The sequence below is a fragment of the Mesorhizobium sp. M7A.F.Ce.TU.012.03.2.1 genome, assembly GCF_004006095.1.
Taxonomy (GTDB): domain Bacteria; phylum Pseudomonadota; class Alphaproteobacteria; order Rhizobiales; family Rhizobiaceae; genus Mesorhizobium.
Map to the genome: position 1 here is coordinate 6,683,555 of NZ_CP034779.1, position 44,571 is coordinate 6,728,125.

A 44,571-nucleotide genomic window follows, 5' to 3' on the forward strand; every position below is an offset into this window, starting at 1 on the left:
TATCTGTAACCCTGCCATCTGTTACCTCCGGTGATGAAGGATTTTCCGGTCTTGTCGACCTGCAGGGCAAGCCCATTGACGATGATTTCAAGAAACGGCGTTCAGAGATGCTGCTGCAGGCATTCCGGGATTGCAGGCCTGATATCGTCATTGTCGAGGCGTTTCCATTTGGGCGCCGGCAGATGCGTTTCGAACTCTTGCCGCTGATCGAGGCCATCGACGCGGCGTCGCCCAGACCGCTGCTGGTGACGTCCGTCCGTGATATCCTTCAGGAGCGCGTCAAGCCGGGCCGAAACGAGGAAACGGTCGATCTCGTTAACAGGCATTTTGACCTTGTCATGGTCCATGGCGATCCGGCTTTCGCAACCCTAGACAAGACATTTCCACTGGCGGGAGCGATCAGGGCCGAGGTTGCGTACACAGGGCTCGTTGCCGCGCCACCAGCGCCCGCGGCCTCCGAGCGTTTCGACGTTGTGGTGTCGGTTGGCGGCGGAGCCGCCGGAAAGAGCCTTGTCCGGTCCACCATCGCATCAGCGCGGAATGCCGACAACGCCTGGAAATGGTGTCTGATCACCGGCCCAAACCTGCCGAAGGACGAGTTTGACGCGATTACACGCGATGCCACGCCGGGCCTGTCCATCTTTCGGTTTCGCGAGGATTTCGCCAGCTTGCTGACCGGCGCCCGCCTGTCGGTCTCGCAGGCGGGTTACAACACTGTCTGCGATGTCCTTCGCGCGCGCTGTCGCTCGCTGCTCGTTCCCTTTGCAGCCGGCGGGGAAACGGAACAGACGGTTCGAGCCCTGATGCTCGAAGAACTCGGTCTTGCAACGGTGCGGATGGAAAAGGACCTGACGCCTGAGTGTCTGGCGCAAGCGATCGAACAGGCGCTTGCGGGACCGACGCCAGCCGCGCATCGTCTCGATCTGGAAGGCGCCCGTCACTCGGCGCAAATCCTGCGCGAGCGGCATCGAACCTGGTCCTCGAAATCCTAGCGCAGGTCATATCTCGGTTGGATTCGCGCAACGCGCTTCAAACAGTTCCAATCAGCATGAAGCGGGTATATTTTTTTGTCGGCAGTTCGCCGGAGAACCTGATCTCCCGTAGCGCCACCATTGCTTCGAAGGCTGCAAGCGAAGCCACGCAGTTGATGTGCGTCGGCTCGCTGAAGTAATCGTTCGATTGCAGTAGCACCTTCGTGCCCCGCGGAAGCAGGGCAAGCCAGGCACCCAGGTCGGCTATGTGTTCGCAGCTCGTATTGACCACCAGGTCGGGCCGACCGGCCGCATAGTCGAGTGCGTACATATCTTCCGTCAGCGCCCGGAAGCGGTCGCCGGCTTCCCGGTTGAGGGTCCGGGCGACCGGCCCGACTTCAGGATCGATGTCGATGCTGTCGATCGCCGCAATGTCGAAACGGGCGTCGTTGAAAAGCATTGCCGGCAATACGCCGTACCATCCGCCCAGAACCCATATGCGCCCGAACCGGCCGCCGTCGTTTTCGAACAGCTTGTCGAGCGCCCACATCTTGCAGGCGACCTGCTTGTGGTTGAAGGCGTTGGCGATATCGGCAGTCGGATACTTGGCGATGACCCGCGCCAGCCCGGCGACAAGAGGGTGGTCGACATAGGCGGCAATTCCCCGGGCGAGGTCCAAGGCTTGTTCGTGCCCGTCAATGCCGGCATTGCGTGCTTGCGTGACATCCATCATATTCGTCTTCTATGTTGGGATTTCGGGCTACACAACGCAATATTGCCTCACCCAAGGCTGTTCGACTTGCGGATGAGACTATGCCACCAGCCGTTTCGCCGTTGCACGGTCACGAAGGGGGCCGGTTGCGTCTGTCCGGACCAGCGGCGTCCATCCGCGAAGACATTGCCGATACATCGTTTGCCAGCAGGTGCTTTCACCGCCTGCTTCCTCCAAACTGACAGCCGCATATGGAACCCAGCCTAGCCCGCTATATCTGGACGCACACCCGGAAGCAGCAGATCTGGATATTGATGATCGTCCTGCTTTCGATGATCCCATATTTCATGTCCTTCGACCTGCCGAAGCTGATCGTCAACGGCCCGATCCAGGGGAAGGGGTTCGAGCAACCCGGCGCGACCCTGCCCTTCATGAAATTGCACTATAACCTGCCGTTCATTGGCGAGGTCCAGTTCTTCTCCGGTTTTCAGCTGGACCGCAAGGAGACGCTGCTTGCCCTGAGCCTTGTGTTCCTCTTGCTGGTCGTCATCAACGGCCTGTTCAAACTCTACATCAACACCTACAAGGGCCGCCTCGGCGAACGCATGCTGCGGCGTATTCGCTTCGATCTGATCGATCGTGTGCTGCGGTTTCCGCCGATTTACTTCAAGCGGGTGAAATCCGCCGAAGTGGCGACCATGGTGAAGGATGAGGTGGAGCCGCTGGGCGGCTTTATCGGCGATGCCTTCCTGCAGCCGGTGCTGCTCGGCGGCCAGGCGCTGACGGCCATGCTGTTCATCATGGTCCAGAACGTCTGGCTCGGAATGATAGCGATGGTGATCGTGATCATCCAGATCGTACTCATCCCGCGGATGCGGCGGCGGCTGCTCGTGCTTGGGCGCCAACGGCAGTTGACGGCGCGCGCGCTTTCCGGCCGGGTTGGCGAAATCGTCGACGGTATCGGCGCGGTTCACGTCCACGACACGTCGAACTACGAGCGCGCCGACATAGCTGCTAGGCTAGGGCTCATCTTCAAGATCCGCTTCGATCTTTACCAATGGAAATTCATGGTAAAGTTCCTCAACAATTTTCTCGCACAGCTCACGCCCTTTCTGTTCTACATGATCGGCGGGTATCTGGTCATAGGGGGCCGGCTGGACGTCGGTCAGCTCGTGGCGGTGATCGGAGCCTACAAGGACCTGCCCGGACCGATGAAGGAGCTGATCGACTGGGATCAGGATCGGCAGGATGTCCAGGTCAAATATCAGCAGGTCGTTGAACAGTTCACCGTCGAGGATATCATTGCGCCGGGAATCGCGGCACTGGCGATCGACGATCCCGGTCCGATGACAAACCCGCTGTCGGCGGTCGGTCTGTCCATGGCAGACGATGGCGGTGCAATGCTCCTCAACCGTGTCTCCATGCAGGTCAAGCCGGCTGAGACGGTGGCGCTGGTCAGCACCCCGACAGGCGGAGCAGAGGCGCTAGCAGAAGCCTTCGCGCGGCTGAACTGGCCAGAGAGTGGAAAGGTCGCTTCGGGCGCCGATGACCTGCTTGAACTCCCCGAAGCCGTGACCGGCCGGCGCATGTCCTACGCCTCGTCGGATGTTTTCCTGTTCCAAGCAAGCCTGCGCGATAACTTGCTCTACGGGTTGAAGCATGCACCGCTGACATCGGTGACTTATGACGGCACCGCGGCAGACCAGCAGCGCTGGAACATGGACGAGGCGCGCCGGTCGGGCAATCCGGATTTCGACGTCCACAGCGACTGGATCGACTATGCTTCCGCCGGTGCTACCGGCCCGCACGACCTCTTTGAAGCGGTGCGCCGGGTGCTCGACGCGGTTCTTCTGTCGCGCGACATTCTGGATCTTGGCTTGCGCTCTTCGGCCGACCTCACGCGTCACACGAAGCTCGCCGGGCGGATCGTCGAACTGCGTGCAGCGCTGCGAACCCGGCTCGAACAGGAAGGGCTGCGCGAACTGGTGGTTCCTTTCGAGCCGGGCGCTTACAACACGGAAGCGACGATCGGCCAGAACCTGCTTTTCGGCGCCGCCGCCGGCCCCGAACTGGCCGACAAGGCTCTGGCGGCCAATCCCTACTTTGCTTCCGTGCTGAAGCAGGCCGGCCTCGACAGCACGCTCTACGAGATGGGCATGGAGATCGCCGAACAGGCGATCGAGCTGTTTGCCGACCTGCCGCCAGATCACCAGTTCTTCCAGCAGCTCGCCTTCATGAGCGCCGAGGAGATCCCCGCCTACGAGACCTTGCTGCAGCGGCTCAAGAACCGCCCCTACGAGGCGGTTTCGGAGGCCGACCGCGCCATGATCATCACCTTGAGCTTTGCCTATATCGAGCCCCGGCACCGCTTCGGCCTGCTGACCGACGAGTTGATGAGCAAGATCGTCGCCGCACGCAACCGGTTCTATGAAAACCTGCCGCCCGAGCTGCACAACGCGATCGAACGGTATGATCCTGCCAAATACATTGCGGCGGCCACCGTCATGGACAATGTCCTGTTCGGCCGTGTGGGAAACAACCATCCCGACGCGCCGGACCGCATACGCTCCATCGTCTATGACATTCTTGACGAGCTGGGGCTTTATGCCGAGCTTCTGGATGTCGGCCTGGACTTCAACGTCGGCGCCGGTGGAAGGCGGCTGACCAGCGGACAGCGACAGAAGCTCGATGTTGCCCGGGCTCTGCTCAAGCGTCCCGATTTTCTCATTCTCAACCGGCCGCTGTCGGCGCTCGACCAGCGCGTTCAGGACAAGGTGCTGCGAAACGTGCTCGAGGAAGCCAGACGCGACGGCCATTCGCCGGCAATTGTGTGGGTCGTGACGAGTCCGGCAATGGCGATGATGTTCGATCGCGTTATCGTCTTTGACTCGGGGCAATTGGTGGAAGACGGTACACACGAGACACTTTTGGCAGAGAACGGTATCTTCAAGGAACTTCTGTCATAGTCTGGCAGACGCGAATTTAGGAAGGTTTGCGACAATGCTGCTCAAGGATGAAGTTGGAATGCTGCAACGCGTTCCCTTGTTCTCCGGCATTGAGCCGGCAAAGCTCAAGCTGCTCGCGTTCACATCCGATCGCGTGAATTACAGCGCCGGCCAGATTCTTTTCCGGCAGGGCGACGAGGCAGACGCTGCCTATGTCATCCTTTCAGGCAGGGCGGATATTCTGGTCGATTCCGACAGCGGGCCGATAAAGGTTGCCGAACTGCTGCCAAATTCGATCGTCGGCGAGATCGCCATATTGTGCAACAGCTCCCGCACTGCCACCGTCAGCGCGGCAAGTGATCTGGAGGCCTTGAGAATCCGCAAGGATCATTTCCTGAGGCTTATGAAGGAGTTCCCGGAAATGACCATCGAGATATTGCGGGTTCTTGCCGATCGGCTAAGCCATACGACCGCGGATCTGATCGACGCACGAAGCGCCTAGAGCTATGATGAGCGAAAGGTAGCATGGACGACGATTTTTTCCTGGTCAGATTTTGGGGCGTGCGCGGCAGCATTGCTGTATCCGGGCCAGAATTCGCTCGCTATGGCGGCAACACAATCTGCATTGAGATGCGATGCGGCAAGCATACGCTTCTGTTCGACGCAGGCTCTGGCCTGCGGCCTGCCGGTAGGGCGCTTCAGGCGTCGGATGTAACCGATTTCGACCTGCTTTTCACCCATTGCCATTACGATCACATCATCGGGCTGCCGGCTTTTGCGCCTATCTTCGACCCGAGCGTCAAACTTACGCTTTGGTCCGGGCATCTTGCAGGACGCATGACGACCCGGCAGATTATCGATGAGTTCATACGGCCGCCGTGGTTTCCGGTGAAAATGAACGTCTGCAAGGCAAATCTCGACTGCCGCGATTTTGTATCCGGAGACGTGCTTCGGCCGCGCGAAGGGGTGGTGGTTCGGACCGGCAGTCTCGCCCATCCGGGAGGCTGCATAGGCTACCGGATCGAATGGGGCGGCCGCGTCGTGGCGGTGATCACCGACACCGAGCACGAGCCGGACAAACTCGATCAGTCGGTGCTCGACCTGATCGAAGATGCCGACCTCGTCATTTACGATTGCACCTACACCGAGAAGGAAATGGAACGCCGCCGCGGTAACGGGCACTCGACATGGCAACAGGGCGTCAAGCTCTGTGAGGCTGCTGGTGCACGGGCGCTTGCGCTGTTTCACCACGATCCGACACGCACCGACGAGCAACTGGACGAGATGGAGAAGCTGGCCAAGGACAGGTTTGCCGGCGCTTTTGCCGCGCGGGATGGCCAGATGCTCAAATTCCCGGTCTCATCGCACAGAAAGCGCTGAGCTATTTTCCTTTACCCGCGCGGCGCCCGATCAATGTCCTGATCGGAAGCCATGCACAGGGTTCAGCCTGTGCGGTGACTGTCAACAATCGTTCGAGGAAAAGCCAGGCCGATTCATCATGTACAAGATGGTGGGTGAGCAGGCCGATCGGCTCGCCGTCGGATGCATGCTGCAAGTGTGCGATGATAGCCTGGACCAATAGACCATGATCGAGGCAGCCGCGCGTGCCATGCCAATCCATGATGTCGACATTGCTGTTGATGACCGCCAATGAAGCCGGCTTCGGCGGCCCATAGACTGACAAGGCCGCAAAACCTATCGATCCAAGGTCGGATACCACGCCGGCGTCGATCCTGTTCCATGGCGGCACCAGCATCGGAACGGCACGTGCGCCGTGCAGGCCGGTTACTCGCGACAGTCCGCGAGCCAGATCATCGAGCACCGCCTCGCGTGGCCGATGCGCGCCGAGTTCCTGCTTTTTCTGGTCCTCGGGCGCATGATTTCGGTGCGCCCAGCCATGGATCGCGACCGTGGCATGCGGGGCCTCGTCAAGCCGGGCGACAAGCTTCGCGTCGGTCAGGGCCGGAATGACGGCCAGAGTGACCGGAACCGCGAATTCACCGGTGAGGTCGAGCAGCCGATTAAGCGCAGGCGTCGGATCCACGGCGTCGTCGTCGCGCAGCCAGAACTCCGCCTTGCGGCCCGCCCGTTGCAGGCGCGCCAGCTCTTCCACCAAGGGCTGCCAGATCGGATCGGACGTCATGAGACCGGGACCTTCGCAATAAGTCCGGCCAGACGCGCAGCTGCGCCACCGAGGGAACGTTCTTCGAGAACGAAACGCCTGGCTTCCGCGGCCATGATGGTTCTTTCGTCGTCACGGGCCAGAAGCCTTTCAATGGCGGAAGCGAACGCCGCGACATCGCCCGGCGGGGTTAGAAACCCGGTCTGGCCATCCCGCACGACCTCCGGCACGCCGGCGATGTCCTGAGCCACCACCGGAAGGCCGGCGGCCTGTGCTTCAAGATAGGCAACGCCGTAGGCCTCGCCATAACCCGGCCAGACATAGATTCCCCCGGTGTAAAGGACATCCGGCACGGCGGCTGGCTCGATCGAGCCAATCCACTCGATACGATCGGCGGGCAGGTCGGCGAATTGCGCTTCGACCTCGTCGCGGGCTGGGCCGTCTCCGACGATCGACATGGTCCAGGGCAGGTGACCTATCAAGCCGAGCGCTTGCGCCAGCATGCGATAGCTGCCCAGTTTGTCGCCTGGGCGCATCATGGCGACGGTAATGAGGCGCGTCGGACAACCCCGTGCCGGGATTTCCCGGAATGCCGATGTGTCGATGAAGGGCGAAAGCATACCGAAAGCGGCCTTGGGAATAGCATCCGCCAGTCCCTGACGATCCCTTTGGGTGAAGCAGATGTTCATCGCCGCCTGTTCGATGGCTCGCGCCACCAATGCTTGGCTATCGGCCCACAAGCCGGCTTCGCGTCGCCTGGAATAGGAGGCTTCCGCTGTCACATAGGGGACAGCAAAGGCCGACGCCAGCTCCGGCCCGATCAAGTCGGGCGCCTTGTAATAAGGATGGTAGGTGAACCAGAGATCGGGCTTGCCGTCACGACCCCAAAGTTTGGTCAGCCGCGCGGCTTCCTCTGCGGCCTCGATCTTTAGTGCCTCGAAACTTTTCGACTCCGGCTGGCGTAGATAGAAGCGCAACTCAGATGCCAGTTCGACGCTATGCCCTCCGTGCTCCAGCGCTTTGACAAGCATCCGTGCCATCTGGCGGTCGCCGGAAACAACGGGATGATTGGGTGACTTCAGCGGCGCGTAGAAGGCAATTCGCATCGCGCGACCCTATCACCGGAAAGCCTGCGCAAGTCAATTTCCGAGCGTAATCGACTTCACCTTCAAGCCGTGGAATATGCTATCTAATGGCCATGGAAACAGCTGTCGCGTCCGACCCGTTTGTCGCTTCTTTGCCGGTCTTCGCAAAGTTCGAAAGCGTTGCCGACATCGATAACTATCGGCCCCTCCCCGATGGCTGGGCGCTGGCCACTGCCGACATTGTCGGCTCGACCAAGGCGATCGAGGCGGGGCGCTATAAAACCGTCAATATGGCCGGCGCAAGCGTCATTTCGGCGCTGCTCAATGCGCTGGGTCGGCAAGACCTCCCCTTTGTCTTCGGCGGCGACGGCGCGCTCGTGGCGTTTCCCGGCTCGGCGCTGGAGATTGCCCGCAACGCGCTGGCGGCCGTCCAAAGGTGGGTGGCGGACGAACTGGGCCTTACCTTGCGCGCCGCGATCGTGCCGATAGGGGACATAAGGGCGCATGGCCTCGACGTTCGCGTGGCGAGGTTCCGGGCTTCCGAAGCGGCCTTCTATGCCATGTTCGCCGGCGGTGGCGGCAGTTGGGCGGAAGCTGAGATGAAAGCGGGGCGCTACCGCATCGATCCTGCGCCGGCCGGCGCGCGGCCGGATCTGACCGGCCTCTCCTGCCGTTGGAACCCGATCGAGGCCCGGCATGGCGAAATCGTCTCGATCATAGCCACACCGGGGGCGTCGCGCGACTTGCGCGGGTTTCAGTTTCTGGCTTCCGACATCATCGCCCTCGCCGGCAGGCAGGAGCGCGATGGCCACCCGGTGCCGGTGGACGGCCCGGGCTACAGTCTGCTGCCCGCCGGCCTGGATGTCGAGGCGCGGGCGATGGCCCCGGCAGGATGGCGGTGGCGGTCGAAGCTGTGGATCGTGTTCCTGATGACGCTTACGGCTGCAACCGATCGATTTGGCTGGACGATTGGCCGTTTCGATCCGAAGGTCTACAAACGCGAGGTGGCCAGCAATTCGGATTTCCGAAAGTTCGACGACGGCTTGAAGATGACCATCGACGTTGACGCGGATGTGCTGCATCGGATCCAAGACCGGCTGAAGCAGGCGGAAGAAGCGGGCATCTGCAATTATGGCCTGCACCGCCAGAAGTCCGCCTTGATGACCTGCCTCGTCATCTCGCCGCTGCAGCGCGATCACGTTCACTTCATCGATGGCGCCGCCGGCGGCTACGCGATGGCTGCCGCAAGCCTGAAGGCGAAGGCGCAGGTCTGCTGACTGCTTGCGGAATTCGAGTTCCGCAATATGCCCTCACTCATGGTTCTTGGCACCGGTGAGCCTCGCCATGGGAGCGGGTAACCTGTCCGAATTGACGGGAAAGCAGATTTTTTGGACGCCTCACGATATGACCGTCTTCTTAACCGGATTTCGAGGCGCGCCGCGCATGTCAGCGTGATCGGGCTGGCTATGCTGGGTTGCCGCTGTCGGTTGCGATCGCACGCGCCGGGTCCCCGGTTTTCCGGCTTCGACATCGAAACCCGGAAGGTCGAGAGCCTGAACAACGGCCAATCCTCCTTGAGGCAGTGACGTCGACAGCCCTTGCCGACCGGGCGGTTCCGCGCCACTGCGGATTTGTCGAACTAGCCGTCTGCGATGCCATCATAATCTGCGTTCCGACACCGCTGACGAAACACCGGAAGCCCCGAAGGATTCGATGCTGTCGTCGTGGCAACCGGCCACGACGCGATCGACTATCAGGCGATCGCTGATCACGCTCCTCTGATCGTCGACACACGCAATTTTTTTGGCCATCTCGGGGTGCCCAAGAGACAGTGGTGAAGGCCCGACGGTGTCTGAGACGGCGAATTCTTTGCCCGATGTCAGGATCGAGATTGCACTCCGCCGGAAGCCTCGCCACATAGGGTTCCAGGTGATAGATGCTGTTTTACGCCTGCTTCCTTCCTGCAAGGAGTTATTTAGGAAATTCTTCGCCGGCTTTCGTCGCCGAAGCCGGCTTCACTGACTTCGATTGTGTGGCGGATCAAAGGAGATGGCTCGTCTTCGACGGGTTTGAGATGGCATGAGCACAGCGCAAGCAGAAATTTCCACCATTCTCATGGATAAAGTTGCCGACTGGCTGAGCCAATCGGCGCTGGCGGGCAACGACCTGGAAACATTGGTAAAGGGCTTTTGTGAACGGCTGGCTGCTGCCGGCCTGCCGCTGAAGCGGGTGCATTTGAGCTTTTCGATGCTTCATCCGCTTTATGACGCGCTTGGTTTTACCTGGCTTCGCGGCCAGGGCCTGGAAGTGGAAGGCTTCCGCAGTGAGAACGGCGTTCATTCCGACAGATTCCTGACCAGCCCATATTACCATCTGCTCAGCAACAAGCTCGACCACCTGCGGCGCCGGCTTGACCCGTCGGTGCGGTCGGAGTTTCCTGTTTTCGACGACCTCAGGCGTATGGGCGTCACCGATTACATGGCTTTCGTGCACCCCTTCAACGGCGATACCAGCCAGGGCATGATGGGGTCGTGGTCGACCGACAGTGCGTCTGGCTTCAGCGACGGCATGATTTCGGCGCTACTGCGGATCCAGAACTATCTCGCTATCGCCACCAAGATGGCGGTGCTCACCAAGCTCGCCGACAACATGATGACCACTTATCTTGGCGGCGACGCCGGCAGGCGTGTGCTGGACGGCCAGATCAAGCGCGGCGAGGGTGACACAATCCGGGCCGCATTGGTCATGGGCGATATGCGCGGGTCGACAAGGCTTGCCGAAACCTCCGGTCGCGAAATCTACATCGATACGCTGAACCAGTTTTTCGATGCCATCGCTGCGCCTTTCAATCGCAAAGGCGGGCAGATCATGAGTTTCCTGGGTGATGGCTTCATCGCCGTCTACCCCTGCGAAAGGCATCGCTCGCAGTCCGAGATCGCCTGCCAGGCTGCTCTTGCGGCAGCGCACAAGGCCAGCGCGCGCATGATGGAACTCAATCTGCGCAGAAAGGAGCAGGGACTGGGCGACATAAAGTTTGGTATCGGCCTGCATGTCGGCAATGTGATGTTCGGCAATGTCGGGCTTACCGACCGGCTGACATTCTCTGTCTTCGGCTCGGCTGTAAACGAGGTGCAGCGTCTCCAGACCCTGACCAAGAAATATCCGCACAGCGTTCTCGCCAGCAAGGACTTCGCCAGCTATTGCGGCGACAACAGTTGGCTGACGCTCGGCACGGAGGAACTGGCGGGTATCAAGCAGAAGCTGACGGTGCTTTCACCCGATTTGTCGGGTGCTCTCGCCCTCGATGAAGACGCTGCGCCGATTCACGACCGGATATCGGACGCCGAGCAGGTCATGCTGCTTCATCGCGATGCCGCGCGGTTGTCGGCAAGCGACCGGAGGAAGCTCCAGTAACCGACACGATCCGGTCCGAAAGCCTTGGTGTGCAGCCCGGTCGCCGGTTCCGTCGCGGAATTCGATTCGAATCCAAGTTGCTCTAGGCTGGCAATACGCTAGTCTCGCTTTTGGGTCTGCCGCCCGGCAGACTGCCAGAGTGGGGCTGGTGTGAGGATGAATTCGGGCATTGATCTGCTGCGGATCGAGGATCTTGGCATCTCTTTTGCCATGATCGGGGGACCGTTGCATGCCGTCAGGCGCGCAAATCTTCGCGTCCTGCCCGGCAAGGTTACCGCGCTTGTGGGCGAGTCCGGTTCCGGAAAATCGGTTCTCAGCCAGGCAGTGATGGGCATTTTGCCGAATACGGCCCATGTTCGCGGCCGTATCCTGTTTTCTGATCCTGAAAAGCCCGGAACGACGCAGGATATCCTGCAGATGCAGCGTGACGGAACCGAAATCCGGGCGTTGAGAGGCAGTCGCATCGGCAAAATCTTTCAGGAGCCGATGACATCGCTGTCGCCGCTGCACACGATCGGCAACCAGGTCAGCGAATCCTTGCAGATTCATACGCCTATGGCTCGGGCGGAGCGCAAGGCGCGGACCGAGGAAATGCTCGGCCTTGTCGGATTTCCCAATCCCAAGCGCGCCTACGACATGTATCCATTTGAACTTTCGGGAGGATTGCGGCAACGCGCCATGATCGCCATGGCGCTTATCTGCCGGCCTGCTTTGTTGATCGCCGACGAGCCGACGACGGCGTTGGACGTCACCATCCAGGCGCAAATCCTGCAATTGCTGCGCGGGCTTCAGACCAAGCTGAACATGGCGATGCTGCTGATCACGCACGACCTCGGCGTGGTCGCCAATGTCGCCGACGAGGTGGTGGTCATGTACCATGGCGAGATCATGGAAATGGGGCCTGTCGAGGCGATATTCCGCCGGCCGGGCCACCCTTACCTGAAGGGCCTGATGGCAGCCGTTCCGCATTTCGACCTGAAGCCTGGTGAAAGGCTAAAGGCGCTTCGCGAGGTGCCGGTGAACGTTGGGAACCTGCTCGGCAAGCAGACTGCGCCGGCATCGAAGGGGCCGGAGGACATTCTGCTTTCGGTGAGGGATCTGACAAAGACCTTCACTACCCGCAAGTCCGGATGGTTCAGCGGGGGTCATCAAACCTCTGTTCGCGCCGTGGACGGCGTGAGCTTCGACATCAGGCGGGGTGAGTGTCTGGGTCTGGTCGGCGAAAGCGGCTGTGGCAAAACAACCGTCAGCAAGATCCTCATGCGGGCCATCACCCCCAGCGGCGGTTCTGTGATCTTCAACGGCCGCGATGGACCGACCGACGTCCTGGGCGCAGAGGGAGATGCCCTGCGCATATTGCGCGCGAAAATCCAGATGGTCTTCCAGGACCCGGTTTCGTCGCTTTCACCTCGCATGACGGTGGAGAACATCTTGAGCGAGCCGCTGGAGATCCATCAACGTGGCAATGCGGCGTCCCGACTCGCCACGGTCAAGAGCCTGATGCAGGCAATCGGGCTCGATCCGCGCTTCATAAAGCGCTATCCGCACAGTTTCTCCGGCGGGCAACGTCAGCGCATCGGCATCGCGCGTGCGTTGGCGCTAGGGCCCGAACTCCTGATCTGCGACGAGCCGGTTTCGGCGCTCGATGTCTCTGTCCAGGCGCAGATCCTGAATCTTCTGAAGGACCTGCAAAAAGAACTGGGCCTGACCTACCTGTTCATATCCCACAATCTGGCGGTGGTGGACTACATGGCAGACCGCATCGCGGTGATGTGCGGCGGGCGTATCGTCGAGCTTGCGCCGCGCGAAATTCTGCTCAGAAAACCAATCCACCCCTACACGCGCTCCCTGGTCGCCGCGGTACCTTTCCCCGATCTCGACAGGCCGATGGATTTCAAGACGCTGAAGCTCAGCGGAGCTTCCGACACCAGCGCATGGGGACCGCAATTCCGCGACGAGGGCGACGAAGATAGGCTGTCACCACTCGATCTTGGCGGTGGCCACCTCGTGCTGGCGAGACATTCGGCCGATATCAGTGAGTTACGCCATTGATCAGCCGGCGCACCGTCCTTGGTCTCATGGCTTCGGCATTTCTGCCAGGGACGTCGCGCGCCGGCGATCTGGAGCCGGAATTTCTTCGGCAACAACTGACGGTCAAGGCGCTGCCGACACTCGCTGAGCGCCTGCCCAAGAGTCCGCGCGCGCTGAATCTCGCTGCAATGGGCCGGCTGCCCGGCCAGTATGGCGGCACGCTGCGGACAATCATCGGCAGCCAGAAAGATATCCGGATGATGACGATCTACGGGTATTCTCGCCTGGTCGGCTATGACGAAAAGCTCAACATGCAACCCGACATTCTCGAGCGTTTCGACGTGGCGGATGATCGCGTCTTCACCTTCAAGATACGGGAAGGGCACAAATGGTCTGACGGCAGCCTGCTGACGCCGGAGGATTTTCGCTATTGTTGGGAAGATGTCTGGCTGAACGACGAGCTTTCGCAAGGCGGGCTCGCCCCCGCCCTGCTGGCGGACGGCAAGCCGCCACGCTTCGAGATCGTCGATCCGTTGACGGTCCGCTACAGCTGGGATGCGCCCAATCCAGACTTCCTGCCCAAGCTCGCTGCCGCTTCGCCGCTATCGCTTGTCCTGCCGGCCGCCTATCTCAAGCAGTTCCACAAGAAATATCAGGATTCATTCCGGCTCGCCGGCCTGATGAAGGAGAACCGGACCCAGAAATGGACGCTCCTGCATATCCGCATGTCGCGGCAGTATCGCCCGGAGAACCCGGAACTGCCGACGCTCGACCCCTGGCAGAACCGGACCAAGCCGCCGGCCGAGCAATTCATCTTCGAGCGCAACCCGTTCTTTCATCGAATAGACGAGAACGGCCGGCAACTGCCCTATGTTGACCGGATCATCATGAATGTCAGCTCATCGGCGATCATCTCCGCCAAGACCGGTGCGGGCGAGAGCGACCTGCAATGCATGGGAATTGACTTCAGCGACTACTCCTTCCTGAAAGACGCGGAGAAGCGCTATCCGGTGAAGATGCACCTGTGGAAACGTACACAGGGTTCTCGGCTGGCGCTGCTGCCGAATCTGAATTGCGCCGACCAGGTGTGGCGTGGCCTTCTGCGTGACGTGCGCGTGCGCCGCGCACTTTCGCTCGCCGTGGACAGGCGCGAGATCAATATGGCCGTGTTCTACGGATTGGCGCAGGAAAGCGCCGATACCGTATTGTCCGAGAGCCCGCTCTACCGGCCGGAATTCGCTAAAGCTTGGGTTGCCCATGATCCCGAGCAGGCCAATGCACTGCTCGACGAGGTCGGGCTTCTGGCACGTGACGATGACGGCCTGCGGATACTTCCCGATGGACGCTCTGCCCAGATAATCGTGGAAACCGCCGGCGAAAGCACACTGGAAACCGACGCGCTCGAACTCATCACCGATCACTGGCGAAAGATCGGCATCGCCCTGTTCATCCGGACTTCGCAGCGCGACATCTTCCGCAGCCGCGCGCTTGGCGGCCAGATCATGATGTCGATGTGGTCGGGCATCGACAATGGCGTGCCGACCGCCGACATGAACCCGAGCCAGCTGGCCCCCACCATCGACGATCAACTGCAATGGCCGCTCTGGGGTGCTCACTACTTGTCTCACGGCAAGATGGGCGAGGCGCCCGATCTTCCTGAAGTGATCGAGTTGATGGCTTTGCTCAAGCGCTGGAACGCATCGACTGAAGCGACAGAGCGCGCCGAAATCTGGAATTCGATGCTGTCGATCTACACCGATCAGGTGTTTTCGATCGGGACCGTGAACGGAACGCATCAGCCGATTCTGGTGTCCTCACGGCTGCGCAATCTGCCTGACAAGGCGCTCTTCGGCTACGATCCGACCGCCTATTTCGGTGTCTACATGCCGGATACATTCTGGCTTGGAGAGTCCTGAGCGTGCTTCGATATATTGTCTGGCGCATTACTGTGATGGTTCCAACGCTGCTGGTGATATCAGCGCTGGTGTTCACGATCATCGAACTTCCCCCCGGCGACTATTTCGACAGCTATGTCGCCGAGCTTCGGGCACAGGGCGAAGGGGTGGATTCCGATCGCATCGAGATGATGCGCAAGGAATATGGTTTCGACAAGCCGCCGATCATTCGCTACTTCTATTGGGTCGGCGGGATGCTGCACGGCGATTTCGGCTATTCCTTCGAGTATGAGCTGCCGGTTCGCGACGTCGTCGGGGACCGAATGTGGCTGACTGTGCTGGTTTCCTTCGTCACGATCATCTTCACCTGGCTCATCGCCTTTCCGATCGGCATGTACTCCGCGACGCATCAATACAGTTGGGGCGATTACGGCCTGACCTTTTTCGGCCTCCTGGGCCTTGCCATTCCGAACTTCATGCTGGCGCTGATCCTGATGTATTTCGCCAACATCTGGTTCGGCACGTCCCTCGGCCATCTCATGGACCCGCAATATCTCAGCGAGCCGATGAGCTGGGCCAAGGCGAAGTCGATACTCGCCCATCTCTGGATCCCGGTCTTAATCATCGGCACCGGCGGCACGGCAAGCATGATCCGGCGGCTGCGCGCCAATCTGCTCGATGAGCTACACAAGCAATATGTGGTGACCGCACGCGCCAAAGGCCTTCATCCGTTCAGGGCTCTGGTCAAATATCCGCTGCGCATGGCGCTCAATTTCTTCATTTCCGACATCGGCTCTATCCTGCCGGCCATCATCTCCGGCGCCGAAATCACGGCGATCGTGCTGTCTTTGGAAACGACCGGGCCGATGCTGATCAAGGCCTTGCAAAGCCAGGACATGTATCTGGCGGGGTCGTTCCTGATGTTCCTAGCCTTCCTGACAGTCATCGGTGTCCTGATTTCCGACCTGGCGCTGGCGGTGCTTGATCCACGAATTCGTTTGCAGGGCGGCAGCACTAAATGAAGACGGATTCGCCGCTCCCCGCTCCGGGTGCTCCACTAGAACACTACGTTTCCAGCGCGCCCTTTGACCTGCAGTCGGTCGAGGCGATGACGGCGGAGCAGTCGAAGGTCTTTCAGGCGTCGCAGTTGCGGTTGATGTGGTGGAAATTCCGCATGCACCGGCTTGCCCTTGTATCCGGCATATTCCTGATAGTGCTTTATTTCGGGATACTGATCTGCGAGTTTCTGGCGCCCTACAATCTGCACACGCGCAACATGGACTATATCTATTCGCCGCCGCAGCAGGTGCACCTGTTCCACAACGGCGAGTTCGTCGGGCCGTTCGTCTATGGCCGCCAGATGACGCTGGACATGGACACGCTCAAGCGGAACTACATCGACGACCCGGGCGATGTTCAGCGGGTCCGTTTCTTCTGCAAGGGCGACAGTTACCGGTTCTGGGGCCTGATCGAAGGTGACAGGCATTTTGTCTGCGCTGCCGAAAACGGCCAGCTCTTTCTGGCCGGCACCGACAGGCTGGGGCGCGACGTGCTCTCGCGCATGATCTATGGCGCACGCATTTCACTGACAATCGGCCTCGTCGGCATCAGTTTCAGCTTCCTGCTCGGCATCGTCATCGGCGGACTGGCCGGTTATCACGGCGGTATCTTCGACCTGATCGTTCAACGGATAATCGAAGTCCTGCAATCGATTCCCAGCATTCCGCTATGGCTGGCCCTGGCGGCGATCATGCCGATAACCTGGAGTCCGATCCTGATCTATTTCGGCATCACCGTGATCCTCGGAGTGCTCGACTGGACCGGACTGGCGCGGGCCGTGCGTTCAAAGCTTCTGGCCTTGCGCGAAGAGGATTACGTTCTGGCCGCGCAATTGATGGGCGCCGGGAGCAGCCGCATCATCGGCCGGCATCTCATTCCCGGCTTCATGTCGCATCTGATCGCCACGGCGACGCTCTCCATTCCCGGCATGATCCTGGGTGAGACGGCGCTGAGCTTCCTCGGGCTCGGCCTGAGAGCGCCGATAACCAGCTGGGGCATCCTGCTCACCGAGGCGCGCAGCGTCAGCGTGATCGCATTCTATCCATGGCTGCTTTTGCCGATGCTTCCCGTCATTCTCGTCATCATGGCGTTTAACTTCCTCGGTGACGGCTTGCGGGACGCCGCAGATCCCTACAAATGAGTTGTTATTTTGCCGCGCGCCGTGCCGCCTATTCCACCCGGTATGATCCTGCCGGCTGCCTGTAGGTTGTTGCAGTGTTCATGGTCCGCCTCTATATGTGCCGACACGTGATCGAGTTTCGCACTACGCCTTCGGGATTCACCCGTGAACAGTTCTTGTCGGCGGCATTGACGATCTCTTTCTGGTTCAGGACACACAAAAGCATATGAGTCGCCTCGAGAATTTCATCAGCAGGATGACCGCACAGCGCGACATTCTCGACCAAGTCTGCGTCGAGGTGGCGAAGATGGAGGGGCTTGTACTCGAGCTCGGCCTCGGCAACGGTCGGACGTTCCACCATCTGCGCGAGCGCCTGCCCGGGCGCCGGATCGTGGTGTTCGACCGCGAAGTCGGCGCACATGCCAGCTCAATTCCCGAAGCCGAAAACCTCGTGCTCGGCGAAATACGCGAGACGGCCCGCAAGTTCATTGGCATCGAAGCCGCCCTTGTACATGCCGACATCGGCACCGGCTATGACGATCGGGATGCAGTGACTGCTACCTGGCTTCCCGATCTGATTGCGAGCCTGCTTCGGGTCGGCGGCTTCGCGGTCAGTGGCACGCCGCTCGATCACCCGCTGCTGCAACGCCTCCCGGCGCCGACTTCAGAGCCCGCCGATCGTTATTTCCTCTGCAAGCGCGTGTGAGCGGCCGAGAGCGCCTCATCTTTTCACGCAAACGCTGCTCTACTGCAATTCCAAGGGAAAGCGCTACGCGTTTTTCCCGAAAAACCGTTTACACTTTCCCTGGGATTGCTCTGGACGGCCCAATTGCTCAGGGGATTGTATACACCGCGATCTCCCGCTCGATGCCGCGCAGCGAGACTTCGTGAGGCACGGGCGTCAGAGCGTTCCTACGCAACAGATCGGCGGTGAGATTGTCGTCGACCACCGCGCGGGTTGCGAAGATAGCCTGTGCGTTGGCCAGGTTCTGGACCCGTGAAGCAATGTTGACCGTCTGGCCGAAATAGTCCTGTCGCTCGTTCATGGACACGGCGATGCAGGGGCCGGCATGGACACCGATCTTGAGCAGCAGATCCTCGCGCCCGCTTCTGTCATTGAGCGCACGCATGGCATCACGCATCCTGAGGGCCGCAGCCATCGCGCGATCAGGCGTCGCGAATGTCGCCATCACCGCATCACCGATGGTCTTCACCACCGCGCCTGCCTCCGCCGCGACGATCTCGTGCAGAACCTGGAAATGCACGCGCACGAGATCGAAGGCTGAAAGGTCGCCCACCCGCTCGTAAAGCGCGGTCGATCCGCGCAGGTCGGTGAACAGGAAGGTGAGGCTGGTGATCTTCAGGCGCTGGTTGATGTCGAGCGTATCCGTACGATAGAGGTCGCGGAACGTCTGGTTGGTGAGCAGGCGCTTGGCGGTCAGAAAAGGCCGGCGTTTGCCCAGGAGATTATGCAATGCCTCGCCGGCGATGAAGACTGCCGGCAGCACGCGGGTGTCGGTCCTGTTTTCCAGCGAAATACGCAGCGGACCGGGTTGCATTTCCAGTGTCTGGTTCTGGACATGGTCGCGGTCGAAAGCCAACGACAGGCTTCGCCGCTCTTTTGTTGGTTCGCCCTTCGCGTCGATGAACTGCGCTGAATGGGTGACCGGCTCGAAGACGATGATGAATTCGGACGGAAGCTGTATGGGCAGAACGGCCTTTTCACCCGGCGCCAGCTCGATATCCTCCAGCGAGAACGCTTCTATGTTTTTCGCCAAACCCTCTTCCGGCAGATCGACGCCGGATCCCCAGTAAATCTGGCGAAAATATTCCACCAATGGCAGCTCGTGTGGATTGTGGGCGGCAATCCTGCGCACGCGAGGGCTGACGGTGAATGTCACCTCGACCATCTCATCGAGGGTCGGCGAATAGCCTTCGGAGCATAGCGCACAGGTGTATTCGTCCTTCTGCAGGGTTTTCAGCGTAGCGTTGGTGTCGAGCACGCCGCCACAGCCGGGGCACAGAACATTCCATGAAATGTCGAAGATGCCCACCCGCGCCGCATGGAGGAAGGCGCTTATGGCGCGTTCCTCGTCGAGGCCATGCTTGCTGGCGAAAGCCGGCACATTGATGCGGCAAAGTTCATGATCCTTGCCTTCCGCGATGGTCCGCCGGATCGCGTCGATTGCCTGGGGATCGACATCGGTCGATTGCCGCAAAAGCGAGAACAGATCCTGAATTTCGGTCATCGTGCAGTCTCCGGAAAATGCACCCCCGAGGTGGTTGACCGGAACCGGTCTTCGTTCCGAGCGCTCCATCTTACTTCGAAACGGATCGTACGGCCATTCGAATGGAAAAGCCCGCCGACGTGTCAATCCGTCGGGATTTTCACCGATCCCAAGCGGTACTATGGTGGGTCCATGGGGTATTCATCTTTGGGACTTTCTCCCGCGCCGACACCCGACAACCCGCCATTTCCCGCGGCCTTGCGGCTTTTCTCGGCGGGGATCATCATCGTCCTGATCGTCGGCGCCGGCCTTTTTTTCGCGCCTGCGCTGGTCAGGCCGCGCTGGCCTTGGGCCGTCACGCCGTTCAACGCCCGCTTCCTCGGCGGCTTCTACACCGCCGAAATGGCCGTGATGGCGGCGCTGCTGGTCTGGAATCGCTGGTCGCTAGGCAGGCTAGTGCTTGTCATGGCCTTCATCTTCACCGTCATCGTTTCGGCGGCTTCGTTCATCAATCTCGGCTATTTCAACTTCGAGCGGAAAGCGCCCTGGCTCTGGTTCTTGGTCTATCTTGCTTCGGTCGCGGTATCCGGGCTGTTCCTGTTACGGGCCGGGGGCCGTCCTTCCGCAAAGGGCGTGACCTTAAACTCTGCATGGCGCGGCTATATGTCGATGGAAATGGCGATCCTTGGGCTTTATGGCGTCGGTCTGTTGCTGTTTCCCCTGACATTCGGCGGCTTTTGGCCGTGGCCGATCGACGCCTTCCACGCTCAGGTTTACAGCGCCATCTTCCTCGCCGGAGCGGGCGGCACATATCTCGTCTGGAAAAGCGCGCCGCACGAAGAGTTGCTGGTGCTCGGTCTGGCGCAGTTTCTGGTCGGCTTGTTTGCCATCCTTGGCCTTGTCATCACCGAGGCCGTAATGCACCGGATCGACTGGACGGCGACGGGAACATTGTGCTGGCTCGCCCTTTTCGGCTGGATCGGAATCAGCGGCATCTTCAAACTCTACGCCGTCTCCCGGTACTTCAGCGCGCAATCGGCATCATAGGATGATGAGATGGCTGGATTTTCAGATGATGTCCGGTGCATCGTGCCGGGCCTATTGCCTTTGCCGGGAAAGCCATGACCAGCACGACCTCGCCATTCCCAAAGAAAATCCAGCCGCAACTCCGGGCCATTCGGCCAAGCGATGCGGAGGCGCTTTGCGCCATCTTCAACATGCCGGGCTTCCGCTGGGGCACGCTCAGGGTGCCATTCGAGATGGTGGAGCAGGTAGAACGGCGTATCACCAAGTCCGGCCAGGAAACCACCTGGATCGTTGCCGAGCTGGACGGCAAGGTCGTCGGCCATGGCAGCCTTGTCGTGCAGGGTTCGCCGCGCCGTTCGCATATCGGCGAGATCAATATCGGCCTTGACGATGGCTTTGTCGGCAAGGGTATCGGCTCTGCCATACTTGGCGCGCTGCTTGACGTGGCCGACAACTGGCGCGCCCTGAAGCGAGTCGAATTGACCGTCTATGCCGACAATGAACCGGCCATCCGCCTCTACACAAGCCACGGCTTCGAGGTCGAAGGCCGGCATGTGAAGGCCGGCTTTACCGAAGGACGGTATCACGACCTTCTGAGCATGGCCCGGCTGCGGTTCTGATGACCAGGGACTTTGATCCGACCCTTAAGGCTCCGGTGGATGTTCTGGCAGTGCTATCACTGCTCTGCCCGGAAGTCGTGCGTGATATCGAGCAGAACTGGAATGCACCGGTTTCCGAATACGCCCGCCATCTGTGGCGGCCGGTGGCAAGACCTGCTTCGGGTCCGGCGATCGCTGCCCGTTCGATCCTGCTTGATATACTGCATCAGCGCCTTGATTTGATCATGCAGCCTGAAGAGGTCGGCAAGGCCCTTGAAGAATTCGACCACAGACCGGTGATCCAGTCCGGCCTACACTGCCTGCTGCTGATGGACAGGATCACCTTCGATGCCCTCCTGTTTGCCTGGCTCGGCGCGGTCGAAAACGGGCTGTCGGCGTTCGTCGGCTTCATGGGAACGACGATGACCATGGAGACAATTGGCCGGGAGGGGCCGGGATGGCTCGATGTCGGCGACGACAAGGTCAACTTGTTTGGCATGGGGCGCCACAAACTATGCCGCAAAAGCGCCTGCGCGGCCGGCCCGGTCACCCTCAACAAGCGGGCGCTCGAAGCGGTGGGCGACGAAACGGATGCCAGCCGCTGGCTGGGCACACTGCTCGCCAGCCAGGACAAGGTGTTTGGAACCGCCGCCGATGCACTGACAGACCTCAACGAGGATCTGGTCGCCGATTGGGATCGTTCTGGCATGGCTCGGCCGGTGTTCATCGATGACCGGCTCGCGGCTTCCGTCGTGGCGCGGCATCTGGACCATGACGGCAGCCTTCTTTCCAAGCTGCTCCTTGAGCCCGCAAGGCGTCAGCGTCTCGAACGTACCCTGCAAGAGACCGAATCGGGCCCATTTGGCAGATTCCTGCCCAATGCCACGGCCTATTTCTGGGGCATTCGCGAGGAGCGCGTGCGCAAGCTTGTTTTCGAGAACGGGCACCTGATCGAGCCTGAAAGGCCGAACGGTCTTTCCATCCCGTTCGAGCGGGCGCATCTCAAGCAGGCGCTGCTGGAGGGCGTGCTGCTGCCGAACTTGTTCTTGACGTTCCTCGTTCTTGCCATATTGCCGCGCGTGCGGGTCGTGGGCGGCCTGAGGCAGATCGGTTATGTAGCGCTTTTCCACTCGATCCTGCTGGCTGCGCTGGATGAAACCGCGCCGGAAGAGCGCGGTCTGGCTGCCGAGTTGCAGGTTCGGGAAAATGCCTGGGGCACCCGGGTCATCGATGAAAAAATGTCGGTCCGCGAACAGGTTGCCGGCCTGCCGGCAGGGAGGCTGTTTCCTGACCTGCTCGGGCACTACCGTTCGCACACTTTTGCCGAGACGACCGACGACCTGAAACTGGTTCGTGAAAACGCCCGATGGCGCAAGATCGGCCGAGCCTTTGGCGTCTGATCCGACCGCATGCCCTCATTTGTCATTGCACTATTCCGGCCTTGCGGAGCCCGTCGATCATGAGTTCGAAATCGGCATGGTTCTTGTAAGGCAAGACTTTGCGACGGTATTCCAGCGAATAGTCAGGATTGACGCGAGCAGTTCCTGCCATGCCGCCCACGCGTGCCGAGATCGCTGACCGAGAGGTCGAGACTCGCCTTGACCTAGCGATAGGCGTTCTCGGACAGGCAGATGGCGCCGGGCGCCGCGACGCCCTCCAGACGCGAGGCGAATCTTCGTCCGCGCTGGCGACCGGCTGTATCCAACCACATCTGCAGCCAGAATTGCGACTAGTCTGCGATTCTCGCTCAAAGTCCGTCTCCTCATCTCCATGATAGCAGGAAGACGGAGGGGCGAAGAGAGAACGTCGCAACGACGGCCAAGCAGCCGTCCGAATCGGCAACGCTCCGCCACCGGACCCCACGGATGCCCATTTGCTGCCGCTTGCCGGTTGACGGCTATCGGTTCATCATTGTGAATACCCTGGCCGTGAAGGGCGTGGCGAGATCACGAGTCATGGCCCCAAGAGCCGGATGATTGCAGGCCGAATCGACCTGAAATCTGAATCCATCTCTAGGTCAAAGAGACAGAGCAGGATGTGGTCCGAAAACCGCTTCACACTTTTCGGCATCATGCTCGGGTGAGGTTTCCATGGACTGCTCGGGCTGCGGTTTCGAGATTGAGGGCGGTTACGCCTTCTGTCCGAGGTGTGGCAGGCGCCAGCCTGTGCCATGCGCCAGCTGCGGCTACCCCTGCGCACCTGATTTCGAGTTCTGTCCGAAATGTGGGGCAAGCCTTGGTGCGTCCGCAAAAGCCGCCGAACGGCCTGTTCCGAAACCAAGCGGGACCATCGTGCCGCCTTCTCGAATCCTGTCGCTGCCTCCGAACATCGAAAGCTATGGGCTGCATCCCGTCTCTGACGCCGATCGCCGGACGGTAACGGTCCTGTTCGCCGACCTTTGCGGCTTCACGACACTCAGCGAACAGCTCGACCCCGAGGTGATGCAAGCTCTGCAGAACGCGCTGTTCAAGGAATTGACGGCGGCCGTGCGAAACTTTGGCGGTTTCGTCGACAAATTCATCGGCGATGCGCTGCTCGCTTTGTTCGGTGCGCCGGTGGCGCATGAAGACGACCCGGAACGTGCGCTTTGCGCCGCTCTCGACATGATCGCCCGGACGGCGCGGCTCGGTGAAAGCACCCCCCACTCCGGCTCGCCTCTGTTACTCCACATCGGCATAAACACCGGTCCGGTGGTTACTGGCGGATTGGGCATCGGCACCGCCAAATCCTATTCGGTGACCGGCGACACCGTGAATACGGCGCAGCGCCTGCAATCGCTGGCCGCACCGGGTGAGGTGCTGGTAGGCGAACTCACTCACAGGCTGACCCGGCATGCCTTTTCTTACGAGTCGCTGGGCGATGTCGTGCTTCGCGGCAAGGCCGGCAGCGTGCTCGTCCATCGACTGGATGCACCGCTTGCGGCCCCGCGTGCAGCACGTGGGCTCGAGGCGCTCGGCCTCAGCGCGCCGATGATTGGTCGCGGTGCGGAGCTTCATAGAATGTTGGCGAGCCTTGACCAGGCGTGCGGCGGCTCGGCCCAACTTGTCCGCCTCGTCGGAGAAGCCGGTATCGGGAAATCGCGGCTGGTGAAGGAGTTCGTCGCCCGCGTCGGAGACGAGGATCGTTTTCGCAACGTCGCCGTGCGGCAGGCCGCGTGCTCACCGCTGGGCGAACAATCATTTGGCGCCTTGGACGCAGTTGTGCGCAGCGCTGCGGGGATGATGCAGAACGACAATGGGGATGAAATACGGGGGAAGCTCGCAGCCTTGCTTACCGATCTCGGCCTGCAGGGCGAAGAGGCAAAGCGACTGATGCCTTTGCTTTACCATGTGCTTGGCCTTGGCGACCCCGATGCCACCTTGCAGCATGTCGAGCCCGAGCAGCTGCGGCGGCAAATTCTTTACGCAGTCCGCACAATCATCGAACGGCGGCTTGCGTTGTCGCCGCTGTTGATTGTCGTGGAAGACCTGCACTGGGCCGACGCCGTGTCACTTGAGGCACTGCGTTTCGTGATGGACAGGTTGGAACGCACACGGTTGATGTTGCTGGTCACGCATCGTCCAGCGCCGGACAACGACCAACTCGATTCAAATCGGGTCAGTCACACGGCGCTCAGGCTTTCGCCGCTCAACAATGATGACGGACGCAGTCTGCTGGCGGCGCTTTTCGGCGAGAGCTGGGTAAACTCCGCAGGAGGGCTTCTCGGCCAGATCCTCGAGCGCTCGGGCGGCAACCCGCTTTTTTTAGAGGAGATCGTTCGCGGCCTTATCGATCGCGGTGTATTGATGCGCGAGGGCCAGCGATGGCGGACTGTGGCAGGCGAAGTCGCAACCGGCATTCCCGCCACGATCCAGGCAATGTTGCTTGCTCGGGTCGACCGGTTGCCCCAAGAGGTGCGCCGGTTGGCCCAGGAAGCCGCGGTAATTGGCCCGCGCTTCGATGCCACCCTTCTGAAAACCGTTACATCCGACCCCGGCCGGCTAGAAGCCGGCTGCGAACTGCTTTGCGATGCGGAAATCATCGAGGAAGTTGCCGGATCTGGCTCGGGCTCGTCGCAAAGCTACCGCTTTACGCAAACATTGCTGCAGGACGTGATCTACCAGAATCTGCTCCTGCAACGCCGGACCGACATCCACGGGCGGGTCGGTGCTGCCTTGGAGCAACTGTACGGCGACAAGCCGGAACGGCTCGAGGATTTGGCGGTGCTCGGTCATCATTTCGCACAGAGCGCCGAGCGGGAAAGGGGCGCGCATTGCCTGCAGGCGGCGGGTGATCGCGCTCGCATGATATACGCCAACGATGACGCCCTTCGTTTCTATGAGCGAGCACTGACCGCATTGGGTGCGATCGGGCAAACACCGCTCAAGCTGGCAATTGCAGAGCGCATTGCCGATCTGAGCGGCCCGGCAGGCCGCCGCCAGGTCGCGCACCACCACTACGAGGCGGTGTTGCTGGCATACCGCCAGTCGGCAGATCGTGTCGCTTCGGCGCGCGTTTTGCGTAAGGTCGGTCGGCTGCTCTGGGACGTCGGCAAGCGGGACAACGCAGAATCCCGCTATGCTGAAGCGGCAGCGCTCCTCGATGGAGCGGATGCCCCGATCGAGCAGGCGCATCTCTGGCAAGAACGTGGCCGACAGGCGTTCCGGAGCGGAGATCACTCCCTCGCGGCAAAATGGGCGGACGCGGCGCTGGATTGCGTACGCACTTTGACGACGGAGCATGTTTCCGACGTAGGACGCGATGCCACTCTTGTGACCGCCGAGGCACTTAATACCAAGGCTGTTGCGCTGGCTCGCCTCGGACGAAACCGTGAAGCCGTTGGCCAGGTCGAGCGCAGCATTGAATTGGCCGAAGCCGCCGGTCTGCTGGGTGCGGCCTGCCGCGGCTACACCAATCTCGGCGTGCTTTACACGACTATCGATCCGGCAAAGGCGATGGAGGTCTGTCGGCGCGGTCTGGACGTGGCGCGCCATATTGGTGATCTGGGTTTCCAGGCCCGCCTCCTCGCCAATCTGGCGGTCGCTTGTTGTACTTTCACGGATCGCTGTCCAACGGAGGGCGTGCCTGCCGCCGAGAAGGCTATCGAGATCGACCGGGCGCTCGACCAGCGCGAGCACCTGCCGGTGCCGTTGATCGTGCTTGGGCAGATCCACCAGTGCAATGGCCGTCCTGAACTGGCGGTTGGCCTGTTCCACGAAGCACTGGACGTCGCCCGCGAAATGGGCGAGCCCCAACTGCTCTTTCCGTGCTATGATGGTCTCGCAACGCTTAATCTGGACCTCGACAATCTGGCCGAGGCCGAACGCTACTTTTCCCTGGCGCAGGGTATATGCGCCCAGCACGGGCTCGACCCGGAAGCGCTTGTGGTGCTGCCTTTTCTCGACTAGCCGGGGTTAGGGGTTGGAAATGTCCGCGCCTAGTGACTTGGTACCGCTTCAACCGGGCGACCGTGCGCCGAACCTGGTGCTTGACGCCATTACCCAGGAAGGCAAGATCGCGCTCGATGACTTTCGCGGGCAAAAACCAGTGCTGGTCGGCCTGTTTCGAGGTCTGCATTGTGCCTTCTGCCGGCGCCACATCGCCGCCCAGGCGCGGCTTGATCCGGAGCTGCGTGAAAGGGGCGTGGAGAGCCTGACGGTGGTCAACACGCCGATCGAACGAGCGCGTCTCTATTTCCGCTACCACCCGATGCCGAACCTGCTTGCGGCCTCCGACCCTGAACGCGCTTCACATCGTGCTTTTGGACTACCCAATCTCGAATTCACCCAAAACGAGACGAACTGGCCGTACAAGGTCTCGATGGCAGCAGCAAAGGATATGCGGGTCGACATACCAGGCGAGTTGCCCGGTCCCATGGATCCTTTTGCAGCGAGCGAAATCCTCGATAGGAAGGACCCTTACGAAGTGACCGAAGCCGACGAACAGATGATCGCAACAGGACACGGACAATTGGTCGGTCAATTCCTGCTGGACAGGCAGGGAATTGTCCGCTGGAGTTTCACGGAGGTTCCGGAGGGGGGGCGATACATGTTTGGGGCGCCCAACCCGAAGGAACTGATGTCAGCTGTGTCGCAAGTCGCCCAATGAGGTCCCGTTTGATCAAATCTTCACGTTAATAATTTGCGGCTTGAGATGCAGTGCGCTCCAGCGCCGGCAAGCGACAATCAGGCTGGGAGCCGCCACATTCGTACACGACCTGCACCACGCAATTCCGTTTCCTCAAGTGGATCGCAAGCAAATTTTGGTCCCAGCAGTTGGCGCGTTGCATCGGAAATACGGATTTCACTGGGCTCCGCGGACGTTTGAATACGCGAGGCGAGATTAACGGTCTCGCCCCACAAGTCATAGGCGAACCGTCTTTTGCCTATGACGCCAGCGACGATCGGTCCCGAGTGAATTCCAATTCTCAGTCTTATCGGTTCTCCTGCGAAGCTCTCGCGTTTGACCGCCTTGCGCAGTTCAACTGCGTAGTGCGCGAGGGCTTGTGCATGATCGGATCGCGCGGTGGGCAGGCCCGCGACCACCATCACACAATCGCCGATTGTCTTGATCTTTTCGCAGCCGTGCCGTTCCGAGAGCCGATCCGCCGCCTTGAAGAAGTAATTCAAGATAGCGAGCGTCGTCACCGCTCCGACGCTGCGCGCTCTTTCCGTAAAACCGACGATATCGGCAAAAAGCACACTCACCTCTGCGTGGTTGTCTGCAATTTTCTTGTGCGCTTTCAACCGCTCCGCGATCGACGCCGGAAGAATGTTGAGGAGCAGGGATTCGGCGCGCTGGTATTCACGCGACAATCCCTCCTGACTCTTCCTCAACGCCTCATTGGCCGAATGTAACTTCTCGTTGAGTTGGCGCTCCCTCTCTTGCAGAAGAGTCATTTCATAAGCCTTCTGTTGAAGCCGCTGCTTGTTGTCGCGTTCGGCAGTGGCATCAAGAAAGAGCAGCCACACGCAGTCATCATCAGCAAAAAGATGAAGGTCCGCGACACGCCCGCTGGGCAGTTCGACCATAGGCATATGAAATGGAAGCTCCGGGCAAGGCAGCAAACCTTCCATGAATTCAAGCTGATCGGCAACAGGCTTACCGATGCGAAGGGATGAGAGCCCGTAATGTTTAACGTTACCGCCCTTCGCCGCTGTCCGCAGCTGGGCGTCAATTTTCACATACGCAATAGCACGCTCGTTGTAGAAGAAATCGTAAATCCAGTTTCCGATCTCTCTTGGCAATCTTTGCATGGTCTATTTGGTGACCATCGAAGCGAGTTTAAGAAACGCATCATCGACATGCTCACCCGAGAGCGCACTTGTCAGATAGACCTGCCATCCGCGTTGCCTCAGTTCGTCGATTTCTCTATCCGGTATTACCCACCGATCGGCCAGATCAGATTTGTTGAAAAGCAATACGAACGGCATAGCACCGAATTCAGCCTCGACCCGCTCGCGCAGCGTGAGCGCGGCGGTAAGGGTAGCGGCGCGGGTTCCATCGACGACAAGCACGAGGCCTGTCGCACCTCGCACATGGCTGACGCGGAAAGAGCCGATATCATCTTCGCCGGCCAAATCCCATAAAATCAGATCCACTGTTTTGTCCGGGAGTGCGACACTCTTTTTGTCGATTTTCACTCCCACCGTGGTCAAGTAGGTCTCTGAAAAGATGCTTTTCACAAACCTGCGAACCAGGCTCGTCTTTCCAACAGAGAACCCGCCCAACATACAGATCTTTTTTTGCAACATCTTGGGCTCCGACCTAGTCCAGGTTTACCGTAACGGAAACCCGGCGATTGGTGGAGCTACCAGCCTGACTATTTTCAGGCACCGCCGGTTCAAAGGTGCCCGCGCCCCGAACCAGCAGCAGTTCCGGGGCGACGCCGCGCTTGTTGAGAAGCGCACGAACTGTCTCGGCACGGGCGGCGCTGATCGACGCGTTGGCCGTCTCACGGCCCGTGGTGTCCGAATGGCCGGTCAACATGAACCGCGCAGTTACGCCTGACTTGCGGGCACTTTGGGCGAATTCCTTTATTTGATCCGCCAATCTGTCGAGAACCGGCGTCTGCTCTGGTCCCGGCACAACTTTGCCGGAAGAGAAGAAAATATCGGTCGTCTGGATGGCCTCTCTCAAATGATTGAGCTCTGCAAGGTCCAGTTCACGCAGCTGCGAGACATCCAGAACCACTCCGTCCGCCGAAAGTTGTTCAGCGGCGGCCTGCGCCCGGTTGATCCAGGCGGCAGGAGCCTCGCCCACGACAACGATGCGACCCTGGATGATCGAAAGTCGGACCGATTTCGGCGGCGTCAGCGACGCCGTCAGCCGCTTCACCACAAACTTCGGATCAAGGCTCTGGTAGAATTGCCACTGTGAATGAACGCGGGCAGGATCGACCTCCGTTCCGGACAGCAGAGCTTGCGGGTCGGCGGCAAGCGGGTCTCGCAGGCCGGAAATATAGAAATGTCCACCCCTGGTCGATTGTTGGGCGACGACAATTCCCGGTTGGGCCTCAAGTCGCGACACATAATACTGCCAGTGCTCCGCCGCGCGTGCTTCGGGACTGACATCACGAACCTTGGAAATGTCGAATTCCGGTCCGCCTGCCGAAAGCTGCCGAGCCGCTGCGCGCGCCCGATCTATCCAGGTGTCGGGAGCCTCGCCCTCGGCAATAATGCGATTATTGACGATCGAAAGTCGTACTGTATCTGGCGGATACAGCGACGCCGTCAGCCGTTTCAACACGAACTCCGGCTCAAGGCTCTGATAGAATTGCCATTGTGAATGAACCCGGGCGGGATCGACCTGCGTTCCAGACAACAGCGACTGAGGGTCGTCGGCAAGCGGGTCTCTCAGGCCGGCAATATAGAATTGGCCGTCGCGTATTTTTTGTTGTGCAACGATGATGCCCGGCTGGGCCTCCAGTCGCGACACGTAGGCCTGCCAGCGCTTCGCCTCGAGTACTTCGGGGGTTACGTCACGAACCTTTGAGATGTCGAATTCCGGTCCGCCTGCCGAAAGCTGTCGGGCCGCTGCACGCGCCCGATCTATCCAGGTGTCGGGGGCCTCACCCTCGGCAACGATGCGCTCATTGTCGATTGATAGTCGTACTGAATCCGGCGGAGCCAGCGACGCCTTCAGCCGCTTCAGCACGAACTCCGGTTCAAGGCTCTGATAGAATTGCCACTGCGAATGAACCTGGGCGGGATCGACCTCAGTTCCAGACAACAGGGTCTGCGGGTCGGCGGCAAGCGGGTCTCTCAGGCCGGCAATATAGAATTGGCCGTCGCGCGCCTGTTGTTCGGCAACGATGATGCCCGGCTGGGCCTCCAGTCGCGACACGTAAGCCTGCCAGCGCGATACATAAGCTTGCCAGCGCTGCGCTGATTGCCAGGAAAGAAAGTACCAACCGCCTGCCAGACTCAAAAGCAGCAGGGCAACGGCCGCCACCAGCCACGGAAATCCCTCGTTTGATTCCTCCTGCTTGAGCTCGACGCAGGTCTGCAACTGCGCCTCTACGCTGGCCAACTGCGAACCGTCGCCGTCAAACTGCTCTAAAGCCTGTGAGGATTCCTCATGGATGCGAAGCAATACATCGCGAAGTATTTCATGCAATCCCTCTGGCGGATTTCCCCGGATCACCGAAACCAGGGTCGCAAACGGTCCAACTTCTGACCAGAGACGAAGGTCGCCAAAACGAATTGTGTCCAGGCCGCTCTGCTCTTTCTCGTTAAATGAGTCCTTCACAAAATCCTGAATTGCACTAAGCATCGAAGAGATGAGTTGAGGATCTTCGCTCGTTGCATTATCGGCGGTTACATGCGCTATCAAAAGACCGGAATTGCGGTGAATGAGAAAGGCATGCTCTATACGATAAACAAGAGAGTGCTTAAGAACAACTTCCGAAAAGCTTGCTCCTGTCCTCCAAGATTCAAATCTCCACTTGAGCCCATGCCAGGTAAATATATGTCTTAGAGTTTCGTTCAGCGACTGAAAGGTCTGGTCGATCTTTTCCCCGATCGACTTGCGAATTGCCGGCAGAAACACCGGGTATAATATATCCGTCAGTGTGCGCGGGCTCTTCTGGATTGACCGTTGCACAGCCCTTTCGACAGCAGGCGCAAGCGCCTCGCCGAGCTGCGCATGAGGCGCTCGCGCGGCCGCACTGGGAAGAATGTCGCCCACTGCTGCCGCAAGCTGCTCGGGTTCGTCCAGCAGATGCGTAACTCGTGAAAGCTCCGAAATTTCGCGGCTGACCAGCAACTGGCGCAGCGTTTCCATGCGAGGATCGGCGGTTGGGACTCCGTCGAAACGCGCACGATAGTCCGGATCAACGTTCCGGGCAATTTCGACCAAAAGACGAGCCAGAGCCTCGCGATCAATTTCTGTATCGTTCGAGGCTGTTCTTTGTGGAAGACTGATTGGGTCGACGGTTGACGTCAAGGTCCCATCAACTCACTTTCCAGCTACGATCCGAGTTGCCCTTGCTGCCGACGGGATCCTGATTCAGACATTTCGCAACCTCTACAAACAGGCCAGCCAAAAGATTTCGGTCGGTCTTAACGTTGCTGAGATCGGCAAACATTTTCTCAATCAGCATCTGAACGCCTTCATTCTTCTGCTTGATTTCCTCACGCAGCAAATGATCGTTTCGATTTATCCGGTCCGAAACGTCCCGCTCAAGCGCGCTCAATTGATCCGACAACGCACGCACCTGCTTTTCAAGTGCCTGGTTTTGCTCGCGAAGATTCCGGTCAATCTCCTTGTCGGCATCGGCTCGTGAGTCTTTTTCGTTCCGCAATTGCGCCGCGAGCGAATCGATCTGTTTCTTTGCATTTGACTCGTACATCTCAAGATTGCGCTTGGCTTCGGATTCGACATCCTTGAAGCGTTGCAACACCCGTTCTTCAAGCTTGGAAAAACGGCGGTCATAGTCCTGCATCTGGTTGCCGAACAGCAGATCGCGTATCTTGTCGACACCTACGGCGTCGCCGGCGCCCCCGTTTTCGCGAACCTGGGCCGCCATGAAGTTCAGCCCGCTTCCGTCTGCATTACCAATCAAATTTGCGTCCGCCTTGTTTGCGGAGGAAACGGCACTCGAAGTACTCGAAGATTCCTTGGCCATCCTTATACCCCTCTATTTGAACACCTGCCACAGTGCAGAGACCCATAAACAGATGAAGATGCCAGCAAAATCCGCGACCTGCAAGCCGGAATCTTCTTGGCGCAAGCCAATTTGGGTGCTCTTTTTACACCTCTTGCACTGGCAGAAAAAGCACCAGTACCGCTAGGTGTTGCTCTCGCCCCTCTCTGTGATAGCAACCATAGCCATTTAACCTAATTGGTTATCGGGCGAAATCTACTATGAAGCCGGGTGATACAATGGCATTATGTATATCTATTTAGACAGATTTAAGTAACAAGTTTTTATTAGAAATTGCTAAAATAGCTGTTCCAGCGGGCAGCATATTGCCTCTCGCTCCGCTATATACTGCCACCATCAGCTTCCGGCGCGAGCTCAACAGTAGAAGGAGAATCTTCTTTTCACACGAGGAATCGCCGATCGAGGCTGCAGCCCGGAAACGCGGTGTTTCGGTCGATATGAGAGAGCAATAGGTCCCAATAGCTGGCAGTTATTCAACCAAAACTTCAGTGGGCTTGCATTGTTGCGTCGTCGATTGCAAAGGACGCCAGTTTGCCATAGCCAGGTGCCAGGGACCGCAGCTTGTGGTCATGGTGCCGATTTCAGGGATCGACATGAGTATGCGGCATGCTTGGTTTTGACGTGCATCTGCGACAGCCGGCGCCCGATCTCGGCGGCACGGATGAAATGCTGCGCCAGGCTTCTAACGTCGCTAGCAGGACAGGAGCAAGCTCGCCCTGCAGCCAAATGGAGGCGCGACGGCTCGGAAGAGTTCACGGCAGACTGTTTGGACGCAGCATCCTCGATGACCGTTTCCTTTGGCGGGAAATCGCCGGCTATGTCTTGGGACTCTTGTACCTTCGAACCAGGCGTGGGTAAGACGGCATGGCGCATAATCCATTGGTTTCAATCGTGGTTCCTGCGCACAACGCAGAGGTAACGCTGGCGCGCGCACTCGATTGCCTCCTCGATCAGGAAATCGTGGATTGGGAGGCGATCATCGTCGACGACGCCTCCACGGACCGCACCCCCGCGATCATTGCCGGTTATGTGGAGCAAGATGCCCGATTTCGGACGTTGAGTTCTTGCGCGCATGGCCCCGCCGGCGCGCGCAATAGCGGGATTTCGGCGGCGCGCGGCCACTGGCTCATGTTTCTGGATGCACACGATTGGGTAGACGCCAGCTTCCTCGCGAAAATGCTAGCCGCACTGGAGGCCGCGCCCGATTCAGTGGCCGCCTATTGCGGCTCTCAGTGCGTGATGCCCGATGGCGAACTTATTCCGTTGAGCGTCTCGTCAGAGGTTGCGGTCCAGCCCTTTGAAACATTTGCCCGCCGGTGTGCCATCGCCACTCACGCGCTGCTGGTCGACCGAGAGACAATCGTCGAGTTAGGCGGTTTCGATGTGTCGCTGCGCACATGCGAGGACTGGGATCTGTGGCAGCGCCTCGCCCGTCTCGGCAGCAATTGGGTAATGGTCGACGAGCCGCTCGCCTTTTACCGGGCTAGCTCCAACTCGCTCACCCGCAATTCATCTCAGATGCTGGCCGACGCGGAAATCGTGATCGCCCGTGGCTTCTCTGCCGACTCCAGAGTCAAACACCCGGTGACTATCCACGCCAACGGAGCGAACTCGGCGGATGGCCGCACCGCTTCCGAAGCACTCGCGTGGTTCGCATTTTGGAACGCCGCGTCGGATTGCGGCGGCGGCTCGGGCTCGATCAACCCGCAGTCCCTGCGCGCGCTTCCGGCCGGACGCAAGTGGGCGAGTGAGATCGCCAAGGTAGCCGTCAACGGCCTTGCGGTGGGAAGCCTGTCTGTGCCGGCGCAACTGGCTGCCAGGTGGGGAAGGTTCGGCGGCGCCATCACCGAATTGATTACCGAACTCGGCAAGGTCTGGGCCAATCCCGCGGCGGCTCGCCGCATCCAGTATCAGCTTGAGCAAATGCTTCTCGACGCCGACGATCTTGGCGCGCCGCGCAGGCTGGCGCGAACACTTGGAATCCGCGTCGACGCTCGAAATCCGACCTCGACTGAACTGCCGGAAGGAATCGACCAAATCTATGCCTACCTGATGATGGATGGCCACATCGAGGCCGTCGTACAATTCGGCGTGCTCGGGACAGTGACAAGGGATCATTGGATTGAACTGATCCGGAATTTCGCACCGCAAAAAGAGGCTGGCGCCAACACTCCGAACACGCTTCCAGCCGGGGCATTGTCAGGCACAGCCGAACGCGGGCCTGATCCGGACAGCCACTTCGGCAAACTCGCGCGATTGGCCGCGCAAGCGCGGGAGTTGGTCCGGTCGAGCGCCGAACCAGCCGAGCCTTCCGCCGCGCCGCGGCGTGCACGGGTCAGGCACGACGAGGATCGCACGTCGTTCTGGAATGGCTATTTCGCGACCGAGGATCCCTGGAACTACGGTTCGTCCTATGAGCAGGAAAAATACGAGCGGCAACTCGAAATCCTGCCTGCCGGCCCCATCGGACGGGCGCTTGAGCTGGCCTGCGCGGAGGGCCATTTCACGCGGCAGCTGGCGCCGCGAGTGGGCCATCTGACCGCAACCGACATCTCCGCCATAGCCGTCGGACGGGCCCGCGCGCGATGCAGCGATCAGCCGAATATTGAATTCGGCGTACTGGATTTCTCCGCCGACACGCTGCCGGGTGAGATGGATCTGATCTTCTGTTCGGAAGTGCTCTACTATCTGGATGATCTCGCCGAGTTGCGGCGCATTGCCAAAAAATTCGCAGAGGCGTTGGCGCCTGGCGGCAGTTTCATCAGCGCCCACGCATTCGTGCTGCGTGACAATGTTGAAAGGACGGGCTTCGACTGGAACACATTCGGGGCACAAGCGATCTCAGAGGCGCTCGCAGCGACCGAAGGTCTCGTCCTCGAGCAGTCGATCCAGACCGAGCTCTATCGCATAGACCGCTTCCGCCGCCTGTCACCGGACGATGTGGTGACGGAACCGAGGATTGATCATGCGCCGATCCGCGCGCCTATCGGACTCGGTGTCGCCCGAAATATCGTCTGGGGCGGGGCGCGGGCCTTGCGCCGCGACGTCGCGCGCAGCGAGCGGCGGCCACGTATCCCTGTCCTCATGTACCACAGCGTCGCCGAAGAAGGTCCGGCCGCCCTCGCCCGTTTTCGGCTAACGCCCGCCGCATTCGCCAGCCAGATGGCATGGCTGCGCGCCAATGGCTTTCACGCAACCACATCCGAGCAACTGGAACGGTCCATCGCCAACCGTCAGCCTTTCGCTGGCCGCCCAGTGCTCATCACCTTCGATGACGGCTTCCAGAATTTTGCCGACCATGCCTGGCCAACCTTGCGCGCGAACGACCTGACCGCGGAAGTGTTCCTGGTGACTGACCTGGTGGGTGAAAGCGCGCAGTGGGATTCCGTAAACGGTCCGCCGACGCAGCTTATGGATGCCGGGACGGTGCGGCGGCTCGCCGCCGAAGGTGCGTTCTTCGGAAGCCATCTCGCGACGCATCGCGCGATCGATGGTCTGTCGAGTTCTGACTTGGCCGCCGAACTGCTGCGCTCTCGTATGTTCATCGAACGTTGGACCGGTCGGCCAATCTCGGCGTTCGCGGCACCCTTCTCTGTCACCGACCGACGGCTCGGCAGACTGGCCAAGGAGTCCGGCTATCGGATCGGCTTCGGCAGCAGACACGGGCCGGCGGACCTTAATTGCGATCCCATCGACCTCCCACGCATCGAGATTCGCGGGGATCGCTCGCTCGACGAGTTTGTCGCCACCGTCGAGGCCATGCTCGATTAAACGGTGAATTTGTCACGGTCATCGGTCCCGCTCACGTGCGCAAGATCGACGAAACGCTCCGCACTCGCCAGACTGCCGCGATCGCTCGATGTCACCCCGAGATCGGAATGACCTGCCCCGGCGGCTGAGTAAACACTGCCAAAATACCCGGCGCATCAGCATATTCAAGCGTGGCATGCGTGGCACCTATCAGCCCTGCGCAGAAAGCATCTGCACCGCTACGTCTCCGAAAATGGCTTCCGCCATAATTCACGCGCAGCCCCTGGCATGAACGACGATGCGTGGGCCGGTCGCAGCCTTGATGGTATCGTCGGCAAACGCTCGGGTTACTTCATACGGAAGCGACGCCGCTTAAGCCGACCCAGTGCAGGCTAACTGTATTCGGTAGCCGCTTTTCCCGAGCAGATGGATTTCAGATTACGAGCAAATAAGTAAACGTCTCCGAAGTAGTTCGGATACATTTCAGCAAGCTTTTCTTTCTTATCCACCTCGACCAAGACAGCCTTCACCTCACTGCCCCTTAGCTCGATTTTTTGCTCGATCTCTTTCAATTTTCGCGCGCCCGATATAATTGACCTGAAATGATCGATAGTCAGTATATTATCTTTCCCATATTGAAGCAAATAGTATCGAGTTTTTTCCGCTTGCTTTATAAAATTCTCTTGGCATCTGGTAGTATCCTTGATTCTTTTTAGTATGCCGATCGCATCTATACGCTTGTTGAGATCCCGCAATTCTCGAACCCGGTCATTGTGATCCGGAATACTTACATGAACGGGGCACTGCTCAACGTGCGCGAATTCCGCCGACATAAGCTGGAAAAGGCGAAGCCAATCTTGGTCGCCCTCTCCGTGCTTCAAATCCTGGCCCCGGAATAGCCCGACAGCCTCAACCGCAGTTGCCCATGAGTGCTGAAGCTTGGTACGAACTTGCAACTCGATGCGTCGTCCGTCGAAAGCCTCGGTGTCGGCATCTCGGGATCGGTATTTGAAAACAACATGGTGACTTCGATACCCGTCCGGCTTCGGCTCATCGATATAGTTAAACTCCCTAGAGTGGATATCATGGGGGAACTTGTCTCGCATCGATGCGAGAAGCGAGCGAACACCTTTGATATCGGCCATGATCGCCCGGCAACCGCCGATGTCGTTCATGGTGTCCAAATTGGTGGTGGACTCTCGAAGCTTCCGACGAATGGATGCCATGCGCTTTGGCCGGGATGCCATGTCGCCCTCCAGTCGCAGGGCTCTTATGTGATGACGGACAGAGAACCGAACGCTGCGCATCGGCAGAAAGTGCGAGTCGCGCCAGCTATTGGCGATTGAAAAGATTTCGAGTGCGTCCACATACTGGCCGACAGTGATGTCTCGTCCGAACTGAATAGGTTTTGCCAGCCGGTCGCCTGCCTTGCGAACGGCTTTCATGCTGTAGGCAAGGCGCGGGTACTCAGTCATTGGAGCCAAGAAGTCATGGTGGCCCGCCTCATTCTGGACTGGCGGGACTATCGCAGGGGAATCAGATCCCAAGAGTCATATCCGTTTGGGTAAGCGAAGTACCATAGCGCGCGACATCGTATCTCCGCGAGCGAGATACCGTCTCGGCCGTATCTGCATAGATCGCGCCCCTGGACATGACGCGGACGTACATGCCGCCACGCTCAGGCGGCTTTCCACTACAGCCATCGCCGCCGCCGACACCGAACCATCGCCACCGCACACGACCACAAGGTCGGCCATTTGGCGCAGGCGAACTATGTCACTGGCAATCTCCGGCAAGACCTCGACCGGGGCGGATTTCAGATCGTCCTTCGGCGCGGCGCTTTGATGCTCCGGAACGTCGCCGGCGTCCCGCTGGAGCCTGCGACAGAAGATGCGCTCAAGCCCATTGCCGGAGAGATTTAAATCGGCAGGGCCAGATCGGCCTGGCTCCTGTAAAATCTGGAGCCGAGTCGCGATTGGCCGGAACCAAACAGAACAGCCGTAATTATCAGCCGAAGGGACCGCAACCGCATAGGAAGCGGAACGATGGCTGAAATTCTTGATTTCGAACTTGGCAGTTCAAGGTTGCGCGTCAAACGCGCCGAGAAATCGTTGAAGCGCGCAAAGGAAGAAACGGACAGGAAAAATGGCGTGGTGAATATCGCCCTGTGCTGCAGGATCCGGGCAGCTCAACAGCGCGTGACGGAGGCCGCGGGAGCGCCAGACCGATATCTATACGTGGGCGGCCTCCAAATCACCCCGAATGGACATGAAATGGCGAGGAGTTGCCGTCATGACAATACTGTTTGAGCCGCTGGACTCGGATTACCACAAGCGCAGCGTGCTTTATCACGCCACGCGGTTGTCGATGCTCCACGATCGAATGCTGATGCGTTTCAACAAGGTTGACGAAGCGGCCGACAAGGTTGAAGCCGCAGCGGCCGTGCTGGTCGATGTCACCCACGGCTCTGCCGTCGACGCGTTCCAAGACGCGGTGTTCCGGAATTCGTCGGCAGATTTCCTTCAGATGGAAACAGGCCAGACCCTTGGGCTCTGAACTGAGAGGGATGACGCCAGTGTTTCGGCAGCTAGGGCCGCCTGCGCCCTGCGAGACGGTGTGCAACCGTCAACCCGGAGCGGCCTCCATCGCCGGCGGCCCGCTAACGCCGGCGTTGCTGCCGCAAGTTCGCCGCCCCTTTCGGACGCCTTCATTGTGGTTTGAGTGCGCCGTCGAAAACAGTCTCAAGTTCCCCACTGACGGCCTGACGGACGCGCCCGGACCCTCCGCATTTACTCTTTGGTAACCCTCCCACGTTGGAAGACAAAACGTATCGGCTCCTTTTGCCTTCCATCGTGTTAGGGCTTGGAACAAACCAACGGAGCTGTGAGTAAAATGGCCACCGTAACCAACGCCAAGGGTGTTCCGCTCCCCTATAGTGGGTCCTCCGCAAAGTGGTACTCGGCAACGAATTCGGGCCCGGCCCTCTACGGCAGCATCTATAACGATTCGCTGTATGGCGACGGCAGCGTCAGCGTCACGATGTATGGCGGCAAGGGCGACGATATTTACTACCTGTACTCCGCGAAAAACAAAGCGGTGGAGCTGCCCAACGAGGGCATCGATACGATCTCGACCTGGATGAGCTACAGGCTGCCGGCGAATTTTGAGAATCTGACTGTCACGGGCGATAAACAATATGCCTTCGGAAACGCTCTGAACAATATCATCGTCGGCGGTTCCGGCCAGCAGACGCTCGACGGCTTGAAAGGCGACGATGTTCTCAAGGGTGGCTCCGGCGCTGACATTTTTGTCGTCAAAACGGGCAATGGCAGCGACCTCATTCTCGACTTCGGCGCCGACGACACCGTGCGCGTCGGAGGCTACGGCTTCACCTCCTTCGACCAGGTGCACGCCAACATGGTGCAGTCGGGATCGAACGTCCGACTCACCCTGTCGCCAACCGAGTTTCTCGTCTTCGCCAACAAGACCATCGACCAGTTCAGCGCCAACCAGTTCGATCTCGCCCTGGACAAGTCGCATCTGACGCTCACCTTCTCGGACGAGTTCAATACTTTGAACCTGCACAGCGGTTCTAGCGGGACCTGGGACACGAACTTCTGGTGGGGTGCTCCGAACGGCAGCTCGCTCACCACCAACAGCGAGCTTCAGTGGTATATCGACACCAGCTACGCCCCCACGAGTTCGGTCAACCCGTTCAGCGTCCAGGACGGTGTTCTCACCATTACGGCCGCCCGGGCTCCCGACGCGATCAAGCCCTACATAAACAACTATGATTACACGTCAGGTCTGTTGACGACCTACCATTCCTTCGCACAGACCTACGGTTATTTCGAAATTCGAGCCGACATGCCCGAAAAGCAGGGTGCATGGCCGGCCTTCTGGCTTCTTCCGGCGGATGGCTCCTGGCCGCCGGAACTGGACGCCGTGGAGATGGTCGGCCAGGATCCCAACAAGCTCACCCTGACCAGCCACTCGAATGCGACGGGGTCGCATACGAAAGTGACCTCGACCGTATATGCAGCGGATACCGAAGGGTTCCACAAATATGGGGTGCTTTGGACCCCAAGCGAGCTGGTCTGGTATTTCGACGATGTCGAAGTTGCCCGCGCACCAACGCCTGCCGACATGCACAAGCCAATGTATATGCTGGTCGACCAGGCTGTCGGCGGCATGGCGGGAGCGCCCGCCGACGGGCTTGCCACCCCTTCTGAAATGCACGTCGACTATGTCCATGCCTACGCGCTGAATGATTGGTTCATCTAGGTGCCATGCTGAAAGATGGAGTGAAACCGACACCCTTCGCCAACCGGTCTTGGACGCGTTCATTGCCGCTTGCGCCCGCGCTGGACCCGAGGTGAAGGAAGATGTCTCACATCCATCCATCTGAGCCGCCGCGAACGACGCTCACGGCGATATTCGCTTCCTTTCGCCGGGCATTCGTCGGCATCGCCTTGATGAGCGGGGTCGTCAACGTCCTGGCGCTGACCGGCTCGTTCTTCATGCTGCAGGTCTACGATCGCGTCATTCCCGGCCGCAGCGTGCCGACGTTGGTCGGCCTTTGCGTGTTTGCGGGCACGCTGTTCGTCTTTCAGGGCGTCCTCGAACTGATCCGATCGCGGCTGCTGGTGCGTATCGGCATGGCGCTCGATGCGCGGCTCAGCGGGCAGGTCTACATCGCACTGATGCGTCTGCCGTTGCGCACGAAGCTCACCGGCGATGGCTTGCAATCATTGCGGGACCTCGATCAGGTCCGGTCGTTCCTGTCGAGCGCTGGGCCGACCGCGCTGTTCGACCTGCCTTGGATGCCGCTTTACCTCGCAATCTGTTTCCTGTTCCATTTCTGGATCGGCATGACCGCGCTGCTCGGCGCCGTCATTCTGTTTGGCCTGACCTTGCTTGCGGAGGTGCGCACCAGGCAGCCCGCGAAACGTGCCAACACGCAGGCCGCTGCGCGCAACACGCTGGCGGAGGCGACGCGCCGCAATGTCGAGGTGCTTCAGGCAATGGGTTTTGGCCCACGCATCGCCGAGCGCTGGTCAGGCATCAACGCCGACTATCTCAGCACCAATGCCAAGGCGAGCGATTTGGCGGGGACGCTCGGAACGACATCGAAAGTCGTGCGCATGATGCTTCAATCCGGCATCCTGGCGATCGGCGCCTGGCTCGTCATCCATCAGGAGGCGACGGGCGGCATCATGATCGCCAGCTCGATCATGATGAGCCGAGCGCTGGCACCGATCGAACTCGCGATCGCGCATTGGAAGAGCTTCGTCAGCGCCCGACAGGCCTGGGCGCGCCTGACTCAGCTTCTGGGGCTGCTGCCCGAGGCAGCAACAAGTGTCTCGCTTCCGCCACCGTCGTTTCGCCTCTCGGTAGAGGGCATCAGTGTGGCGCCGCCGGGCGAGCGTCGCCTTGTCGTCCAGGATGCGGGCTTCGTGCTGCAGAAGGGCGCCGGCCTCGGCATCATCGGTCCGAGCGCTTCGGGAAAATCCTCGCTCGTCAGAGCGATCGCCGGTGTCTGGCTGCCAGTGCGCGGTACCGTCAGGCTCGACGGTGCGACGCTCGACCAGTGGTCGTCGGAAGAACTCGGCAAGCATGTCGGTTATCTGCCGCAGGATGTCGAGTTGTTCGATGGCACCATTGCCGAGAACATAGCTCGCTTCGAACCCCAGCCCCCCTCGGACAAGATACTGGCCGCCGCGCGCGCCGCCGGTGTTCATGATCTGGTGGTTCACCTGCCTGAAGGTTATGAAACGCGTATCGGCGAGGCCGGGTCGGCGCTTTCGGCGGGCCAGCGACAGAGGGTCGCCTTGGCGCGTGCTCTCTATGGCGATCCGTTTCTTGTCATACTCGACGAGCCGAATTCCAATCTCGATGCCGACGGCGAAGCCGCCTTGACGGCGGCGATCCAGGGCGTGCGCGACAGAGGCGGCATGGCCATCGTGGTGGCGCATCGCCCGAGTGCATTGCAAAGCCTTGACCAGATCCTTGTCATGACGAACGGCAGTATCCAGGCCTTTGGCCCGAAGAATGAGATCATGACCAAGGTGACCCGCCCCATCAGTGTTCCGTTAAAAGTTGTCTCAAGTCCTGAAGAGGCGGCGCTCTGATGGCGGAGAGGGCGACATCGGTGATCGATCGGACCATTCGACGTTATCTGCTCGGCGGCGTTGCGACCTCCATCCTTCTGGTCGGTGGAGCGGGCAGCCTTGCAGCGGTGACCGACCTCTCCGGCGCAGTCATTGCCTCGGGAAAGCTGGTTGTCGATTCCAGCGTCAAAAAGGTGCAGCATCCAACCGGCGGCGTGGTCGGCCAGATCTTCGTGCGCGAAGGCGATGCCGTGCAAGCGGGACAGGTTTTGATTCATCTCGATGAAACCGTCACCCGCGCCAATCTGGCCATTGTCACCAAGAGCGCGGATGAACTCGATGCCCGCCTGGCACGTCTCAAGGCCGAGCGCGACGGTGCGGACGCCATCGGTTTTCCGCCGTCGCTGATGTCTCGGCGGGACGATCCGGATGTCAGCGGCACAATGGCCGGAGAGCAGTCGCTCTTCGAGTTCCGCCGGCAGGCACGCGCTGGCCAGAAGGCGCAGTTGGCGGAACGTATCTCCCAGCTCGCCGAAGAAGTCTCCGGCCTGACCGAGCAAAAGGACGCCAAGAGCCAGGAAATCAAGCTGATCGGAACCGAGCTCGCGGGCATGCGCACACTATGGCAGCGCAAGCTGGTCTCGATCGATCGCATCACCGCTCTCGAGCGCGAGGCCGTGCGGCTGGAGGCTGAACATGGGCAGCTGACCGCCGCGATAGCGCAGTCGAAAGGCCACACGTCGGAAATCCGCCTGCAAATCATCCAGATCGATCAGGATCTGCGCAGCGAAGTCGCCACCGAACTGCGTGAGGTCCAGGCAAAACTCTCGGAACTCGTCGAACGCAAGGTATCGGCCGAAGACCAGCTCAAGCGCATCGACATTCGCAGCCCGCAGGCCGGCGTCGTCCTTCAGCTTGCCGTACATACGATTGGGGGTGTCATCACTGCGGGCGAACCGGTCATGCTCATCGTGCCGGTCGCGGACCAACTGACCGTCGAAGCCCGTGTCGCGCCACAGGACATCGATCAGCTGAAACAGGGGCAGGAGGCGACGCTGCGGCTTTCGGCCTTCAATCAGCGCACAACGCCTGAACTCAACGGAACCGTCAGCAAGATCTCCGCCGATCTCAGCACCGACGAGCGCACCGGCGCCGGTTATTACACCGTGCATATCGTTTTGCCGCGCACGGAACTTGCCAGACTCAAAAGACTGACCCTGGCGCCCGGCATGCCGGTCGAGGTGTTCTTCTCGACCAGCAGCCGCACGATGCTGTCCTATCTCGTCAAGCCCCTGGCCGATCAGATCCAGCGAGCATTCCGGGAGGAGTGAAACGCGCCCGGGCTGCAACGACCGGCCGCTCCCCGTCGCGAGCTCTTCATTGGGCCTGCCGCCTGCATGATGCTGCCGGCGGGCTCGGGTGTCACAACCGAAATCGATGACCACGACAATCCCTTTTCGAACCGACGTGAGGAACATGCATCCGCAAGCGAAGTTCGGAATTTGCATGGTGTGAGAACACTCCCTCCCTCAAGTCCAAGCTCTGGTGCAGGGCCCGTCCCTGTGACCTCAGCGGCGGGCCTACCTGCAAAAGCCGGCAAGCGTTAAATCTTTTCATAAGGCTGGAACCTGTTTCTGAAATCGAAGTTGGGTTTGCAGCTTGGCTTCCAACCCCGGCCAAGCCTCAAAAGCAAGGCCCGCCGCTGTAGTTGTGTCCTCAGTGGCGGGCCTATTTCGTCTGTCGCCCAATGTTATATAAGTATTTTATAAACTAATAGAACATCCAATGAACGTAAAGGGAGTGAAATGCATGTATCAGACCATTGGATTTCAAGAATAAGACTTTGGTCTGCTAAGAAATAGCCCACCATCAAGGGGCGATAGCGGGCTCTAAAGCCGCTAAAAGCCTCGCGGAATCGGCCGCTATACTGCGATACTTTGACTGTGTCTAATAGTTCTGGATTGTGGATTGTCGGAAACGTACAATCGCCCGTTATTATCCGGCACAACTATTTTCGCGTCAAACGCTCCACGGTCTCAATAATGGCCTTCGCCAGCGCTCGGACTAGCTTCAATGCGGCGCGTTCGCCAATTTCTTCGGTTGCCACAGGGGCATCGATTCCACGTAGCAAAAAGGGAGGTCGGCACGATCAACTACCAAGCACCGGTGACGGTGAGCGTGCCGACCAATCTGGGCACAAAGGTGGCTAAATGACCAGACCTACAAGCTACTGGCAGAATGAAAGCGCAGCAATTAGTCCCGATGGCCTAGACTGCCCGTCAAGCGATTCCGCGATCACACCATAGGCATTAAAGCCGGTCATATATTAGCTTGTGCTTGCGGCGGCCCACCCCCGCC

General features: G+C 59.7%; 31 protein-coding genes and 1 pseudogene (1 of these 32 running past the window's edge). 23 read left to right on the forward strand and 9 right to left on the reverse strand.

From position 1 onward, the window contains the following. On the forward strand, positions 1-992 hold the 3' portion of the coding sequence (locus EJ079_RS32975) for a glycosyltransferase family protein (RefSeq protein WP_127811226.1). It extends 160 nt beyond the left edge of the window; 992 of the gene's 1,152 nt are visible here — the last part of the coding sequence; its start codon lies beyond the left edge, outside the window; the stop codon is at positions 990-992. Between the two features lie 37 nt (positions 993-1,029). Here the strand turns inward: EJ079_RS32975 and EJ079_RS32980 are convergent, their stop codons facing one another. After that, the gene (locus EJ079_RS32980) at positions 1,030-1,704 is read right to left on the reverse strand and encodes a class I SAM-dependent methyltransferase (RefSeq protein ID WP_164873903.1); all 675 of its coding nucleotides are present in this window, start codon (positions 1,702-1,704) and stop codon (positions 1,030-1,032) included. 230 nt (positions 1,705-1,934) lie between these two features. Here EJ079_RS32980 and EJ079_RS32985 point away from each other — a divergent pair, with 230 nt between their 5' ends. The 3 genes from EJ079_RS32985 to EJ079_RS32995 are packed head-to-tail and all read left to right on the forward strand — an operon-like array spanning position 1,935 to position 6,008. Further along, positions 1,935-4,649: an ABC transporter ATP-binding protein gene (locus EJ079_RS32985; RefSeq protein ID WP_127326884.1), complete on the forward strand. Its 2,715-nt coding sequence runs from the start codon at positions 1,935-1,937 to the stop codon at positions 4,647-4,649. Positions 4,650-4,683: 34 nt separating this feature from the next. Beyond that, entirely contained in the window at positions 4,684-5,130 is a 447-nt protein-coding gene (locus EJ079_RS32990; RefSeq protein WP_127292062.1) for a cyclic nucleotide-binding domain-containing protein, read from the forward strand. Positions 5,131-5,153: 23 nt separating this feature from the next. Next, positions 5,154-6,008: an MBL fold metallo-hydrolase gene (locus EJ079_RS32995; protein ID WP_127811227.1), complete on the forward strand. Its 855-nt coding sequence runs from the start codon at positions 5,154-5,156 to the stop codon at positions 6,006-6,008. 1 nt (position 6,009) lies between these two features. Here the strand turns inward: EJ079_RS32995 and EJ079_RS33000 are convergent, their stop codons facing one another. Together EJ079_RS33000 and EJ079_RS33005 are read right to left on the reverse strand one after the other, a co-directional pair. Beyond that, complete coding sequence (locus EJ079_RS33000) at positions 6,010-6,771, reverse strand: polysaccharide deacetylase family protein (RefSeq protein WP_127395732.1); 762 nt, start codon at positions 6,769-6,771, stop codon at positions 6,010-6,012. Beyond that, positions 6,768-7,856, reverse strand: a complete 1,089-nt coding sequence (locus tag EJ079_RS33005) for a glycosyltransferase family 4 protein (RefSeq protein WP_127395733.1) — start codon at positions 7,854-7,856, stop codon at positions 6,768-6,770. The genes EJ079_RS33000 and EJ079_RS33005 overlap by 4 nt, the downstream gene beginning before the upstream one ends. A gap of 92 nt (positions 7,857-7,948) precedes the next feature. On the opposite strand from EJ079_RS33005, the gene EJ079_RS33010 reads away from it, so the two are divergent. The 7 genes from EJ079_RS33010 to EJ079_RS33045 all read left to right on the forward strand — a co-directional run bounded on the left by EJ079_RS33010 (position 7,949) and on the right by EJ079_RS33045 (position 18,060). After that, entirely contained in the window at positions 7,949-9,112 is a 1,164-nt protein-coding gene (locus tag EJ079_RS33010) for a DUF3095 domain-containing protein (RefSeq protein WP_245463554.1), read from the forward strand. 802 nt (positions 9,113-9,914) lie between these two features. Beyond that, positions 9,915-11,249: an adenylate/guanylate cyclase domain-containing protein gene (locus EJ079_RS33020; protein ID WP_127811228.1), complete on the forward strand. Its 1,335-nt coding sequence runs from the start codon at positions 9,915-9,917 to the stop codon at positions 11,247-11,249. Positions 11,250-11,405: 156 nt separating this feature from the next. After that, positions 11,406-13,301 carry an ABC transporter ATP-binding protein gene (locus EJ079_RS33025; RefSeq protein ID WP_127395735.1) on the forward strand — a complete coding sequence of 632 codons (1,896 nt, stop codon included), beginning with the start codon at positions 11,406-11,408 and terminating at the stop codon, positions 13,299-13,301. Continuing rightward, positions 13,298-15,196 carry an ABC transporter substrate-binding protein gene (locus EJ079_RS33030; RefSeq protein ID WP_127395736.1) on the forward strand — a complete coding sequence of 633 codons (1,899 nt, stop codon included), beginning with the start codon at positions 13,298-13,300 and terminating at the stop codon, positions 15,194-15,196. The genes EJ079_RS33025 and EJ079_RS33030 overlap by 4 nt, the downstream gene beginning before the upstream one ends. A 2-nt stretch (positions 15,197-15,198) precedes the next feature. Further along, on the forward strand, positions 15,199-16,197 hold the full coding sequence (locus EJ079_RS33035) for an ABC transporter permease (RefSeq protein ID WP_127395737.1): 999 nt from the start codon (positions 15,199-15,201) through the stop codon (positions 16,195-16,197). Beyond that, positions 16,194-17,375 (forward strand): ABC transporter permease, encoded by a 1,182-nt coding sequence (locus EJ079_RS33040; RefSeq protein ID WP_127811229.1) that lies wholly within the window; start codon positions 16,194-16,196, stop codon positions 17,373-17,375. Before EJ079_RS33035 ends, EJ079_RS33040 begins: the two co-directional genes overlap by 4 nt. 205 nt (positions 17,376-17,580) lie before the next feature. Continuing rightward, positions 17,581-18,060 (forward strand): class I SAM-dependent methyltransferase, encoded by a 480-nt coding sequence (locus EJ079_RS33045; protein WP_023809557.1) that lies wholly within the window; start codon positions 17,581-17,583, stop codon positions 18,058-18,060. A gap of 127 nt (positions 18,061-18,187) precedes the next feature. On the opposite strand, the gene EJ079_RS33050 is transcribed toward EJ079_RS33045, so the two are convergent. Further along, a complete protein-coding gene (locus EJ079_RS33050) occupies positions 18,188-19,603 on the reverse strand; it encodes an adenylate/guanylate cyclase domain-containing protein (RefSeq protein WP_127319622.1) in 1,416 nt (471 codons plus the stop codon). Between EJ079_RS33050 and EJ079_RS33055 the strand changes: the two genes are divergently transcribed. The 5 genes from EJ079_RS33055 (at position 19,499) to EJ079_RS33075 (ending at position 27,294) form a co-directional block, all read left to right on the forward strand. Further along, entirely contained in the window at positions 19,499-20,629 is a 1,131-nt protein-coding gene (locus tag EJ079_RS33055; RefSeq protein ID WP_245481775.1) for a hypothetical protein, read from the forward strand. The genes EJ079_RS33050 and EJ079_RS33055 overlap by 105 nt on opposite strands. Positions 20,630-20,703: 74 nt before the next feature. Further along, the gene (locus EJ079_RS33060) at positions 20,704-21,228 is read left to right on the forward strand and encodes a GNAT family N-acetyltransferase (protein ID WP_127398873.1); all 525 of its coding nucleotides are present in this window, start codon (positions 20,704-20,706) and stop codon (positions 21,226-21,228) included. Then, entirely contained in the window at positions 21,228-22,607 is a 1,380-nt protein-coding gene (locus EJ079_RS33065; protein WP_127811230.1) for a hypothetical protein, read from the forward strand. Before EJ079_RS33060 ends, EJ079_RS33065 begins: the two co-directional genes overlap by 1 nt. A gap of 690 nt (positions 22,608-23,297) precedes the next feature. Further along, complete coding sequence (locus tag EJ079_RS33070; protein WP_127811231.1) at positions 23,298-26,594, forward strand: adenylate/guanylate cyclase domain-containing protein; 3,297 nt, start codon at positions 23,298-23,300, stop codon at positions 26,592-26,594. A gap of 19 nt (positions 26,595-26,613) precedes the next feature. Beyond that, a complete protein-coding gene (locus EJ079_RS33075) occupies positions 26,614-27,294 on the forward strand; it encodes a redoxin domain-containing protein (RefSeq protein WP_127380484.1) in 681 nt (226 codons plus the stop codon). Between the two features lie 77 nt (positions 27,295-27,371). On the opposite strand, the gene EJ079_RS33080 is transcribed toward EJ079_RS33075, so the two are convergent. From EJ079_RS33080 to EJ079_RS33095, 4 genes are read right to left on the reverse strand one after another with little or no spacing between them, the layout of a single operon-like run. Beyond that, positions 27,372-28,442, reverse strand: a complete 1,071-nt coding sequence (locus tag EJ079_RS33080) for an adenylate/guanylate cyclase domain-containing protein (protein WP_127811232.1) — start codon at positions 28,440-28,442, stop codon at positions 27,372-27,374. A 3-nt stretch (positions 28,443-28,445) separates the two neighbouring features. Next, positions 28,446-28,940: a Rab family GTPase gene (locus EJ079_RS33085; protein WP_023809564.1), complete on the reverse strand. Its 495-nt coding sequence runs from the start codon at positions 28,938-28,940 to the stop codon at positions 28,446-28,448. Positions 28,941-28,953: 13 nt separating this feature from the next. Beyond that, complete coding sequence (locus EJ079_RS33090; RefSeq protein ID WP_127811233.1) at positions 28,954-31,632, reverse strand: OmpA family protein; 2,679 nt, start codon at positions 31,630-31,632, stop codon at positions 28,954-28,956. A 7-nt stretch (positions 31,633-31,639) separates the two neighbouring features. Continuing rightward, on the reverse strand, positions 31,640-32,314 hold the full coding sequence (locus EJ079_RS33095) for a hypothetical protein (protein WP_031212622.1): 675 nt from the start codon (positions 32,312-32,314) through the stop codon (positions 31,640-31,642). Between the two features lie 903 nt (positions 32,315-33,217). Here EJ079_RS33095 and EJ079_RS33100 point away from each other — a divergent pair. Together EJ079_RS33100 and EJ079_RS34100 are read left to right on the forward strand one after the other, a co-directional pair. After that, a complete protein-coding gene (locus EJ079_RS33100; RefSeq protein ID WP_127811234.1) occupies positions 33,218-36,124 on the forward strand; it encodes a trifunctional glycosyltransferase/class I SAM-dependent methyltransferase/polysaccharide deacetylase in 2,907 nt (968 codons plus the stop codon). Positions 36,125-36,281: 157 nt separating this feature from the next. Continuing rightward, positions 36,282-36,499, forward strand: a pseudogene (locus tag EJ079_RS34100) (IS1595 family transposase); the annotation flags it as partial. Here the strand turns inward: EJ079_RS34100 and EJ079_RS33110 are convergent. Further along, the gene (locus EJ079_RS33110) at positions 36,496-37,578 is read right to left on the reverse strand and encodes a RelA/SpoT domain-containing protein (RefSeq protein ID WP_127811235.1); all 1,083 of its coding nucleotides are present in this window, start codon (positions 37,576-37,578) and stop codon (positions 36,496-36,498) included. The pseudogene EJ079_RS34100 and the gene EJ079_RS33110 overlap by 4 nt on opposite strands. A gap of 570 nt (positions 37,579-38,148) precedes the next feature. Here EJ079_RS33110 and EJ079_RS33120 point away from each other — a divergent pair. The 5 genes from EJ079_RS33120 to EJ079_RS33140 all read left to right on the forward strand — a co-directional run bounded on the left by EJ079_RS33120 (position 38,149) and on the right by EJ079_RS33140 (position 43,544). Then, positions 38,149-38,412: a hypothetical protein gene (locus EJ079_RS33120; protein WP_127811236.1), complete on the forward strand. Its 264-nt coding sequence runs from the start codon at positions 38,149-38,151 to the stop codon at positions 38,410-38,412. Beyond that, entirely contained in the window at positions 38,396-38,659 is a 264-nt protein-coding gene (locus tag EJ079_RS33125; RefSeq protein ID WP_127396655.1) for a hypothetical protein, read from the forward strand. The genes EJ079_RS33120 and EJ079_RS33125 overlap by 17 nt, the downstream gene beginning before the upstream one ends. Before the next feature lie 336 nt (positions 38,660-38,995). Further along, positions 38,996-40,387 carry a family 16 glycosylhydrolase gene (locus EJ079_RS33130; protein WP_127811237.1) on the forward strand — a complete coding sequence of 464 codons (1,392 nt, stop codon included), beginning with the start codon at positions 38,996-38,998 and terminating at the stop codon, positions 40,385-40,387. A gap of 101 nt (positions 40,388-40,488) precedes the next feature. Further along, positions 40,489-42,234 (forward strand): type I secretion system permease/ATPase, encoded by a 1,746-nt coding sequence (locus tag EJ079_RS33135; protein WP_127811238.1) that lies wholly within the window; start codon positions 40,489-40,491, stop codon positions 42,232-42,234. After that, positions 42,234-43,544 (forward strand): HlyD family type I secretion periplasmic adaptor subunit, encoded by a 1,311-nt coding sequence (locus tag EJ079_RS33140; RefSeq protein WP_127811239.1) that lies wholly within the window; start codon positions 42,234-42,236, stop codon positions 43,542-43,544. Before EJ079_RS33135 ends, EJ079_RS33140 begins: the two co-directional genes overlap by 1 nt. Positions 43,545-44,571: the final 1,027 nt, after the last annotated feature.

What these genes read in the sequence shown, in the direction of transcription:
- EJ079_RS33125 (WP_127396655.1), top strand. Translation starts at nt 38,396, where the DNA reads ATGACAATACTGTTTGAGCCGCTGGACTCGGATTACCACAAGCGCAGC.
- EJ079_RS33045 (WP_023809557.1), top strand. Translation starts at nt 17,581, where the DNA reads ATGAGTCGCCTCGAGAATTTCATCAGCAGGATGACCGCACAGCGCGAC.
- EJ079_RS32990 (WP_127292062.1), top strand. Translation starts at nt 4,684, where the DNA reads ATGCTGCTCAAGGATGAAGTTGGAATGCTGCAACGCGTTCCCTTGTTC.
- EJ079_RS33100 (WP_127811234.1), top strand. Translation starts at nt 33,218, where the DNA reads ATGGCGCATAATCCATTGGTTTCAATCGTGGTTCCTGCGCACAACGCA.
- EJ079_RS33025 (WP_127395735.1), top strand. Translation starts at nt 11,406, where the DNA reads ATGAATTCGGGCATTGATCTGCTGCGGATCGAGGATCTTGGCATCTCT.
- EJ079_RS33140 (WP_127811239.1), top strand. Translation starts at nt 42,234, where the DNA reads ATGGCGGAGAGGGCGACATCGGTGATCGATCGGACCATTCGACGTTAT.
- EJ079_RS33010 (WP_245463554.1), top strand. Translation starts at nt 7,949, where the DNA reads ATGGAAACAGCTGTCGCGTCCGACCCGTTTGTCGCTTCTTTGCCGGTC.
- EJ079_RS33000 (WP_127395732.1), bottom strand. Translation starts at nt 6,771, where the DNA reads ATGACGTCCGATCCGATCTGGCAGCCCTTGGTGGAAGAGCTGGCGCGC.
- EJ079_RS33080 (WP_127811232.1), bottom strand. Translation starts at nt 28,442, where the DNA reads ATGCAAAGATTGCCAAGAGAGATCGGAAACTGGATTTACGATTTCTTC.
- EJ079_RS32980 (WP_164873903.1), bottom strand. Translation starts at nt 1,704, where the DNA reads ATGATGGATGTCACGCAAGCACGCAATGCCGGCATTGACGGGCACGAA.
- EJ079_RS33130 (WP_127811237.1), top strand. Translation starts at nt 38,996, where the DNA reads ATGGCCACCGTAACCAACGCCAAGGGTGTTCCGCTCCCCTATAGTGGG.
- EJ079_RS33050 (WP_127319622.1), bottom strand. Translation starts at nt 19,603, where the DNA reads ATGACCGAAATTCAGGATCTGTTCTCGCTTTTGCGGCAATCGACCGAT.
- EJ079_RS33095 (WP_031212622.1), bottom strand. Translation starts at nt 32,314, where the DNA reads ATGGCCAAGGAATCTTCGAGTACTTCGAGTGCCGTTTCCTCCGCAAAC.
- EJ079_RS33120 (WP_127811236.1), top strand. Translation starts at nt 38,149, where the DNA reads ATGGCTGAAATTCTTGATTTCGAACTTGGCAGTTCAAGGTTGCGCGTC.
- EJ079_RS33055 (WP_245481775.1), top strand. Translation starts at nt 19,499, where the DNA reads ATGATCCTTGCCTTCCGCGATGGTCCGCCGGATCGCGTCGATTGCCTG.
- EJ079_RS33110 (WP_127811235.1), bottom strand. Translation starts at nt 37,578, where the DNA reads ATGACTGAGTACCCGCGCCTTGCCTACAGCATGAAAGCCGTTCGCAAG.
- EJ079_RS33085 (WP_023809564.1), bottom strand. Translation starts at nt 28,940, where the DNA reads ATGTTGCAAAAAAAGATCTGTATGTTGGGCGGGTTCTCTGTTGGAAAG.
- EJ079_RS33065 (WP_127811230.1), top strand. Translation starts at nt 21,228, where the DNA reads ATGACCAGGGACTTTGATCCGACCCTTAAGGCTCCGGTGGATGTTCTG.
- EJ079_RS33075 (WP_127380484.1), top strand. Translation starts at nt 26,614, where the DNA reads ATGTCCGCGCCTAGTGACTTGGTACCGCTTCAACCGGGCGACCGTGCG.
- EJ079_RS33020 (WP_127811228.1), top strand. Translation starts at nt 9,915, where the DNA reads ATGAGCACAGCGCAAGCAGAAATTTCCACCATTCTCATGGATAAAGTT.
- EJ079_RS33040 (WP_127811229.1), top strand. Translation starts at nt 16,194, where the DNA reads ATGAAGACGGATTCGCCGCTCCCCGCTCCGGGTGCTCCACTAGAACAC.
- EJ079_RS32985 (WP_127326884.1), top strand. Translation starts at nt 1,935, where the DNA reads ATGGAACCCAGCCTAGCCCGCTATATCTGGACGCACACCCGGAAGCAG.
- EJ079_RS33060 (WP_127398873.1), top strand. Translation starts at nt 20,704, where the DNA reads ATGACCAGCACGACCTCGCCATTCCCAAAGAAAATCCAGCCGCAACTC.
- EJ079_RS33135 (WP_127811238.1), top strand. Translation starts at nt 40,489, where the DNA reads ATGTCTCACATCCATCCATCTGAGCCGCCGCGAACGACGCTCACGGCG.
- EJ079_RS32995 (WP_127811227.1), top strand. Translation starts at nt 5,154, where the DNA reads ATGGACGACGATTTTTTCCTGGTCAGATTTTGGGGCGTGCGCGGCAGC.
- EJ079_RS33070 (WP_127811231.1), top strand. Translation starts at nt 23,298, where the DNA reads ATGGACTGCTCGGGCTGCGGTTTCGAGATTGAGGGCGGTTACGCCTTC.
- EJ079_RS33005 (WP_127395733.1), bottom strand. Translation starts at nt 7,856, where the DNA reads ATGCGAATTGCCTTCTACGCGCCGCTGAAGTCACCCAATCATCCCGTT.